52 protein-coding genes (2 of these 52 cut by a window edge) are annotated in these 57,671 nt (G+C 65.5%); 31 read left to right on the top strand and 21 right to left on the bottom strand.

The features are described from left to right. On the top strand, positions 1-2,326 hold the 3' portion of the coding sequence (locus ACZ46K_RS02640; protein ID WP_464746530.1) for a LuxR C-terminal-related transcriptional regulator. Its footprint begins 353 nt before the window's first position; only the last 2,326 of its 2,679 coding nucleotides appear in the window; its start codon lies off the left edge, out of view; its stop codon occupies positions 2,324-2,326. Positions 2,327-2,333: 7 nt separating this feature from the next. Here ACZ46K_RS02640 and ACZ46K_RS02635 read toward each other — a convergent pair whose 3' ends face one another. Continuing rightward, the gene (locus ACZ46K_RS02635; protein ID WP_464746528.1) at positions 2,334-3,008 is read right to left on the bottom strand and encodes a PadR family transcriptional regulator; all 675 of its coding nucleotides are present in this window, start codon (positions 3,006-3,008) and stop codon (positions 2,334-2,336) included. A gap of 109 nt (positions 3,009-3,117) precedes the next feature. On the opposite strand from ACZ46K_RS02635, the gene ACZ46K_RS02630 reads away from it, so the two are divergent. Continuing rightward, a complete protein-coding gene (locus ACZ46K_RS02630; protein WP_464746526.1) occupies positions 3,118-5,304 on the top strand; it encodes a DNA polymerase III subunit gamma and tau in 2,187 nt (728 codons plus the stop codon). A gap of 7 nt (positions 5,305-5,311) precedes the next feature. Here ACZ46K_RS02630 and ACZ46K_RS02625 read toward each other — a convergent pair whose 3' ends face one another. Next, a complete protein-coding gene (locus tag ACZ46K_RS02625) occupies positions 5,312-5,776 on the bottom strand; it encodes a winged helix-turn-helix transcriptional regulator (protein ID WP_054806926.1) in 465 nt (154 codons plus the stop codon). 88 nt (positions 5,777-5,864) lie between these two features. On the opposite strand from ACZ46K_RS02625, the gene ACZ46K_RS02620 reads away from it, so the two are divergent. Further along, positions 5,865-6,296, top strand: a complete 432-nt coding sequence (locus ACZ46K_RS02620) for a PaaI family thioesterase (RefSeq protein ID WP_054806927.1) — start codon at positions 5,865-5,867, stop codon at positions 6,294-6,296. A 17-nt stretch (positions 6,297-6,313) separates the two neighbouring features. On the opposite strand, the gene ACZ46K_RS02615 is transcribed toward ACZ46K_RS02620, so the two are convergent. Continuing rightward, positions 6,314-7,144 (bottom strand): mycofactocin-coupled SDR family oxidoreductase, encoded by an 831-nt coding sequence (locus ACZ46K_RS02615; protein ID WP_054809582.1) that lies wholly within the window; start codon positions 7,142-7,144, stop codon positions 6,314-6,316. 203 nt (positions 7,145-7,347) lie between these two features. Between ACZ46K_RS02615 and ACZ46K_RS02610 the strand changes: the two genes are divergently transcribed. After that, positions 7,348-8,358 (top strand): intradiol ring-cleavage dioxygenase, encoded by a 1,011-nt coding sequence (locus ACZ46K_RS02610; RefSeq protein WP_054809583.1) that lies wholly within the window; start codon positions 7,348-7,350, stop codon positions 8,356-8,358. Positions 8,359-8,368: 10 nt separating this feature from the next. Here ACZ46K_RS02610 and ACZ46K_RS02605 read toward each other — a convergent pair whose 3' ends face one another. Genes ACZ46K_RS02605 through ACZ46K_RS02590 form a run of 4 tightly spaced genes read right to left on the bottom strand, consistent with a single transcriptional unit; the run spans position 8,369 to position 12,825 of the window. Then, on the bottom strand, positions 8,369-9,658 hold the full coding sequence (locus ACZ46K_RS02605) for a DUF7373 family lipoprotein (protein WP_054806928.1): 1,290 nt from the start codon (positions 9,656-9,658) through the stop codon (positions 8,369-8,371). Positions 9,659-9,707: 49 nt separating this feature from the next. Further along, positions 9,708-11,495, bottom strand: a complete 1,788-nt coding sequence (locus ACZ46K_RS02600) for an Hsp70 family protein (protein ID WP_464746524.1) — start codon at positions 11,493-11,495, stop codon at positions 9,708-9,710. A 19-nt stretch (positions 11,496-11,514) separates the two neighbouring features. Beyond that, complete coding sequence (locus ACZ46K_RS02595) at positions 11,515-11,823, bottom strand: nucleotide exchange factor GrpE (RefSeq protein ID WP_464746522.1); 309 nt, start codon at positions 11,821-11,823, stop codon at positions 11,515-11,517. 6 nt (positions 11,824-11,829) lie between these two features. Then, positions 11,830-12,825 (bottom strand): hypothetical protein, encoded by a 996-nt coding sequence (locus tag ACZ46K_RS02590; protein WP_464746520.1) that lies wholly within the window; start codon positions 12,823-12,825, stop codon positions 11,830-11,832. Between the two features lie 329 nt (positions 12,826-13,154). Here ACZ46K_RS02590 and ACZ46K_RS02585 point away from each other — a divergent pair, with 329 nt between their 5' ends. Next, on the top strand, positions 13,155-14,369 hold the full coding sequence (locus tag ACZ46K_RS02585) for an acetyl-CoA C-acetyltransferase (protein ID WP_054809593.1): 1,215 nt from the start codon (positions 13,155-13,157) through the stop codon (positions 14,367-14,369). 34 nt (positions 14,370-14,403) lie between these two features. After that, the gene (locus tag ACZ46K_RS02580) at positions 14,404-16,539 is read left to right on the top strand and encodes a 3-hydroxyacyl-CoA dehydrogenase NAD-binding domain-containing protein (protein WP_464749517.1); all 2,136 of its coding nucleotides are present in this window, start codon (positions 14,404-14,406) and stop codon (positions 16,537-16,539) included. An 81-nt stretch (positions 16,540-16,620) separates the two neighbouring features. On the opposite strand, the gene ACZ46K_RS02575 is transcribed toward ACZ46K_RS02580, so the two are convergent. Then, the gene (locus ACZ46K_RS02575; protein WP_054805971.1) at positions 16,621-17,928 is read right to left on the bottom strand and encodes a class I SAM-dependent methyltransferase; all 1,308 of its coding nucleotides are present in this window, start codon (positions 17,926-17,928) and stop codon (positions 16,621-16,623) included. Beyond that, positions 17,925-19,355 carry an FAD-binding oxidoreductase gene (locus ACZ46K_RS02570; RefSeq protein ID WP_054805978.1) on the bottom strand — a complete coding sequence of 477 codons (1,431 nt, stop codon included), beginning with the start codon at positions 19,353-19,355 and terminating at the stop codon, positions 17,925-17,927. Before ACZ46K_RS02570 ends, ACZ46K_RS02575 begins: the two co-directional genes overlap by 4 nt. A 154-nt stretch (positions 19,356-19,509) precedes the next feature. Between ACZ46K_RS02570 and ACZ46K_RS02565 the strand changes: the two genes are divergently transcribed. The 5 genes from ACZ46K_RS02565 (at position 19,510) to ACZ46K_RS02545 (ending at position 23,167) form a co-directional block, all read left to right on the top strand. Next, positions 19,510-19,944, top strand: a complete 435-nt coding sequence (locus tag ACZ46K_RS02565; RefSeq protein WP_054805972.1) for an SRPBCC family protein — start codon at positions 19,510-19,512, stop codon at positions 19,942-19,944. A gap of 116 nt (positions 19,945-20,060) precedes the next feature. Continuing rightward, positions 20,061-20,399, top strand: a complete 339-nt coding sequence (locus ACZ46K_RS02560) for a YbaB/EbfC family nucleoid-associated protein (protein WP_464749516.1) — start codon at positions 20,061-20,063, stop codon at positions 20,397-20,399. An 8-nt stretch (positions 20,400-20,407) separates the two neighbouring features. Then, positions 20,408-21,016, top strand: a complete 609-nt coding sequence (recR, locus tag ACZ46K_RS02555; RefSeq protein WP_054805973.1) for a recombination mediator RecR — start codon at positions 20,408-20,410, stop codon at positions 21,014-21,016. Further along, on the top strand, positions 21,013-21,609 hold the full coding sequence (locus ACZ46K_RS02550; protein ID WP_054809587.1) for a TetR/AcrR family transcriptional regulator: 597 nt from the start codon (positions 21,013-21,015) through the stop codon (positions 21,607-21,609). The genes recR and ACZ46K_RS02550 overlap by 4 nt, the downstream gene beginning before the upstream one ends. Before the next feature lie 133 nt (positions 21,610-21,742). Then, positions 21,743-23,167: an MFS transporter gene (locus ACZ46K_RS02545; protein ID WP_054809594.1), complete on the top strand. Its 1,425-nt coding sequence runs from the start codon at positions 21,743-21,745 to the stop codon at positions 23,165-23,167. 48 nt (positions 23,168-23,215) lie between these two features. On the opposite strand, the gene ACZ46K_RS02540 is transcribed toward ACZ46K_RS02545, so the two are convergent. Both ACZ46K_RS02540 and ACZ46K_RS02535 read right to left on the bottom strand, forming a co-directional pair. Beyond that, positions 23,216-24,178 carry an oxygenase MpaB family protein gene (locus ACZ46K_RS02540; RefSeq protein WP_054809588.1) on the bottom strand — a complete coding sequence of 321 codons (963 nt, stop codon included), beginning with the start codon at positions 24,176-24,178 and terminating at the stop codon, positions 23,216-23,218. 3 nt (positions 24,179-24,181) lie between these two features. Then, positions 24,182-25,714, bottom strand: a complete 1,533-nt coding sequence (locus tag ACZ46K_RS02535) for an aldehyde dehydrogenase family protein (RefSeq protein ID WP_464746518.1) — start codon at positions 25,712-25,714, stop codon at positions 24,182-24,184. A 130-nt stretch (positions 25,715-25,844) separates the two neighbouring features. Here ACZ46K_RS02535 and ACZ46K_RS02530 point away from each other — a divergent pair, with 130 nt between their 5' ends. Both ACZ46K_RS02530 and ACZ46K_RS02525 read left to right on the top strand, forming a co-directional pair. Continuing rightward, positions 25,845-26,609 carry a GntR family transcriptional regulator gene (locus tag ACZ46K_RS02530; protein ID WP_464746516.1) on the top strand — a complete coding sequence of 255 codons (765 nt, stop codon included), beginning with the start codon at positions 25,845-25,847 and terminating at the stop codon, positions 26,607-26,609. Positions 26,610-26,698: 89 nt separating this feature from the next. Further along, positions 26,699-27,583, top strand: coding sequence for an oxygenase MpaB family protein (locus ACZ46K_RS02525; RefSeq protein WP_464746514.1), 885 nt, complete (start codon positions 26,699-26,701; stop codon positions 27,581-27,583). Positions 27,584-27,668: 85 nt separating this feature from the next. Here the strand turns inward: ACZ46K_RS02525 and ACZ46K_RS02520 are convergent, their stop codons facing one another. Genes ACZ46K_RS02520 through ACZ46K_RS02510 form a run of 3 tightly spaced genes read right to left on the bottom strand, consistent with a single transcriptional unit; the run spans position 27,669 to position 30,532 of the window. Next, entirely contained in the window at positions 27,669-28,145 is a 477-nt protein-coding gene (locus ACZ46K_RS02520; RefSeq protein ID WP_054805977.1) for a DUF4334 domain-containing protein, read from the bottom strand. Positions 28,146-28,157: 12 nt separating this feature from the next. Then, the gene (locus ACZ46K_RS02515; RefSeq protein ID WP_054809589.1) at positions 28,158-29,267 is read right to left on the bottom strand and encodes an NAD(P)-dependent alcohol dehydrogenase; all 1,110 of its coding nucleotides are present in this window, start codon (positions 29,265-29,267) and stop codon (positions 28,158-28,160) included. Further along, positions 29,264-30,532, bottom strand: coding sequence for a TetR/AcrR family transcriptional regulator (locus ACZ46K_RS02510; protein ID WP_054809590.1), 1,269 nt, complete (start codon positions 30,530-30,532; stop codon positions 29,264-29,266). The genes ACZ46K_RS02515 and ACZ46K_RS02510 overlap by 4 nt, the downstream gene beginning before the upstream one ends. A 250-nt stretch (positions 30,533-30,782) precedes the next feature. Here ACZ46K_RS02510 and ACZ46K_RS02505 point away from each other — a divergent pair, with 250 nt between their 5' ends. The 11 genes from ACZ46K_RS02505 (at position 30,783) to ACZ46K_RS02455 (ending at position 42,927) form a co-directional block, all read left to right on the top strand. Continuing rightward, the gene (locus tag ACZ46K_RS02505; RefSeq protein ID WP_464746512.1) at positions 30,783-31,772 is read left to right on the top strand and encodes an NAD(P)H-dependent flavin oxidoreductase; all 990 of its coding nucleotides are present in this window, start codon (positions 30,783-30,785) and stop codon (positions 31,770-31,772) included. After that, on the top strand, positions 31,769-32,560 hold the full coding sequence (locus tag ACZ46K_RS02500; protein WP_464746510.1) for an enoyl-CoA hydratase: 792 nt from the start codon (positions 31,769-31,771) through the stop codon (positions 32,558-32,560). The genes ACZ46K_RS02505 and ACZ46K_RS02500 overlap by 4 nt, the downstream gene beginning before the upstream one ends. Positions 32,561-32,839: 279 nt before the next feature. Further along, a complete protein-coding gene (gene fadD5 / locus ACZ46K_RS02495; RefSeq protein WP_054809591.1) occupies positions 32,840-34,420 on the top strand; it encodes a fatty-acid--CoA ligase FadD5 in 1,581 nt (526 codons plus the stop codon). A 111-nt stretch (positions 34,421-34,531) separates the two neighbouring features. After that, on the top strand, positions 34,532-35,341 hold the full coding sequence (locus tag ACZ46K_RS02490) for an ABC transporter permease (RefSeq protein ID WP_054806720.1): 810 nt from the start codon (positions 34,532-34,534) through the stop codon (positions 35,339-35,341). After that, entirely contained in the window at positions 35,341-36,204 is an 864-nt protein-coding gene (locus ACZ46K_RS02485) for an MlaE family ABC transporter permease (RefSeq protein WP_054806718.1), read from the top strand. Before ACZ46K_RS02490 ends, ACZ46K_RS02485 begins: the two co-directional genes overlap by 1 nt. After that, positions 36,201-37,493 (top strand): MCE family protein, encoded by a 1,293-nt coding sequence (locus tag ACZ46K_RS02480; RefSeq protein WP_464746507.1) that lies wholly within the window; start codon positions 36,201-36,203, stop codon positions 37,491-37,493. Before ACZ46K_RS02485 ends, ACZ46K_RS02480 begins: the two co-directional genes overlap by 4 nt. Continuing rightward, entirely contained in the window at positions 37,490-38,512 is a 1,023-nt protein-coding gene (locus tag ACZ46K_RS02475; RefSeq protein ID WP_464746505.1) for an MCE family protein, read from the top strand. The genes ACZ46K_RS02480 and ACZ46K_RS02475 overlap by 4 nt, the downstream gene beginning before the upstream one ends. Next, complete coding sequence (locus ACZ46K_RS02470) at positions 38,509-39,546, top strand: MCE family protein (protein ID WP_464746503.1); 1,038 nt, start codon at positions 38,509-38,511, stop codon at positions 39,544-39,546. The genes ACZ46K_RS02475 and ACZ46K_RS02470 overlap by 4 nt, the downstream gene beginning before the upstream one ends. Then, the gene (locus ACZ46K_RS02465; RefSeq protein WP_054809592.1) at positions 39,543-40,658 is read left to right on the top strand and encodes an MCE family protein; all 1,116 of its coding nucleotides are present in this window, start codon (positions 39,543-39,545) and stop codon (positions 40,656-40,658) included. Before ACZ46K_RS02470 ends, ACZ46K_RS02465 begins: the two co-directional genes overlap by 4 nt. Further along, the gene (locus ACZ46K_RS02460; protein ID WP_054806717.1) at positions 40,655-41,716 is read left to right on the top strand and encodes an MlaD family protein; all 1,062 of its coding nucleotides are present in this window, start codon (positions 40,655-40,657) and stop codon (positions 41,714-41,716) included. Before ACZ46K_RS02465 ends, ACZ46K_RS02460 begins: the two co-directional genes overlap by 4 nt. After that, positions 41,713-42,927: an MlaD family protein gene (locus ACZ46K_RS02455; RefSeq protein ID WP_054806716.1), complete on the top strand. Its 1,215-nt coding sequence runs from the start codon at positions 41,713-41,715 to the stop codon at positions 42,925-42,927. Before ACZ46K_RS02460 ends, ACZ46K_RS02455 begins: the two co-directional genes overlap by 4 nt. A 34-nt stretch (positions 42,928-42,961) precedes the next feature. Here the strand turns inward: ACZ46K_RS02455 and ACZ46K_RS02450 are convergent, their stop codons facing one another. Next, positions 42,962-44,125, bottom strand: a complete 1,164-nt coding sequence (locus ACZ46K_RS02450; RefSeq protein WP_464746500.1) for an RNA-guided endonuclease InsQ/TnpB family protein — start codon at positions 44,123-44,125, stop codon at positions 42,962-42,964. Positions 44,126-44,351: 226 nt separating this feature from the next. Here ACZ46K_RS02450 and ACZ46K_RS02445 point away from each other — a divergent pair, with 226 nt between their 5' ends. The 3 genes from ACZ46K_RS02445 (at position 44,352) to ACZ46K_RS02435 (ending at position 46,731) form a co-directional block, all read left to right on the top strand. Further along, positions 44,352-44,804, top strand: coding sequence for a hypothetical protein (locus ACZ46K_RS02445; RefSeq protein ID WP_464746498.1), 453 nt, complete (start codon positions 44,352-44,354; stop codon positions 44,802-44,804). Between the two features lie 131 nt (positions 44,805-44,935). Beyond that, positions 44,936-45,841, top strand: a complete 906-nt coding sequence (locus tag ACZ46K_RS02440) for an LLM class F420-dependent oxidoreductase (protein WP_464746496.1) — start codon at positions 44,936-44,938, stop codon at positions 45,839-45,841. Between the two features lie 5 nt (positions 45,842-45,846). After that, positions 45,847-46,731 (top strand): SDR family oxidoreductase, encoded by an 885-nt coding sequence (locus ACZ46K_RS02435; RefSeq protein WP_054807713.1) that lies wholly within the window; start codon positions 45,847-45,849, stop codon positions 46,729-46,731. Between the two features lie 13 nt (positions 46,732-46,744). Here ACZ46K_RS02435 and ACZ46K_RS02430 read toward each other — a convergent pair whose 3' ends face one another. Continuing rightward, a complete protein-coding gene (locus tag ACZ46K_RS02430) occupies positions 46,745-48,124 on the bottom strand; it encodes a rhodanese-like domain-containing protein (RefSeq protein ID WP_464746494.1) in 1,380 nt (459 codons plus the stop codon). A gap of 285 nt (positions 48,125-48,409) precedes the next feature. Here ACZ46K_RS02430 and ACZ46K_RS02425 point away from each other — a divergent pair, with 285 nt between their 5' ends. Beyond that, the gene (locus ACZ46K_RS02425; RefSeq protein WP_464746492.1) at positions 48,410-49,249 is read left to right on the top strand and encodes an alpha/beta fold hydrolase; all 840 of its coding nucleotides are present in this window, start codon (positions 48,410-48,412) and stop codon (positions 49,247-49,249) included. 25 nt (positions 49,250-49,274) lie between these two features. On the opposite strand, the gene ACZ46K_RS02420 is transcribed toward ACZ46K_RS02425, so the two are convergent. Beyond that, positions 49,275-49,985, bottom strand: coding sequence for a type 1 glutamine amidotransferase (locus tag ACZ46K_RS02420; protein ID WP_054807817.1), 711 nt, complete (start codon positions 49,983-49,985; stop codon positions 49,275-49,277). Further along, positions 49,978-51,231: a Mur ligase family protein gene (locus ACZ46K_RS02415; protein WP_054807818.1), complete on the bottom strand. Its 1,254-nt coding sequence runs from the start codon at positions 51,229-51,231 to the stop codon at positions 49,978-49,980. The genes ACZ46K_RS02420 and ACZ46K_RS02415 overlap by 8 nt, the downstream gene beginning before the upstream one ends. Before the next feature lie 187 nt (positions 51,232-51,418). On the opposite strand from ACZ46K_RS02415, the gene ACZ46K_RS02410 reads away from it, so the two are divergent. Continuing rightward, complete coding sequence (locus tag ACZ46K_RS02410; RefSeq protein WP_464746489.1) at positions 51,419-52,831, top strand: potassium channel family protein; 1,413 nt, start codon at positions 51,419-51,421, stop codon at positions 52,829-52,831. Here ACZ46K_RS02410 and ACZ46K_RS02405 read toward each other — a convergent pair. Then, on the bottom strand, positions 52,739-53,725 hold the full coding sequence (locus ACZ46K_RS02405) for an EamA family transporter (RefSeq protein WP_464746487.1): 987 nt from the start codon (positions 53,723-53,725) through the stop codon (positions 52,739-52,741). The genes ACZ46K_RS02410 and ACZ46K_RS02405 overlap by 93 nt on opposite strands. A gap of 71 nt (positions 53,726-53,796) precedes the next feature. Here ACZ46K_RS02405 and ACZ46K_RS02400 point away from each other — a divergent pair, with 71 nt between their 5' ends. Beyond that, entirely contained in the window at positions 53,797-54,735 is a 939-nt protein-coding gene (locus ACZ46K_RS02400) for a LysR family transcriptional regulator (protein ID WP_464746485.1), read from the top strand. Here ACZ46K_RS02400 and ACZ46K_RS02395 read toward each other — a convergent pair. Continuing rightward, positions 54,713-55,087 carry an SHOCT domain-containing protein gene (locus ACZ46K_RS02395; RefSeq protein WP_464746483.1) on the bottom strand — a complete coding sequence of 125 codons (375 nt, stop codon included), beginning with the start codon at positions 55,085-55,087 and terminating at the stop codon, positions 54,713-54,715. The two genes, ACZ46K_RS02400 and ACZ46K_RS02395, sit on opposite strands and share 23 nt — an antisense overlap. 235 nt (positions 55,088-55,322) lie before the next feature. Next, positions 55,323-57,134: a 2-isopropylmalate synthase gene (gene leuA, locus ACZ46K_RS02390; RefSeq protein WP_464746480.1), complete on the bottom strand. Its 1,812-nt coding sequence runs from the start codon at positions 57,132-57,134 to the stop codon at positions 55,323-55,325. 343 nt (positions 57,135-57,477) lie between these two features. Here leuA and ACZ46K_RS02385 point away from each other — a divergent pair, with 343 nt between their 5' ends. Beyond that, positions 57,478-57,671, top strand: partial view of a DUF4185 domain-containing protein gene (locus ACZ46K_RS02385; protein ID WP_054809935.1) — the 5' end (the start) only. 1,033 nt of this gene lie beyond the right edge of the window; only the first 194 of its 1,227 coding nucleotides appear in the window; the start codon lies at positions 57,478-57,480; its stop codon lies off the right edge, out of view.

Here is a 57,671-nt window from a genome sequence, read left to right as displayed (position 1 = left end):
CGGAGAGTCCTTGGCTCTGCTGCACAGGATCAGTGCGGTCACGGCTCGATTCCCGCTCACGGTGATCCTCGCCTACCGCCGGGTGCCGGAACGGACGGCGCTGACGATGTTCGCCGCGCAACCTCATGCACGGACGATCGAACTCACTCCGCTGGACTCCGAAGAGGTGGCCGCCGTCGTTCGCCTGCATCTCGGTGGCGATCCCGCTCCCGACCTGATCCGGTATCTCGGCCAGGCCGGGGGAAATCCGCTCCACGTCGGGCAGTTGGTCGACCTGCTCGCGCGCCGCGAGCACACCGTCGTCGACAAATCCGGCCTCATCACCCTTCGCGGAACCGAAGTGGAACTGTCCGACCAGCTCGGACGGAGTATCCGATCCCACCTCTCACGCCTGTCGCCACGGGTACGTGACCTCGTGCAGGTGTTGGCTGTTGCGGACGGTTCGATGGGCATCGAGGAACTCGCGGACATCGGTGGGGAGGCACCTGCCCGGTGCGCGGGTGCGGTCGCCGCCGCCGTCGACGCGGGGGTGTTGTGTTGGTCGGACGACGGCGATCTCGACTTCGTCGCACCCGCCTATCGGCAGATCGTGTACGACACCGTTGCGCCCGGCATACGCAGACTGCTGCATCACGCCGTCGCGGAATCATTGGCCCGAGGTGGTGGGCCCGCCGCCCGATTGTCGGCTCATCGCGAACGGGCCGACGCACCCGGCACATTCGTGCCGAGTCGCCAGCCCAGTTCGGTACAGGCGTTCGGGGTCTTCGATTCAGATGAATTGGCGGCCACTGTTCGCGGCAACCCGACCCTTGCGCGTGCCGCCGTGCTCGCGGAATCCGGCCGATTCCGTGCGGCTGCGGAGCTCGCCGACGGTGTGCTCGAGACCGCACGTGACGAACGCACATTCGCCCTGATGGTGTCGTTGACATCCCACACTGTGCTCGGTGACGTACCTCGTGCCCGAGCCTCGATCGATGAGCTGCTCCGATTGTCGTTGCCGCCGGAGGCACGCGGGTGGTTCGAGCAGTACCGCGAGTGGCTGGCTCTGCTCGGGGGCGTCGAGCCACTCTTGGACGACGCGTCGGCTCCACCCGCCGCCGACCAGGAGTTGGCAGACTTCGGTCTCGACACGATCGGGCCGGGTGTCCACGCAGTGCTTTCCGGGGACGCCACACTCGGACTCGAATGGTTCGAACGCGGGGAACAGGCGGCGAGCGGACACGGCGTGCTCGATCGCGAGACGTCTGTGGCCGGAGCGTGGGCGATGTGGGCAGCGCTCTACGCACACGGACCGATCGCGGCGTTGGCGCGACGGACCGTTGTGCCGCGCCGCGCTCACACGATGGCCGAGATGTGGCTGCTGCCGCTACACCATTCGGTCATGGCGTCGACACTGTTCACGCTGGGGCGATGGGACGAGGCGATTGCCGCGTGCGACGATGCGCTCGCCGTTGCCGCACAGACGGATTCCGGTTGGACATCGTGTGCCGTCGGGACCGCTGCGCTGGTCGACGTGCACCGCGGTGATCTCGAATCCGCCGAGCGACGATTGCGGACGTGGGAGGCGGGGAACACGCCACGGATGTTCGGGCTTCCCGACATCGAGTACGTTCGTGCGGAATTGTGGAGTGCGCTCGGCGAACATGAGCGAGCCGAAGAGTGCGCCGCACAGGCGTGGCGTCTTGCGGTGGATGGCGGCCGGCTGGTGTGGGCGCTCCGATTCGGCCCGCACATCGCCCGGATTGCCGTGCAGACCCGCGACCGGGTCCTGTTCGCGCAGGTCTACGAAGTTGTCCAGGAGATGCGGGCAGACCGGTCGCCGGCGATTGCGCCGGCCGTCGAGTTCGTCGAAGCATTGAGCAAAGGGGACCATGTGGGTCTGGCCGAGGTGGCCGACACATTCGCTGCGGGTGGCGACGCCGTTGCGGAGCTCGCGGCGCTCGAAGAGGCGGCGTGTGCTGCGGCAGCCTCGGCGAAGCGCGAGCAGGCGCATGTCCACGCTCGTCGCGCTCATGATCTTGCGGTACACCTCGGAGCGCGCACCGTCGCGGATCGGATCGCGAGCAGAGTGCGGGAGTGCGGTGTGCCGCTCGGCGCAGTCGGGTCGCGCAGAACTGCGCAGACCGGCTGGGAGTCGTTGACGGCGGCGGAGAGGCGGGTCGCGATCCTGGTCGGGGAAGGGTTGACCGGCCCGCAGATCGCGGCGCGTCTCCGGGTGTCACCGAGGACGGTGCAGACGCACGTGTCGCATGCTCTGGCGAAGCTCGGCCTTCGTTCGAGAGTGGGGCTCGCGCGCGAGGCGCTCGCCCACCCCCGTGAACGGTGATCGACCGTCAGATCGGATCGGTCGTGTCGGTCGCCGGGGCGGAGTCCTCGGCGAGCAGCAGGTAGAGCGACTTCCGTGCGTCGACCAGTGCCTTGTGTGCTGCCGCAATCTGGGTGTCGGTGCCACTGACCGCGACGACTCGTGCGGCTGCCTGCAGGTCCCGGAGCGCTCCCCGAAGGTCGGGGCCGTTTTCGTCGGCGGAGTGGCCGGCGAACGGATCGGTCTGCTCGTTGGCCGGATCGGCGATCCAGGCACGCCCCTCGTCGGTCAGCGACACGAGCTTGCGACCCGCATCCTTTTCGACGCGGACCAGCCCTTCGTCCTCGAGTTGCGAGATGGTCGGGTAGATCGCTCCCGGGCTCGGTTTCCAGACACCTCCCGTGCGGTCCGCGATCGCCTGCATCAGCTGGTAGCCGTGCATGGGCTCGTCGGCCAGTAGCTGGAGTACTGCCGCGCGGACGTCACCTCGTTGGGCCCGTCCTCGGCGTCCGCCGCGGTGCATGGGACCACCACGGTGGCCTCTGGCGTGCGGTCCGTCGCCGAAGGGGCCCCCGCGTCGCGGGTCTTCGCCCTGGAACGGCCCCCCACGTCGTGGGTCTTCGCCCAGGAACGGGCCTTCGGTGAAGAACTGATTCATGGCGTGGGCGCGGCGTCCGCCGCGCATCTGTCGTGTGTTTCGCATGGTGCGAACTCCTTATCGTTGTTGATGCAGTCACGATATTTCACGATATATCGTTTGTCAAGGATGGCGCCGTTCGGATCTTGTCGGCGCGCGCCGGTACTCTCGGCGCGTGGCCCTGTACCGGAAGTATCGACCCGCGACCTTCGCCGAGGTGGTGGGGCAGGAGCATGTCACCGCCCCCCTCAGCACGGCTCTCGACACCGGCCGTATCAACCACGCATACCTGTTCTCGGGTCCGCGCGGCTGTGGCAAGACGTCGTCGGCGCGCATTCTCGCCCGGTCGCTGAACTGTGAACAGGGCCCTACCTCGACACCGTGCGGGGAGTGTCGGTCGTGCGAGTCGCTCGGGCCCGGCGGGGGAGGCAACCTCGACGTCACCGAACTCGACGCGGCCAGCCACGGCGGCGTCGACGACACCCGAGAGCTACGCGACCGGGCATTCTACGCACCGGCCGAGTCGCGGTACCGGATCTTCATCATCGACGAGGCCCACATGGTCACGACGCAGGGATTCAATGCCCTGCTCAAGATCGTGGAGGAGCCACCGGAGCATTTGATCTTCGTGTTCGCGACAACCGAACCGGAGAAGGTGCTCCCCACCATCCGGTCGCGAACGCACCACTACCCGTTCCGGCTGCTCGCTCCCACCACGATGCGGGGCCTCCTCGAGAAGATCTGCGTCCAGGAGAACGTGCCGGTCGAAGACACGGTGTACCCGCTGGTCATCCGGGCCGGCGGTGGTTCGCCCCGAGACTCGCTGTCCGTCATGGACCAACTCCTCGCAGGAGCGGGCCCCGAGGGCGTCACCTACCCGCGCGCACTGTCGCTGCTCGGAGTCACCGATGTCGCGCTGATCGACGAAGCCGTCGACGCATTGGCAGCCGGCGACGGTGCAGCACTGTTCGGCACCGTCGAGAAGGTCATGGACGCCGGGCACGATCCGCGGCGCTTCGCGATCGACCTCCTCGAACGTCTCCGCGACCTCATCCTCATGCGTAACGTCCCGGACGCCGCGGAACGCGGACTCGTCGATGCACCCGGTGATGTGCTCGAGCGCATGCGTGATGAAGCGTCGAGGCTCGGGCCGGCCACGCTCACGCGCTACGCCGAGATCATCCATGCCGGGCTCGGCGAGATGCGCGGCGCGACGGCACCCCGCCTGTTGCTCGAGGTGATGTGCGCTCGTATGTTGCTTCCCTCGGCATCCGACGCGGAGTCCGCGGTACTGCAACGGCTGGAGCGGCTCGAGCAAGGGTTCGTCCGGGGCCCCGCCGTGAACGGTGCAGCGGTGGCATCGGTGAGTTCCGTTGCGGCTCCGCCTCCGCCGGTGTCGGAGCCTGCCGCCGCCCCGATCGAGTCCGACGAGCCGGCAGCGCGATTCCAACGTCCCTCTCAGCGGCGTGCTGCAGATCCGGCGCCGAGCGAGACAGCGGCCCCGCCGCCCCCGGCTCCAGCCCCGGAACCCGAACCGCCGGCGCCGGAGCCTGTTCGGGCTCCCGAGCCGCGCGCTGAGGTGCCGCCATCGCAGCCTGTGGTGCCGACCCCGGCACCCGAGTCTGCGCTGGAGCCGGCGCCGGAACCTGTTGCGCCGGAGCCTGAGCCGAGACCCGAACCGGCTCCCGAATCCATGCCGGAGCCTGCTGCCGTATCGGGTCCCGATGCCGCCGGGATCCGTGGGGTGTGGTCCGAGGTTCGTGCCAAGGTGCGTGCCCGCAGCAAGACTGTGGAGGTCATGCTGTCCGGTGCCACAGTTCGCGACGTCGACGGCACCAGGGTTGTCTTGGTTCATGATTCGGCGCCGTTGGTCAAGAGACTCGCCGAGCCGCGCAACGCGACCGTGATCGCCGATGCGCTCCGCGAATTGTTCGGCGTCGATTTCGAGGTCACGTGTGTCCACGGGTCGGCCGCGCCTGCACCTGCGAAAACGGCTGCGGCACCGAAGCAGTCGCGCCCCACGGGGCAGCCGCGGTTCTCGCGGCCCAGTCAGGCCAAGCGGGCACCCGCGCCGGACGCATCGCTTCCTCCCGGTGACGGGCCGGGTGCAGCGGCGTCGCAGCGTCCCGAGTACGACGACATCCCGCCGCCCGACGGCCCCGATCTTCCGGACGATCCCGGTCCGGATTCGAATTACGATGCGCCGCCACCGGATCCGTCGTCGATCTCGCAGGAGGATGTCGACGAGATGTTCGCCGAGGCCGCGACGCCGGGAGACCCGTCCACCCGCCGCGACCCCGAGGAAGTGGCGATGGAATTGCTGAAGGACGTACTGGGAGCGCGGCCGATCGACGAGAAGTAGTGGTCGGTCAGCCCGCCCGCTGCGCGCCGGGGCCGGGGAATACGTCCGCGTCGCGCGGCTCTACGCGATGGCCGGCCTCGCATTGCACGACCGCCGCGACGGGTTCGCCGCAGTCGTGGTGATGCACGGTGAGGGCTGGTCCTTCCTGGTCGGCGCAGTGCCGGTCGCCCCACTGCAGTAGAGCGATGAGAACCGGATACAGCTCTCGGCCCTTGTCGGTGAGCCGGTATTCGTGACGGGTCCGGCGTCCCGACTCCTGGTAGGGCACAGTGTCGAGCACACCCGCGTCGACGAGGGTGCGCAGTCGCGCAGACAGGATCGGCTCCGAGATCCCCGTGTGCCCGCGCATCTGTTCGAATCTCCGCACGCCGTTGAAGACCTCGCGCAGGACGATCATCGTCCATTTCTCGCCGATGATGTTCATCGTTCGCTGAACCGAGCAGTTGTCGGTGCTGTAGTCGAGCCAATGCATGCAACGAGCCTAGCTGAGTGTGGCCTTGACAGGCAGCCTTCGGCCTGGCTAACTGTGATTTCAGAAGTCAGAGGAGTGAGGAGCAACCATGTCGGAAACGAACGGAACTGCGGCGGTACCGGACGCATCGCTCTCGGCTGCGAGCCGGTTCGTCGCCGCGAGCGGATTCGTCGTCGAGGAAGCGACACCGACGCGAGTGTCCGGATACGTCGAACTCGGCGAAGACCACCTCACTCCGTGGGGCGTCGTGCACGGCGGTGTCTACGCCACGATCGTGGAGAGCGCGGGCAGCATCGGAGCCAGTACTGCAGTCGTCGACCGCGGTCAATTCGCCGTCGGCGTGCACAACGCCACCGACTTCCTGCGTTCCAGCAGCGGATGCCGTGCAGCTGTGGTCGCCGAGCCGATCCAGCAGGGCCGCACGCAGCAACTGTGGCAGGTGATCATCAGCGACACCGCGACCGACAAGGTTCTCGCTCGCGGTCAGCTACGACTGCAGAACATTCCGCTACCTGCGTGAGCTCGTGCTTGCTCGATTCAGCGGATGAGGTTGCCGAGATCGATCGGCACCTGAGCACCGGTGATGTACTTGGCTTCGTCCGAGCACACCCACGCAACCACCGAGGCGACGTCGTCGGCCTGAAGAATCTGGTACGGAAGCGAATTCATGTAGATGGGGCCGAGTGTCGAGCCGTACTCCGCGATCAGCGGGTGCAGGTCCGTGACCGTCATGCCCGTCTCGACCCCGGCGGGATGAACGGTGTTGACGCGGATGCGCTGCTCGCCCAGCTCGTTGGCCATGGTCTTCGCGAGACCGACGATGCCGTGCTTCGTCGCGGCATAGTGACCGGTGAACGGGGTGCCCTTGATTCCCGACACCGAGCTGGTGAACACGATGGATCCGCCGTCGCCCGTCGCGAGCAGGTGAGGCACCGCAGCCTTTGCGGTATGGAACACGCCGGTCAGGTTCACATCGACGGTCTCTTTCCACTGTTCGAGGGTGATCTCCCACGACAGGCCGCCCGAGCAGATGCCGGCGTTGGCGATGACGACGTCGAGCCGACCGAATGCCTCGACCCCCGCTGCGAGAGCCTGCGACAGTGCATCGAAGTCGCGCACGTCGGCGACTTCGGCGGCGATGCGTCGCCCGGTCGCCTCCACCAGGCGCACGGTCTCGTCGAGATCGTCGCGCGTTGCCCCGGCATACGCGGTCGACGAGAACTCGCTGCACGCGTCGACGGCGATGATGTCGGCGCCTTCCTGCGCAAACCGGACCGCTTCGGCGCGACCCTGTCCGCGCGCCGCCCCGGTGATGAACACGACCTTGTTCTCGAATCGGCGGGATTCGGTGTGGCCTGTCGAGGTCATGTGTGGCTCCTTCGAAGTCTGATGCGCCTGTCCGGCGATTCTGTGTGGAGTCGCCGTGCTCCGGGCCCGGTGCTCCCGCTGAGCGAGAAACCGTGCGCGATTCACAGCAAACTCCCAGGGATACCGCAGCCGAACCACTGCGCGCCGCCCCAGACTGAGGTGGTGATTGCAGCGAACCCGGGTCGGATGCACGGGAAGGAAACATGGTGAGGAAACAGCCCTCGAACACCCACCAGGACACATATGAAGGGCGCAGTCTGCCCAGGCCACACGACGAGATCGTCGACCAAGGCTTGGCATTCGACGTCGGCACCTTGCTGAGCCGACGCAAGATGCTCACGTTCTTCGGATTGGGTGCCGCGACGGTGGGCCTGGCTGCCTGCGGCGGCGGGAACAGCGGCACTACCGCAGCCTCGACGTCGACGACGGCTGCGGCCTCCGGCCTCACGGAGATCCCCGACGAGACCGCCGGGCCTTACCCGGGTGACGGATCCAACGGCCCGGACGTGCTCGAACAGAGCGGGATCGTGCGCAGCGACATACGTTCGAGCTTCGGTGACGCATCCGCGACGGCCGAAGGGATCCCGATGACGCTCGAGCTGTCCCTCGCCGACCTGGCCGCGGGAGGAGTTCCCTTCGCCGGGACGGCGGTGTACGTGTGGCACTGCAACCGCGAAGGCGGCTACTCGTTGTACTCGGAGGGCATCACCGAAGAGAACTACCTGCGCGGTGTGCAGATCGCGGACGCCGACGGAAAGGTGCGGTTCACCAGTATCTTCCCGGCGGCCTATCCCGGCCGATGGCCCCACATCCACTTCGAGGTGTACCCGGACGAAGCATCCATCACGGACTCCACCAATGCCATCGCCACCTCTCAGGTGGCTCTTCCTCAGGATGTGAGCGAAGCGGTCTACGCCACACCGGGTTACGAGGCGTCGGTTGCCAATCTGGCGGCGCTCACCCTCGAGACCGACAACGTCTTCGGCGACGACGGCGGCGCAAGCCAGCTCGGCACGGTCACCGGCAACGTCACCGATGGATACCACGTCGTTCTCGCTGTCGGAGTCGATACGACCACGGAGTCGACGGCCGGGAACATGCCGGGTGGGATGCCTCCAGGTGGGGGTGGGATGCCTCCCGGTGGGATGCCCCCTGGGGGAATGCCTCCGGGTGGAACCCCGCCGAGCGGTATGCCCGGCCCTCCCCCCAACTGATGGGTTCCGCTCAGTTCTCGCCGAGCCCCAACTCTTCTGCGCGGACGAACTTCACGTACTGGGTGGCGACCCGCTGCGGCATCGTCCGCAAGGTGTCCGAATCCGGGTCGGTGTTCCCGACCGGTCGATGTCCGTAGATCTGGGCAACATAGGGACCGTATGTCATCAGACAGTCCAGCACCCTGCCATCGGCGGTGTCACCGGCCAGGCATGTTGTGTCGGGAACGCCCTGCGGTGCAGGCTCGTCCACCAGGTCGGGGTAGGTGTCGAGGGTCTGCTCGCGGAACGAGTCGCGCAGTTCTTCAGCGGCTTCGGGGCTTCTGGTGCGGAAAACACCCGAGTTCGCGAGGGCGACACGGTCGGTCCCGGTGGCTTCGAAGAGTGGAGCGGTCTTGTCAGGATGCGAATCGAAGTGCAGCCACCCGAGCGGTCCGTAGACGGCAGTGTCGGAGTTCCTGGCGTACTCGTTGTCGAGGAAGCCGACCGCGCGTGCGAGCACTTTGTCGAGATCGACCGGAAGAGCCTCGATCTCGTCGGTGGGCGTGAACGGGAACTGCTCGATCCGTGGCAACTGCGCTTCGAGGGTGTGTGTCGTGACGTCGGTGTTCCACTCGACGTCGTTCCCCTCGGCGGAGGTGTACGTGTAGATGACGTGCGGTCCCCGCGCGGTGAAGGTCGACATGCTTGCGGTGTCGATGCCGTCCCAGTAGTAGGTCGTCGCGAGTGTATCGGGCAGCTGCGGAATCGATGTCGGTGTTTGCGGGCCCGATGCGAATCCGACGTCCTCCGGGGCGAGAGAATTGTCGTGCAGGGCGGCAGCAGCGTGGGCAGCACTGTCCGCGTCGGGGAACCGCCACACTGCGACACCGAGTTGACGCGAGTCGTCGGCGTTGTGGGCGAAACTTCCGAAACCGGTGATGATTCCGAAGGATTCGGCCACTTCATCGGCACCGCCACCGCTGAGGACCTTGCCGATTCCGCCGACGCCGACACCCGTCGCCATGCCGCCACCGTTCGTGAGAGTGGGGTCGATGGTGTAGGGGTGGACCACGAACTCGGCCATGCGCTGGCCTTCGACTGCGGGGCCGAAATCCCCGGCCGACTGGCCTTCGGCGATGAAGTCGCGTGGTTCGACGTTGTATTCCCCGGTGTCGAGTGTTGTGAGATCGAATGATCCGGTGGGGCTGCCGGTTCCGGTTGAGTCGCCTTCGGCGACGGCGGTGCCGTCGGCAGTGCCGCTGCAGCCGGCAAGGGCGAGAGCGACCGCCGTGGTGGCGAGGAGAATGCGTGGCGTACGCATGGTGGGTGATGCTCCTTGTCCTGCGTTGATGCAGGGTAGTGAGTGTGGATCAGGCTGGTGCGAAACCGATTTCGGTGAGAAGAGTCATTCCCTGTTCGGCGGAGTCGGCGGAGAACTGGATGAGTAGTCCCGTCGATCGGTCGATGGCGGTGAAGTAGGTGCCGTCCTGCCCCTGATCGATGATTCGGTTGGTGTCCGGCGAGACGATCTTGGTGTTCCCGTCGTTGCTGTCGCGGAGTCGAATGAAGTTCGAGCGCGCGTATTGGTCGTCACGCCACGCGGAGACAGCTTCGTAGTCGTGCTGCCCCATGCCGATCGCTTCTCCCAGCGAGGAATCAGGATTGACGAGGCAACGAACCTGCAGGGCTCCTTGGGTGCTGAAGCCTGATTTGTTGCATTCGGTGCTCGCATCGATGAGCTTTCGTGGAAGCAGTGCCGTGACGTCGTCGTAGGTCTCGCTGACGTAGCTCGAGTTGGAGGTGGCGGGAGGTTTCCCTCCGTTGCCCGGCGCGGCCTCGGTGGTGGTCGCAGCCACTTCTGCGGCCTGGGCGTCGTCCTGCGTGCCGTAATAGAAGCCTGCCGCCGCGATGACCATGGCTGCCACAGCTCCCCCCGCGAGCGCAAGTACCTTCCGGTTTCTGCCCGGACGCGTCGACGAGTCGGGATTCGGCTTGATGAACGCCGTCGGCGGGGGAGTCGACGCAGGGTTCCGGGTCGATCTCCGCTCGAGTACTTCGGTGTCGACCATCGCGGGCGGGGCGGTGGCGCGACCACCGCCGACGAACCCGGCGGCGCCCTTCGCGACGACCGTTTTCGGGTCGTCGAGTGTGGCGATCGGTCCGAGCTCGGCCAGTCTGCGGTGCACATAGGGGATTCGGGACGAGCCTCCGGTCAGATACAGCGCCTGCAGGCCGCCGCCAGTGATGCCGGCGTCGCGCAAGACTCCGCGGGCCAGCTGGACGGCGCGGGTGATCTGAGGTTCGATCAACTGCTCGAACTCGTCCCGCGTGAGGGTCAGGGTCAGGTCCGACCCATTGCCCCTGATCCGAATCGTTGCCGACGGCGCTTCCGAAAGGAGTTCCTTGGCCTTGCGGATCTGGTCGTCGAGGGTGCGCCGGACCTCGAGGCCTTCCGGCGTGCGCAGCCATCCTGCGAGCTGCGGATTCTCCTCGGCCAGATGCCGCTCGACCCACCGAGCGACCGCACCGTCGAGGCTCTTCCCTCCTAGCGCATTGTCGCCACCGGCACGCAGAACCTCGAAGGTCCACTCGTTCGTTGCGGTGAGTACGGCAACATCGAGCGTTCCGCCACCGAAGTCGAACACGGCGATCGTCGAGCCCTTCACGATCTTCGCGTCGTGCTGACGTGAGTAGTAGAACGCCGCCGCGCGAGGCTCGGAGATCAGCGAGACGCTCCCGCCGAGCCCCGCGATCGACGCGGCCTCGCGCAGCACCGAGACTTCTCGTAACGACCATGCCTCCGGGTGGGTGAGCACGACTTCGGCAGGTGGTTCGTTGTTGTGGCGTTGGAGTGCTTGCCCATACACGGTGCGCAGTACTGCCGCGATGATCGACGAGACGGGAACCTCCCGGTCTCGGACGACGATCGAACCGGCGACGACGAGGGCTTTCGGGGCGACCACGAATCCGGCAGGATCGAGCGAGGCCTGGTTGAGCGCCACATCCCCGGTCGACATCGCATCCGGACCGATGAACACGGACGACGACAGGGCATTGCCCGTGTGCGTCAGCGGGAGCGTCTCGACCCGGTCTGGTCCGATTCGATGCGCTGCGGCGGTATTGGACGTGCCGAAGTCGACCGCTAGGACCCAGCTCATCGGTAATTCTCCCTCATGATCATCGGTGCACACGCACCTCGACTTCGACGTAGCGGATCATATGGCCGCGGTGTCGCCAGCCTGCTCGGACGGTCCCCTCGATCGTGTTCACGTCGGTCCCGCACGTTGCGGGCACGGTCGCGACCGCGCGGTGGAGGGTGGGGTCGAACGGCATTCCCGCCGGAGCGGTCACGCGTGCGACTCCCAGCCGGGCGAGCCGCTCGATGATGTCGGTGCGCTCGGCTCCCTCGGCTGCCACGTCGGCCGCGGTGATCAGGTCGTCGATCCGATCACCGATCGGAGGCGTACCTGCATCATCGGTCGTCACGGCGGATCAGGCGAGGTCGGTGTTGTACTCCGAGCTGCTGCCGGAGTCGAACGCGCTGACATCGACGTAGTCGTCGGCGGTACCGTCACCGTCGTAGTCCACCGCACCGGTGTGCAGGTCGATCACGGCGTCGACCTCGCCGTCGCCGTCGACATCGACCGCGGCGACATCGAGGCTGCCGTCGGCATCGGAGTCGATTGCGGACATGTCGATCAGTCCGTCGCCGTCGGTATCCATCGAGATCTGGTCGAGCACGCCGTCGCCGTCGCTGTCGGTGATGTTGGCGTCGATGCGGCCGTCGCCCTCGAGGTCGACGGTGGTCAGATCCACCACGCCGTCGCCGTTGGTGTCGTAGTCGACGTACTGCGAGCCGTCCGAACCCGAATACTCGTCGAGGACCACGGGCTCGGAATTACCCGACGTCACCGCACCCGTCTCGCTCGAGTTGGAGGACGCAGCGCGATCGCTCGAGTCCGAGGCCGACGAGTTCGAACCGGCGACACCGGCGTCGAACGATGCGGAGCGGTCGGCGGAATCCGTGGCCGAGGAGGAGACGCCGGCGTTGGCGGAGTCCGACGACGAAGCACGATTGCTCGAGTCGGACGCTGAGGAGGCCGCACCGACCGAGGCGGACGAACCGCTGTCGCTCGCCGATCCGTACGACGAGTCGGAGTTGCTCGACCCCGACGAGTCGTAGCGCTCGTAGCGCTCGTACGACTCGTAACTCACGGAGCCCTGGTCGCTGGCCGACGAGGACCCGAACGAGGAATCGCTGTCGTGCGACGAATTGGAGCCGTAGGACGAATCGGCGCGGTCGCTCGCGGCGGACGCAGAGTCTGCGGAGGATGCGGTCGAGCCGAACGATGCGTCCGAGCGGGTGCTGTCGGTGGACTCTGCGGACTCCGCGGATGCTGCGGCGCCGAAGCCGGTATCGGAGCGGGTGCTGTCGGTGGACTCGGTGGCGGAGGTGGCCGAATTGTTCGAGAAGAATCCGCTGGTCATGGTGTGCTCGCTTTCATCGGTACGTTCGGTTGCCGGTGACGGGGCGTTCGTGTGTGTCGGTGATATGAGGCGTGGGCGGTGCGAAAAGTTCCCGTCGAGTTCGAGATTTTCGCAAATGCACCCATTGCCGCAGGTCAACCCAGGGTGAAGAGCAGAGAAATGTGTGGTGGAGCGCGTCGACGAGGCTCGGTTCGGTCACGGAGCCCGATCGGTTCGGTCCTTATCGAGGCCGGGATGCGCTCTTACGGTGGAGGCGGAAGGTTGGGCGCGGACGTCCTCACGTGATGTCGCGTCTCCACACCGTCAGCACGGGAAGGAACATGCGCACTGTGACCACCGAGGCATTCATCTATGAAGCCATCCGAACCCCCCGCGGCCGCGGCAAGAAGAACGGCTCGCTGCACTCTGTCAAGCCGATCTCGCTCGTTACCGGCCTGATCGACGAGTTGCGCGTCCGCTTCCCCGATCTCGACGAGGACCGCATCTCCGACCTGATCCTCGGCATCGTCGGCCCGGTGGGCGACCAGGGCGCGGACATGGCCCGCGCCGCCGCCACTGCGGCCGGACTCCCCGACACCGTCGGTGGCGTCCAGATCAACCGCTTCTGCGCGTCCGGCCTCGAGGCCGTGAACACGGCAGCACAGAAGGTCCGTTCCGGCTGGGATGAGCTCGTCATCGCCGGTGGCGTCGAGTCCATGTCGCGAGTGCCGATGGGCTCCGACGGCGGCCCGTGGGGCCTCGACCCGGCGACCAACTACGACACCTATTTCGTGCCCCAGGGTGTCGGCGCCGACCTCATCGCGACCATCGAGGGCTTCTCCCGCGAGGACGTCGATGCGTATGCCCTGCGGTCGCAGCAGCTGGCCGCCGCGGCGTGGTCGGGTGGCTACTTCGCCAAGTCCGTCGTCCCGGTCAAGGACCAGAACGGCCTGACGATCCTCGACCGGGACGAGCACATGCGTCCCGACACGACCCTCGCGGGCCTGGCCGGTCTGAAGCCGTCGTTCGCGACGGTCGGTGAGGTCGGCGGATTCGACGCCGTGGCCCTGCAGAAGTTCCATTTCGTCGAGAAGATCAACCATGTCCACCACGGCGGCAACAGCTCCGGCATCGTCGACGGCGCCGCGCTGGTGCTCGTCGGCTCCGAGCAGGCGGGCAAGGACCTGAACCTGACCCCGCGCGCCCGCGTCGTCGCGACCGCCACGTCGGGCGCCGACTCGACCATCATGCTCACCGGCCCGACGCCGGCGACGAAGAAGGTTCTCGCCACCGCAGGCCTGACAGTCGACGACATCGACCTGTTCGAGATCAACGAGGCCTTCGCCTCCGTCGTCCTGAAGTTCCAGAAGGACTTGAACATCCCGGACGAGAAGCTCAACGTCAACGGTGGCGCCATCGCCATGGGGCACCCGCTCGGCGCGACCGGTGCCATGATCCTCGGCACGATGGTCGACGAGCTCGAGCGTCGCGGCCTGCGTCGTGCCCTGCTCACCCTGTGCGTCGGTGGCGGTATGGGTGTGGCCACCATCATCGAGCGCGTCTGATACCGGAAGGATCCGAAATACAGTGACCGACAACATGATTTCCTGGGATCAGGACGCCGACGGCATCGTCGTCCTCACGCTCGACGACCCCAACCAGGGCGCGAACACCATGAATGCGCTCTACAAGACGTCGATGAAGTCGACCGTCGACCGTCTCGTCGCCGAGAAGGATTCCATCACCGGCGTCGTCATCACGTCCGCGAAGAAGACCTTCTTCGCCGGCGGCGACCTGCGCAACATCATCGAGATCGGACCTGCCGACGCGCAGGCCGCATTCGACGAGGTCCAGGACATCAAGTCCGACCTGCGTCGCCTCGAAACCCTCGGTAAGCCCGTCGTCGCCGCCATCAACGGTGCAGCCCTCGGCGGCGGCCTCGAGATCGCGCTCGCCACTCATCACCGTATCGCCGCTGACGTCAAGGGTATTCAGATCGGCCTGCCCGAGGCAAGCCTCGGCTTGCTGCCCGGTGGGGGCGGTATCACCCGGGCCGTCCGCCTGCTCGGTCTCCAGACCGCGCTGCTCTCGCTTCTGCTGCAGGGCAACAAGTACAACGCGGTCAAGGCCAAGGAGCTCGGCCTCGTCCACGAGGTCGTCGGTAGTATCGACGAGCTGGTCCCCGCCGCCAAGGAGTGGATCAAGGCCAATCCCGAAGGTGGCGTGCAGCCTTGGGATACCAAGGGATTCAAGATCCCCGGTGGCACCCCGTCATCGCCGGCGTTCGCCGCGAACCTCCCGGCTTTCCCCGCGAACCTGCGCAAGCAGCTCAAGGGCGCCCCGATGCCGGCTCCGCGCGCGATCATGTCCGCCGCCGTCGAAGGCGCACAGGTCGATTTCGACAACGCGTCGACCATCGAGTCCCGGTACTTCACCGAGCTCGCTACCGGCCAGGTCGCGAAGAACATGATCCAGGCGTTCTTCTTCGACATGCAGTCCATCAGCTCGGGTGCATCGCGCCCGAAGGATGTGCCGAAGCGCGAGATCAAGAAGGTCGGCGTGCTCGGTGCGGGAATGATGGGCGCCGGCATCGCATACGTATCGGCGAAGGCCGGGTTCGAGGTCGTACTCAAGGACGTCACCGCCGAGGCCGCGGAGCGCGGCAAGAACTACTCGGTCAAGATCGAGGAGAAGGCGCTCTCGCGTGGCAAGACCACCGAGGAGAAGTCGAAGGCGCTTCTGGATCGCATCCACCCGACCGCCGACGCCGCGGATCTGTCGGGTGTCGACTTCGTCATCGAGGCCGTCTTCGAGAACACCGAGCTCAAGCACAAGGTGTTCCAGGAGATCGAGGACATCGTCGAGCCCGACGCGTTGCTCGGTTCCAACACGTCGACGCTGCCGATCACGGGACTCGCGGTGGGCGTCAAGCGTCCCGAGGACTTCATCGGTATCCACTTCTTCTCACCGGTCGACAAGATGCCGCTGGTCGAGATCATCAAGGGTGAGAAGACTTCCGACGAGGCGCTGGCCCGCGTGTTCGACTACACGCTTGCGATCCGCAAGACCCCGATCGTGGTGAACGACAGCCGCGGCTTCTTCACCTCGCGCGTGATCGGCACATTCGTGAACGAGGCCATCGCGATGCTCGGCGAAGGCATCGAGCCTGCGACGATCGAGCAGGCAGGCTCTCAGGCGGGCTACCCGGCTCCGCCGCTGCAGCTGACCGACGAGCTGAACATGAAGCTCATGCAGAAGATCGCGAAGGAGACCGCGGAGGCAGCGGCACAGGGCGACACCAAACTCGGCACCACTCGTCACCCCGCGATCGACGTCGTCGACTTCATGGTCGAGGCCGGCCGCCCGGGTCGCCTCGAGAAGGCGGGCTTCTACGAGTACGACGAGAACGGCAAGCGTCTCGGCATCTGGCAGGGCGTGCGCGATCACTACAAGACCGTGGCGACGCTGGATGTGCCGCTGCAGGATCTGATCGACCGCATGCTGTTCGCTGAGGCCATCGAGACCCAGAAGTGCTTCGACGAGGGGGTGCTCACCACGACCGCCGACGCCAACATCGGCTCGATCCTCGGTATCGGATTCCCGGCCTGGACCGGTGGTGTCGCGCAGTACATCGTCGGATACCCGGGCGGTAAGGAAGGTTTCGTGAAGCGGGCCGAGGAACTCGCGGCCAAGTACGGCGAGCGTTTCACTCCGCCGGCGTCGCTGCGTAGCTGACCCAGTTACAACCGGAACGGGCAGATACACCCTTGCGAAAGGATGTATCTGCCCGTTCTCGGTGTATCTGCGCCTACACGCTCATGCGACCCACCAGGGACGCAGCGGGACCTGGGGGGCCTGGTCCTTACCCAACTTCACGCCGAGAATCTGGTGGAGTTGGACACCGTTGGTCTCGAAGCCCACGCGCGACCCGGCCATGTACAGACCCCACAGGCGAGCGGTTGCCTCGTCGACCTCGGAAAGTGCCGAATCCCAGTGCTTCTCGAGATTCTCGCACCAAGCCTTCAAGGTCAGTGCGTAGTGCTGGCGCAGGTTCTCCTCGTGCATCACCTCGAAGCCGACGTTCTGAGCCTCCGAGATGAGTCGGCCCGACCCGGTGAGCTCCCCATCGGGGAACACGTAGCGGTCGATGAAACCGCCGGCCTTGAGCCGTCCACGGTTGTGCGGGCGGGTGATGCTGTGATTGAGTAGCAGGCCGCCCACTCGGAGCCTGTCGTGCAGGAACCGGAAGTACGACGGGTAGTTCGCGGCACCGATGTGCTCGGTCAGGCCGATCGACGAGATCGCGTCGAACCCGGATTCCGGCACGTCACGATAGTCGGAGTGTCGTACCTCGGCGAATTCGCCGAGACCTTCGTCGACGATGGCTTTCTGCGCCCATTCCGCCTGTTCCTTCGACAGGGTCGCGCCGATGGCCTTCACGCCCCGGCGTGCGGCATAGCGCACCATTCCGCCCCAACCGCAGCCGATGTCGAGCAGACGATCACCGGGCTTCAACCGAAGCTTCTCGAAGACGAGGCGGTACTTGTTCTCCTGGGCGTCCTCGAGGCTCTCGTTCTCGGACTCGAACACCGCGCACGTGTATGTCATGGACGGGCCGAGAACATACTCGTAGAACGTGTTCGAGACGTCGTAGTGGTGATGGATCACCTCGGCGTCGCGCGCCTTCGAATGGCGAAGACCTTCTGCGACACGGCGCCACCGGGGAAGATGCTCCTGCGGAGGGGGAGCGATCGGCTTGATCAGGTCGGGCCCAAGTGACCGCACGATCTGCGCGAGAGTCCGCGCCGGCGGACGCTCGAAATGCACGCCGCCGAGTGCCTTGAGCAGGGGATACGGATCGGCGGGATGCACGCCCTCGGCCTCGAGCGTGCCCGAGATGTACGCGCGCGCCATGCCGAGGTCGCCGGGGGCGGTGACGATGTAGGTAGCGCCTTCGGGCGCGGTCAGATTGAGACCGAACGGGGAATCAGCAGGCCCGGTCGTGGAACCGTCGTATGCGCTGAACCTCAGCGGCATTTCACCGCCCGTTGCGATCTCGACGATCTGGGCGAGGTTGAGCTTGTCAGTTTGGTGCCCGGAGGGCTCCGTTCTGAATGTAGTCAATGTCGTTGCACCGCCTTTGCAAATAGGTCCGTCAAGCGGGACCCGGGATCGTAACTATCCTTGAGCGCGGGGTATTCCCCGTCGCCGTAGTAGAGCTTCTCGAATTCGTCACGGCTGTAGAAAGAATCGGAATACAGCGATTTGTGACCGTCGAGTTCTGCCACCTTACGCTCGATCAGACGGTTCGTGGCGCCCTCGATCTCGCCGCGGACCACTGGCACCGACGACCAGAAACCGATGTTCACGTATGTGCGTTTCGGTTCGAGCGGATACAGCGGCCATGGGCGACGGGGGTCGTACGACGCGGATTGGTCTCGTAGTCGCAAGGGGCACAGCCAGATCGGCTCGATGGGAATTTCATCGAGGAACCATTCCATGAACTCCTGGGTCCGTTCGATGGGGACCTCGATGTCCTGGACGACACGCTCGCGAGGCGGGTTTCCTTTACGTGCCTCGATGCGATCTGCGATCGAGTACTTGTGGTCGAGGGCAATGAGTTTCCAATAGATGCTGCTGCGCAGCAGCTTCTTCGGCCACAATTTCCGGATCCGGGGATTCTGGGCCCCGAAGGCGCGGGAGCACCAGAACCAGTCGGTGTCCCACCGCCACAGGTAGTCGCGGATGGTGAGCCGGTCGGTCTTGGGATGGTTGACGGATTCGTGCCGGATCGACTGGTAGAAGATGTCGATGCCGGTGTAGTCGGACACCGGCCCGGCTTCGGCGGTCTGCATGCCGAGAGTGAGGTAGCTTTCGTCGGCCGAGAACACCACACCGTCGACGTAATCCACTGCGATTCCGGCGTACACGCGGTCGGTGGTAATTCGGTCGAGTGTCGACTCGAGGTCGGCGAGCGAGGTGAAACGTAGGTGGCGCAATGCGACGAACGGCTTCACCGGTTCGAGTTCGATCCGCAGCCGCGTGGCATACCCGAGCGACCCGTACGAGTTCGGGAATCCGCGGAACAGGTCGGAGTGTTCGCCGTGCGGTGTGGCCGTGATGATCTCGCCGTTACCGGTGAGGATGTCCATCTCGAGGACCGACTCGTGTGGTAATCCGTTGCGGAACGAGGAGGATTCGATGCCGAGCCCGGTGACTGCTCCACCGAGTGTGATCGTCTTGAGTTGCGGTACCACCAGCGGCGCGAATCCGTAGGGGAGTGTCGCGTCCACGAGATCTTCGTACGTGCACATCCCGGCGACGTCGGCCGTGCGTGTCTGTGGGTCGACGGAGATGACGCCGCCGAGACCCGACACGTCGAGGCCCGGCGAATCGACCTTGGCGCGGGCTCGGAACAGGTTCGAGGTCTTCTTCGCGAGCCGCACCGGCGCGTCGGCGGGAATAGCGCGATACGAGCGCAGCAGACGTTGTACACCCTCGTGGTGGGTCGAGGCACTGTACGGCCCGACACCTCGTGACGTTCTCAGCATTCGACTCCCCTGCAGCAGCGCATCAGTGGTGCAACCCACAATAGACCCGTCGGAACACCTACGTCCCGGTACCGGCAGGCAGGATGTAGGGCGACGGCGAGCCACACCGGGCTCGGACCGGACGAACGAATCAACAGTTGCAGAGGAGCCCACCGTGGCACAGGTCAGTGCAAGCAGTTCGATCCAGTTGGCAGCGGCGCCGGACAAAGTGCTGGCGGCACTCGCGGACTACGAGACCGTGCGCCCGCGCATCCTCTCCGATCACTACCGGGACTACCGCGTGATCTCCGGTGGACAGGGAGACGGCACGATCGTGCACTGGCTGCTCCAGGCCACCGAGAAGCGGGTGCGCGACGTGCAGGCGAAGGTGACGACCTCCGGCAGCACGATCACCGAGACCGACGCCAACTCGTCGCTCGTCACCACATGGAGTGTCGTCCCCAATGGCACCGGTTCGACGGTCGTGACCCTCACCCAGTGGAACGGTGCGGGTGGCATCGGCGGGTTCTTCGAGAAGACGTTCGCGCCGATCGGCCTGCGCAAGATCCAGCAGCAGGTTCTCGAGAATCTGAAGAACACCGTCGACTGACTTTCGGGTGCGTGCCGGCCGGGCCGGCATGCGACTAACCTGGCAGGCGAAACGCCAGGTAGACAGAAATCTCTGCAGTCGAACTTCTGTAGTCGAAACACAGGAAGGACGTGTCCGTGCAACCCGGTGGTATGCCCGACATGCAGCAACTCCTCGCCCAAGCCCAGCAGATGCAGCAGCAGCTCATGGCCGCGCAGAACGAGATGGCGCAGGCAGAGGTCACCGGCCAGGCCGGTGGTGGCCTCGTGACCGCAACGGTGAAGGGCACCGGAGAGGTCGTCGCGGTGCAGATCGACCCGAAGGTCGTCGACCCGGAGGATGTCGAGACCCTGCAGGACCTCGTCGTCGCTGCGGTGGCCGACGCGTCTGCAAAGGCTCAGGAAATCGCTTCCGAGAAGCTCGGTCCGCTCGCGGGCGGGCTCGGCGGCGGTATTCCCGGCCTGCCCGGTTTCTAGAGGTACGCGTGTACGAAGGGCCGGTCCAGGACCTCATCGACGAACTCGGCAAGTTGCCGGGTGTCGGTCCGAAGAGCGCGCAGCGGATCGCATTTCATCTGCTGTCCGTCGAGCCTCCGGAGATCGACCGGCTGCAGGCCGCATTGCAGAAGGTCCGCGACGGGGTGCAGTTCTGCGAGGTGTGCGGCACGGTGTCGGATCGGGAACAGTGCCGCATCTGCGCCGATTCCCGTCGCGATCGCACGCAGATCTGTGTGGTCGAGGAACCCAAGGACGTGCAGGCGATCGAGCGGACCCGCGAATTCCGCGGTCGTTACCACGTGCTCGGTGGTGCGCTCGATCCGCTGAACGGTGTCGGGCCGGACCAACTCAACATTCGCGCGCTGCTCATGCGGATCGGCAACCAGGAGGACGGCGTCGACGTCTCCGAGGTGATCATCGCGACCGACCCGAACACGGAAGGGGAGGCAACGGCGACGTATCTGGTTCGGATGTTGCGTGACTTCCCGGGGCTGGCGGTCACGCGGTTGGCGTCGGGGCTGCCGATGGGTGGCGACCTCGAGTTCGCCGACGAGCTCACGCTGGGTCGCGCAATGTCCGGAAGGCGGGCGATGTGACCGGTAGCCGACCGGGAGCGGCCACGAGCGCGCCCGAGAAGAAGCGGCGCACATCGGAGGAGACCCGTCAGCTGATCCTGGACGCGGCGGGTCTCGCATTCGCGACTCGTCCGTATCGTGAGATCACGCTCAAGGACATCGCGGAGGACGCCGGGGTCAGCGCGCCGCTGATCATCAAGTACTTCGGGTCCAAGGAGCAGTTGTACGACGCCCTCGTCGATTTCAAGGCTGCCGCTCAGCTGCTGTACGACGGGCCGTTCGACGTTCTGGGCGAGCGGATGGTCGAGATCTTCGCGCGACAGTCCGCGAGGCACAAGCCGCTGTCGATGGCCCTGCTGTTCATGAGTGGATCCAGCGAGGAGAGCAACCGCAAGCTTCGTGAGAACTACTCGTCGCAGATGATCGACGCGTTGGTGGCGTTGATGAGAGGGCCCGACGCGCGGATGCGTGCGGAGCTCGTGTTCTCGATGCTCCTGGGGGTCGCATTCATGCGCCGCCGGATGATGCAGGAGAAGGCGGCAGGGTCGGTCGACGAGGTGGTTGCCCTGTATGCGCCGCTCGTGCAGTCCCTGCTCGACGGCGACGGGCACTGAGACAATCCCCACTCCGGTTGTAGGTAAATGGCTGTTCACCTAAGGTGGTGAACAGCCATTTACCATCGCTGGAGGGAGCCGCGTGACTGTGTCGTTCCCGCTGCGGCTGCACGCCCCCGGATCGCACCGACGCGTGACCGCTCGGGGCCGCATCGCGACCCGTGATCGTAGACCGAATCTGTCGAAGTACATCTTCCCGGTACTCGCGGTCGGTGCGATCTTCCAAGCGATCATGCAGACGGTCATCGTGCCGCTGCTACCCAGCCTTCCCGGTTTCACAGGGGCGGGCCCTACCGCCGTGTCGTGGCTGGTCACGAGCACGCTGCTCGTCGGCGCGGTGATGACCCCCATCTTCGGACGTCTCGCCGACATGATCGGCAAGAAGCAGATGCTGCTCATAGCGTTCGGGCTGATGACCGTCGGGTCGCTGATCTGCGCGCTCACGTCGAACATCGGGTTGCTCATCTTCGCCCGTGGGCTCCAGGGCGCAGGCGCCGCCGTCCTCCCGATCGGCATGGCGATCCTGCGCGAGGTGATGCCGCGCGACCGTGTCGATCGCTCGATCGCTATCCTCAGCTCCACCCTCGGCATCGGTACGGCCGTGGGAATCCCGTTCGCCGCGGCGATCGTCCAGTTCGCGGAATGGCACCTGTTGTTCTGGGTGACCACGGTGATCGGTGCAGGAGTCGCTGTCGCTGCCGCCTTCGTCATTCCCCGATCGAGTACCCGTACCGGCGGTCGCTTCGATGTCGTGGGAGCCGTAGGACTCTCGAGCGCGTTGATCTGTCTCCTCGTGCCGATCACGCAGGGAAGCACATGGGGATGGACCTCCGCCGCAGTCCTGACCATGTTCGCGTCCGCGATCCTGCTGTTCGCGGCGTGGGGATTCCAGCAGTTGCGTAATCGCAATCCGCTTGTCGACCTGCGGGTGTCCGCGCGACGTTCGGTTCTGACCCCGCACTTGTCGGCGCTGCTCGTCGGTTTCGCCTTCTACGGAAACACTCTCATCACGACGCAGCTGCTCCAGGCGTCGCCCGAGCACGGCGCAGGATACGGACTGACGATTCTGCAGGCCGCGGTGTGCCAGTTACCCGCCAGCATCGCGATGATGATCTTCGCGCTCGTGGCGGCACGGGTCTCGGAGCGGTTGGGGCCGAAGATCGCGGTCATGATCGGTGCGGCCTTCCTGATCCTCGGCTATTCCGTCCACGCCGTCCCGGACAAGCCGTTGTGGCTGGTGGTGGTAGCCATCTTCATCGCCGCAATCGGAACGACGTTCGTGTACTGCACCCTGCCGATCCTGTTGCTCGGCGCTGTGCCCCTGGACCAGAACGCGGCGGCAAACGGCGTCAACGTGCTGCTCCGGACCGTCGGAAGCACGATGTGCAGCGCGGTCGTCGCATCGGTGCTCGCCGCGCACATGCTCGCGGGCGGCATCGACTCGAGCGGCTTCATCATCGTGTACCTGGTGTGCGGTGTATGCGCTGTCGTCGTGTTCGCGTCGGCGTTCGCCTTACCGTCTCTCAAATCGAGGAAGCCCCGACCCGCAGGTGTATGAGTCTGCGAGCAGGGACTTCCTGTTCGGTGTGCGGCGCAGAGATCGGTGTCAGACGCCGAGATCCCGTGGACGGTAGCCCAGCGGGTAACCGGGATACGTGCGGTTGGTGGCATTGCCGCCGGACACCGAGACCCTCCGCTTGGGGAACCGGCGCACGAGAGCGGACCTCATCCGCAGTGCACCCTCCGACATGGCCCGCATGCGCGCTGACCCCTTGGGGAAACCGAACGCCCTGGCCATCCGGTCGTCGATCAGGGAATACACGACCTTCTCGACACCGGGACCGAGTGCCTTCGGGTACCACGACTTGAAGAGTTCGAGCGTGTAGGTGCCGATGGCGTGATTGTCGTCGCTGTAGTCGAACATCTTCCGCTCGTATTCGAGCTTGAACCGATGGAACTCCTGGAACGATTCCGGGATGTCCTTGATACCCATCCGGATTCCGACCTGCCGGTAGAAGTAGAACGACGCGAGTCGCTCCTTCGGGTGCAGGCGACGCCAGCCGTAGTTGTCTATCCAGTCCAGCGGGTCGTACACGAACGTCGACAGCACGTACAGCATGTCGTCGTTGTCGATCGAGTACTTGCCGTGCATGCGGTTGATGTTGCGCAGCGATTCACGTCCGCGTTCGGCGTCGTACCCGTGCTCGATGAGTTCGGCCATCAACAACGAGGTGTCGTCGTAGCGCTTCTGCGGCCGATGCTCGAACTCTCCGGTCCGTGCGAGCAACTCGGAGATGGTCGGCACACAGTAGGTGCGGAACAACGCGAACTCGAGCGACCGCTGGTAGTCCCACGGGAACTCGTACCCCGCGGTGATCCGCAGGATGTCCTGATGATGAGTGACCGGGTCGAGGCCCTCGATCACCTTCGACCAGCCGTACCGTCCGGCCTTCGGATGCGGGTCGCGATTCGGCGCGGGAAACGTCCCGGCCTTCTCGATCCGCGCTTCGGGTGACGCGACGACAGCCGGTTTACGTGATCTCTTCGCGCGCGGTCCTGTAGTCGTCATGGCCTACCTTCCGTGCATGAACTTCAGCATCTTCGCGGACAGGTTCAGGTCGCGCTCGGGCCGTTCGAGGCTCATCAGCTTCAGTGGTGAGCTGAACCTCTCGACCGTCACCGACTTGGGCCGGCTGAACTCCCGGAGGCCGTCGGCGCCGTGGATGCGACCGAAGCCGGACTCGCCGATACCGCCGAACGGCAGCGACGGGATTCCTGCGAAGCCGAGCACCGAGTTGACCGAGACCATGCCGTTACGGAGACGTTCGGCCAGTTCGCGGCCCTTGGCCTTGTTGCCGATGAAGATCGATGCGCCGAGGCCGTAGGACGTGCCGTTGGCCCGGTCGACCGCCTCGTCGAGGTCGCGCACCTTGTTGACGACGACGGTGGGACCGAAGGTCTCCTCGCACACTGCGCGCGAGGTCTCGGGCACGTCGGTGAGGATCACTGGTTCGATGATGCGTTCGCCCACCGACTCGGCGCCGCCGACCACCGCGGTGCCGCCGCTCGCGAGTGCATCCTCGATATGGCTGCGCACGATGTCGATCTGGCGGGGCAGCGTCATCGGTCCGTAGGTCGACTCGTCGCTTCCACCTGGCTTGGCACGCTTCACGATGGCCGTCAGCTTATCGAGAAATTCCTGGTAGACGGACTCGACGACGTAGATGCGCTCGACGCCCGCGCAGGTCTGTCCGGCATTGCCGAATGCGCCGAATGCGGCGAAGTCCACCGCCTTGTCGATGTCGGCATCGGCCGCAACGATCATTGCGTCCTTGCCGCCGCACTCGGCGACGAGCGGGGTGAGGGACTCGGCGCACACGGCCATCACCTTTCGGGCCGTCGGGCCGGAACCGGTGAACGCGATCTTGTCGACACCCGCGCGGGTGAGTGCAGACCCGGTCTCTCCGAGGCCGGTCACGACCTGGAACACGGGCTGGGTCGGTGCGATGGAGTTCCACTTCTCCTCGAGCCACTTGCCGACGCCGGGAGTCAACTCGCTCGGCTTGAAGACGATGGCGTTGCCGGCGGCGAGGGCGTATGAAATCGAGCCCATCGGGGTGTAGACCGGGTAGTTCCACGGGCCGATGACGCCGACGACGCCGAGTGCCTTGTACTCGAGGGTTGCGGCCTGGTTGAAGCTCGCGATTCCCGACGGCACCTTCCGGGCTTGGAGCACCTTCTTCGCGTTCTTCGCTGCCCAGTCGAGGTGTTCGATCGCGAGCATGACCTCGAGGAACGCGTCGCCGTACGGCTTGCCGGTCTCGCGTGAGATCAGCGTCGCGAGGGAGGAGGCGTCCTGGGCGACGGCCTTCTTGAATTCGAGGAGCCACTCGCGACGCCCGCGGAAGCCTTGCGCGTCCCACCACCGTGCCGCGATACGGGCACGGTCGACGGCCTCGGCCACCGCTGCGGCGTCGGCGATCGGATATTCGGCGATCACGTCTCCCGAACGGGGGTCGAGGCTGGCGAACGTGTCGGTGGACGGCTCGGTGCCGGTCTTCGAGGTAGTGGTCTTCGAGTCCGTCGTACTGCTCTTCTGTGTCATTTCTTGACGCTTTCTGACGGATCACATCACATATATTTGATGTGATTAGCTGTAGTGGAGCTCACACTATGCGTCTCGTACCGAACGGACAAGCCCGATCCGCTCGCCCGTGGACTGTCAGGAGAAACCCATGGCCTCACCGACGCGCGCAACCGATTCCGTTGCTGCCGATCGTGGTGAATCGCAAACCGATCCGTCGCGTATGCATCGTCGCCCACAGCTGTCCGACGAGGTGGCCTCTCACCTGCGAAGTGCGATCATGTCGGGGTCCTTCCGGTCGGGTGAATTCATTCGATTGGACGAGACGGCAGCAGAACTCGGCGTCAGTGTCACGCCGGTGAGAGAGGCGTTGCTCACACTTCGGGGTGAGGGCATGGTCGAGTCGGCGCCGAATCGCGGGTATCGGGTGTCATCGATGAGCGGCTCCGACATCGATGACATCTTCTGGCTGCAGGGGCAACTCGCGGTCGAGATCGCGTTGAGGGCCGTCGACCGGGCCCACGCCGGCGACCTCGAGCGCCTGACGGAGCTCAATGAACGCCTGCGCGCCTGTGTGGCAGCGTCGAAAGGTTCGACGGGTTCGGATGGGGTGCCGGACATCGAGCGTATTGCCGACGCCGAGTGGTGTTTTCACCGCGAGGTGAACCGCATTGCGAGCAGCCCGAAGCTCGCATGGTTCCTCGATGCCGCTGCCCGCACGCTGCCGTATCGCCTGTTCGCGCGGGATCGGCAGTGGGGAGTCGTTGCCGTGCGGTCTCACGAGCAGCTCATCGCAGCGATGCGTGTGGGTGATCACAACGAGGTGATCACACAGACCCTCCTGCAATTCGAGGACGCCGCCGCCAGGCTGCTTGCGCACCGGAAGCGGTTCGCCGATGCCGATGGTGGCACATAGGGAACAAGGTCCTCTTGCCTATCTGAGTACGGGCGTGCACAATTTGGATGGCAGTGCAGCATCCGTACTTTCGTCGAGGAGGCGACCCCATGGCATCACCAGTGGAAGTCAACGAGCCCAGTGTGGTCGAGGGCGGGACCCCTGAACGAGACGTCACCGAAGTGGGCGTTGGAGATCCTGCTCCGGTCGAGCCGGGCACGATCGACCTCGCAGACTTCGTCGGCGAATCGATGCTTCTCCTGGGCGCCGGATCGACTGTATTACTGCAACTCGCGGAGCGGGGAGTCGGCCACGGCGTGGCAGACCACAGCACCACCCTCCAGCGTCCGCTCGACCGGCTGCGTACCACCATGACCTACGTCTACGCCGTTACCCTCGGCACGCCGGAGGAGCGTAAGCAGATCGTCCGCATGGTCAACAAGGTTCACGTTCCCGTTCGCTCCGACACCTACAATGCGTTCGATCCCGAGCTCCAGTTGTGGGTTGCGGCCACGCTCTACCGCAACGGTGTCGAGATGTACCAGCGCATGTTCCACGAGCTTTCCGACGCCGACATCGAGCGGATCTACCGTCAGTCCGCGGTGTACGGCACTGCACTGCAGGTCAAGGAAGACATGTGGCCGGCCACTCGCGCAGAGTTCGACGCATATTGGGACGAGATGATCGCGACGATGGAGGTCGACGAGAAGGTACGCGCCTTCACCCGCGGTCTGCTCAGCGGCGGCGACTCGCCGCTTCCCGTGCGGATGCTCATGCCACTGCAGCGCTTCATGACAATCGGCCTTCTACCTCAGCGCATGCGCGAGGAGTTCTCTCTGCCGTGGAGCCCTCGTGACCAGCGCAGGTTCGATCTGTTCTGGAAGGTCGTTCCCCCGGTGTACCGGAAGGTGCCGCGGCCGATCCGGCAGCTGTCCTCCACGTTCTACCTGCGCGACATGCGGCGCCGCATGGCGGGGAGCAAGCATCTCATCTGACGCCCCGCCATAGCCGAATGTCACCTTCGGTCAATCCAGGTGGTTTCAACCGACCGAAGGTGACATTCGGCTGTCTGGGGGAGTATCAGAGTGCTAAATCGCGCTCGAGGCCGAACCAATAGTGTTCGCCACCATCGAAGACGAGTCCGCCCTTGCCGTTCATCACGCCGATCACGGTGTCGTCGTCGACCTTCTTGAAATGGTCGAACACCGGCATTCCGTCGTAGACCATCGTCGCGACCACTTCGCCGCGGAACACGACGTCCCACAGGCTCGCCTCGCCGCGACCGGTCTTCTTGTCGGAGAACAGCTCGCCATCCTCATCTCGGCACACGAGCGGTTGGACCTCGGACACCGAGACGAACGACTTCCCGTACCAGCGTGCGCCGCCCAGTATCTGATGAGTGCGATGGCCGGTGTCGAAACTGAAACCCTTCCAACGGTATCCGACGAGATCGTCGATTCGTGCGGGTGTGAGTCGTGTCCAGAGGGCATCGAGCTCGCGGGGATCGATCCGGTCGGTGCGCGCACGCAGTGCGGCGAGTTCCTGGACGACGTCCATGTCGGGTTCCTGTCAGTCGAAGGTGAGTACGGCCTTGACGACCTCACCTGCCGTCACGGCGGCGAAGGCGTCGTCGAGTTTGTCGAAAGGAAATGTGCTGGTGATCTTCTCCACGGGGAATCGGCCGTCGCGCCAGAGTGCGGCGAGTTCGGGGAGGAAGACGTGCGGGTCGGCGTCGCCTTCGATGACACCGGTGAGGGTGCGACCGCTCAACAGGTGCGTCTGATCGATCGTGATGGGGTTCCGTCCACCACGCAGACCCAGGGTCGCGCACACTCCGGGGCTCGCGAGAGACGACATCGCCTGCCGGATCACAGCTTCGGACCCCACCGACTCCACCGCATAGTCGACGCCGCCGCCTGTGGCCCGACGCACATGGCGGCCGATATCGTCGACGTCGTCGGGAGACAGCGCCGTCGTCGCGCCCAATTCGAGCGCCGGGGCGTGACGGCGAGGGTTCGGGTCGATGCCGATGATGGTGCCGCAGCCAGCGACCTTCGCTGCCATGACAGCAGCCATCCCCACTGCTCCGAGGCCGAATACGGCTATCGTCGAGTCGGATTCGGGCCGGAGAACCCGCAGCACGGTGCCGGCTCCGGTGGCGAGCCCGCACCCGAGAGGGCCTGCAAGTTCGATGGGCACTTCTCGGGGGAGTCGGACGACGTTCCGATCGGTGGCGACCACGAGCGACGAGAACGACGACTGACCGAACCAATTGCCGTGAATCGGTTTGCCGGCCCCGTCGTGAAACACCGAGGTGCCGTCGGGGCGCACACCGGAATAGTTCAGTGGCGCGAATCGACTGCAGTAGGCGGGACGGCCGCGACGGCAATTACGGCAGGTTCGGCACGAATCGAACCCGATGACCACGGGGTCGCCGACGCGCAGGCCGACAATGCTTGATCCGACCTCGGCGACCACGCCGGACCCTTCATGGCCCAGCACCGCGGGAAGAGGAATCGGAACTCCACCTGCCGCCGCGGTGAGGTCGGTGTGGCAGATCCCCACGCCGCGGATCCGCACGAGGATCTCGTCGGGTCGAAGCTCGGGGACGACAACGGATTCGATTCGCAGGGGAGCGCCCTGTTCGCGCAATACGGCGGCGCGTGCGGTGCGGGTCATGCCGGTACCGCCCCGCCCGCAACGCGGCTGTTTCCCACGAGCACTGCCAACATCAGCTGCTGCACGCGCCGCTGGTTGGATTCCGTTCCCCGGAAGTGCATCACCTGCCCGACGTCGAGCGAGAGGATGAGAGCAGCGTGGACGAGGAAACGACATTCGACGGCGGAGAGATCGGGGCGCAATTCGGTGACGATGCGTGCCCACTCCTCGATGTTCAGACGCTGGATGTTGCGGAGATCGCTGCGATGGGCCTTCGGTAGGTTGCCGATCTCGGCGAAGTAGACCGACATCAGCTCGCTGTGGTCGAACGCCAACCGAACGAACACGTCCACGAGATGCTCGAGTGCCTGGTCGGGTGTGGACGATTCGGTCAGCGCGGATTCCACGGACATCGCCACGCGGTCGCCCGCGCGGTGGAAAGCGGCGGCGAGCAGGTCGGCTTTGCTCGGGAAGTGCCGGTACACACCGGATGCGTTGATACCCGCGGCACTGCCGATCTCCTCGATGCTCACATCGTGATAGCCGCGCGCGTCGAACAGCAGAATCGCTTCGTGCAGTATCACTTCGCGCTTGTTGGATGTCGCGAGACCGGTCTTGGCCGGCGTCTCCCCGGTGTCGGGCTCGGCGGGGACGAGCGGTGTCTCGACGATCGAGTGGCACGCACCGAGCAGGAGCTGCTGGAGTCGTCGGTTCGCCAGTGGAGCGCGGTGCGTGGTGATCGAGCCGATCGCGCTCAACAGTGCGGTGCTGACGACGACGTCGTCGGCTTCCGTGAGGTCGGGGCGGAGCTGCGCGGTGATGTGGGCGAGGCGCCGGTTGATCGCCACCATTTTGCCGCGCACCTGCAGGCCGTCGTCCTTCGACAGGTAACGGCGTTCCCAACGGTACAGACCACCGGTGCGGCGGTTGGCGATGGTGGTGCGGATCGTGGCCGACAGCAGGCGGTCGAGGGTATCGGCCGGATCGGTGTTGTCGCCGGCGTCGAACTCGTCGACTGCCGCGCCGAGCGAGTCGGCAAGTTCGTTGACCGAATGCAGGAACAGTGCGTACTTGTTCGGGAAATGGCGGTAGAGGGCAGGCCCGGAGATTCCGACGGTCTTCGCGATCTCGTCGATGCTCACGCCGTGGTAGCCGCGTTCGCTGAATGCCTCGGCTGCGACGGCCGCGATCTGTGCCTTGCGGTCCTTGGGGCGTCGGCGCACCGCCGTGGTCTTGCTGCCGGAGTTCGCTCGTGGGCGCGCTCCGACCTGCGCGTGTTCGGCCACCTGAACTCCTTGTCGATTGTGTCGGACCCGCGACCGATCGCGGAGAGCTACTCAACTCTAAAGGTAACAGTGGAAACCCCGGAATCGGAATGCAGTTCTAGTGTCGTGTTCGACTGAAAACCGCAGAACACAGTGTGTTGACAAACTCTGTGGCGACCTCCAAAGTTAACAGCAATTCTTCCGATTGTCTCCGGAAGAACGGGCACGTGGGGGCGTGGTGCAGCGTCCCGCGCCGATGCGAGGAGGACACTTGAGGACCAAATTCACCGAGGCGTTCGGGGTCGAGCACCCCATCGTCCAAGGCGGCATGATGTGGGTCGGTCGTGCCGAGTTGGTCGCGGCAGTGGCCGACGCCGGCGCGCTGGGTTTCCTCACCGCGTTGACACAACCTACGCCGGAAGACCTGGTCCGTGAGATCGCGCGGTGCCGGGAGATGACCGACAAGCCGTTCGGTGTCAACCTCACCATCCTGCCGTCGATCACACCGCCGCCGTACGCCGAGTACCGCGCCGCGATCATCGAGTCGGGCGTCAAGATCGTCGAGACAGCGGGGTCCAACCCGGTCGATCACCTGCCGTTCTTCAAGGATGCGGGAATCAAGGTCATCCACAAGTGCACGAGCGTCCGGCACGCCCTCAAAGCAGAGCGAGTGGGTGTCGATGCCGTGAGTATCGACGGCTTCGAATGTGCCGGGCATCCCGGCGAGGACGACGTCCCCGGTCTGGTCCTCATTCCCGCCGCGACCCGCAAGCTCCGGATTCCGGTGATCGCATCGGGTGGTATCGCCGACTCGCGCGGTCTCGTCGCCGCGCTTGCTCTCGGCGCCGACGGCGTGAACATGGGCACTCGCTTCATGTGCACCGTCGAGTCACCTGTGGGGCAGCGGGTCAAGGAACAGATCGTCGCGAACAGTGAGCTCGACACGAAGCTGATCTTCCGCACACTCCGCAACACGGCGCGTGTCGCGGCGAACGCGGTCAGCGCGGAGGTCGTCGAGATCGAGTCCCGCGGTGCGGAGTTCGCCGACATCGCGCACCTTGTCGCCGGTGCGCGTGGTCGCACCGTCTTCGAGGAGGGCGATGTCGATGCCGGCATCTGGACATCCGGGCAGAGCCAGGGCCTGATCGACGACATCCCGACGGTGGCCGAACTGGTCGACCGGATGGTCTCGGAGGCAGAGGAGATCATCATCGGGCGCCTGAACGGCATCGTTGCTGTCGAGGCAGGCGTGCGAGCATGACCGAGACGACGGGAGGAGCTGCCGTGGAGGGGCTGCGGTCGGAACTGGTCGACGGCATTCTCCGGCTTACGATCAACCGCCCGAAGCGGATGAACGCGCTCGATCTCGTCACGATGGGCGCGTTGGGCGAGGCGGTGATCGCGGCCGGCGCGGATGAGCGCGTGCGCACCATCGTGCTCACAGGGGAGGGCACCGCGTTCTGCACGGGCGCCGATCTTGCTGCTGCGGGGGCGAACCCGGCCGACCCGAATGTTGTGATGGATACCGCGAACTCGTTGATTCGTGCGATCGTCGACTCGCCCGTGCCGGTCATCGCGGCAGTCAACGGGCCGGCCGCAGGCGTCGGTGTGTCGATCGCGGTGGCGGCCGATCTCACGTACGCGGCCGAAAGCGCGTACTTCCTCCTGGCATTCGTCAACATCGGACTCATGCCCGACGGTGGATCGAGCATGTTGATCCCGGCTGCCATCGGCCGTGCCCGCGCAGCCGAGATGGCGCTGCTCGGCGAACGTCTCTCCGCGGCCGACGCAGACCGTTTCGGTCTCGTGGCCCGAACGCTCCCGGACGGCGGACTCGCGGCGCACGTCGATGCAGTGGCGGCCCGCACCGCGAGTGGTCCGCGGCGGGCTCTGGCGCTCACCAAGCAAGCGCTCAACAATACGACCCTGTCCGTTCTCGACGATGCGCTGGCGTTCGAGAAAGCAGGCCAGGTCGAGCTACTCGCATCCGCGGATTTCGCGGAAGGTGCGATGGCCATGCTGCAAAAGCGTCGCCCCGACTTCGCGTAGAGACCGTATGCACATGTGATGGACAGAGGAGGGCGTGGGAACGCTTCGAGCGCCTGCCTCTGTCTATTGTCGATGTGCTGTTCACAGGCCATTTATCTCACTTCTCACCCACGAGCATACTGCTCGCCTCCCTGAGGCCGCAGCGTCCGAAGATGACGAGAATCCCCGTTAACAAAACTCTGGTCACAATCGGAGTTTGCATGTAGGGTGCATCACACCGGAACCCGGCAATTGCCGCGCCCTTCGTCCCGAATCTGTCCCGTCTCGAGAGGACCGTCGATGGTTTCCCACTCTGTCTCGGATGCACACCGCTACCGCAGCAACAACTGGAACAACCAGGTCGCGCGTCACGCCCTGATGACTCCTGACAGCGCTGCGTTCCGCTTTCTCGGCGAGTCGATCACCTGGTCGCAGCTGGACGAGCGCGTCGAGAAGCTTGCGGATGCACTGTCGCGTCGCGACATCGGATTCGGCGATCGCATCATCGTCCTGATGCTCAACCGCCCCGAGTACATCGAGATCGTCCTCGCGGCCAACGCGCTCGGCGCGATCGCGGTCCCGGTCAACTTCCGTCTCACCGCGTCCGAGGTTGCTTTCCTCGTGGCGGATTCGGGCGCGAAGGCGATTGTTGCGGAGGGTCCACTCGTACCGCTCGCTGCCGCGGCCCGCGCTCAGTCCGCAGGCATCGACCTGGCGATCACCATCGGTGCAGAGCCCGAAGGCGACGCAGTCTCGTACGACGCACTCGTGGCCGAAGAGGGCGACCCGCACCCCCAGGTCGAGATCCCGAACGACACTCCGGCGCTGATCATGTACACCTCGGGCACCACGGGCCGTCCCAAGGGTGCGGTACTCACCCACTCGAACATGGAAGCCCAGGCGCTCACCTGCATCCGGGCCTTCCAGCAGTTCGACGAGTCCGGCATCGGCTTCTGCGCCTCGCCGATGTTCCACATCGCTGCGCTCGGCTCGATCGCCCCGAGCCTGATGCTCGGCAGCACCACCGTGATCCACCCCGTGGGAGCATTCGACCCCGGCGCGCTGCTCGATGTCCTCGAGGCCGAGCAGGTCACCAGCCTGTTCCTCGTGCCGGTGCAGTGGCAGGCCGTGTGTGCTGCGCAGCAGGCGAACCCCCGAAAGCTTGCACTGCGCAACATCTCGTGGGGGGCCGCACCGAGTTCCGACACCATCCTGCGCGCCATGGCCGATACCTTCCCGGATGCGTTCAACGTCGCAGTGTTCGGCCAGACGGAGATGTCGCCGATCACGTGCGTGCTCGACGGTGCGGACGCAATCCGCAAGCTCGGATCCGTCGGGCGCGTCATCCCGACAATCCAGGCGCGAGTGGTCGACGACGAGATGAACGACGTCGCTCCCGGTGAGGTCGGTGAGATCGTCTACCGCGGTCCCACCATGATGCGCGACTACTGGAACAACCCGACGGCTACGTCGGAGGCGTTCTACGGCGGATGGTTCCACTCAGGCGACCTCGTACGCGTCGACGACGAGGGCTTCGTCTACGTCGTGGACCGCAAGAAGGACATGATCATCTCGGGCGGCGAGAACATCTACTGCGCCGAGGTCGAGAACGTCCTCTTCGGACACCCTGCAATCCTCGAGGCGGCGGTCATCGGTCGCCCCGACACGAAGTGGGGCGAGGTCCCCGTCGCGGTCGTCGCACCGAAGCCGGGCAACGACGATCTCACCCTCGAGGCGCTGCAGCCCTACTTCGACGAACACCTCGCGCGTTACAAGCACCCGAAGGAAATCGTGGTCGTGGATGCACTGCCGCGCAACGCCAGCGGCAAGGTCGTCAAGGGTGACCTGCGGGGCGGCCTGTCCGCCGTCGTGCAGGGCTGACCTCCGAAATCCCTTCCGCTGTATTGCGGGACGGGGTGTCAGGGTCGGCAAGTAGGGCGCCGGCCGCCGAGGCCCGGCATGTGAACAGTGGACACCGAGGGGGTGGGGAACGTGGCATTCGAGCTACCGAAGGCGAAAGGGCCGGCGCACGATCTGGCTATCCAGATCGGCGCGTTGGTCGGCTTCTCGCTCGAGACGCTCGTCGCGGCGTTCCGTGTTGTCGTCCAGCGGAAATTGTCTCTGGGGGAGACGATCGCGCAGGCTCTGTTCATCGCGAGGGTATGCAGCGGGCCTTCACTGCTGCTCATGTTGCCGATCGGCGTGCTCATCGCCGTGTCGGTGGGGTCCCTCGCCGGGCAGCTCGGCGCCGGCGCCTATTCCGGCGCGATCGTGTCGTTCGTCGTGGTAGGGCAGGCCGCAGCACTGGTGGTCGCGCTGATGCTCGCCGGGGTCGGTGGTTCGGCGATATGCGCCGACCTCGGTTCGCGCACCATCCGTGAAGAGATCGACGCGATGGAGGTCTTGGGCCTCAACGTGATCGAGCGCCTCGTCGTGCCGCGCCTCATCGCGGCAGTGCTCGTGTCGATGATCCTCTGTGCGCTCGTCACAGTCGTCGGTATCGGCGCCTGCTATCTGTACGAGATCTATCTCAACGACGGGTCCGGTGGAGCATTCCTCCGCACTCTCTCGGAGTACGGACGGCTGTCCGACTTCGCTATGGCGATGGTCAAATCGGCCTGCTTCGGGGTCACGTCGGCGCTTATCGCGTCGTTCAAGGGGCTTCATGCCAAGGGTGGTCCGAGCGGTGTCGCCGATGCGGTCAACGAAGGCGTGGTTCTCGCCTTCATCATGGTGTTCGTCGTGAATACTGTTCTGTCCCAGATGTACACGGTGATGGTTCCGGCGGTGGGTACGTACTGATGATCTCGCACTCCACCGCTACCCGGGCGCGCTCGGCAGCAGGACGACCGGTCACCACCGTCGTCGACGGATGCGTCGAAGTCGGCCGCCATGTCGTCTTCGCTTTCCGCGCGATAGCCGGTATCCCCACGGCACTGCACCGGTATTTCTCGCACGTCCTACGCCACATCGGGGAAGTCAGCTTCGGCTACGCGTCGCTGCTGGCCGGAGGCGGAACGATCGGCATCGTGCTCGCGATGTCCGCTGTCGCCGCCATGATGGTGGGTGTCGAAACCCAACGAGGTCTCGAACTCATCGGCATGACGTCGCTGTCGGGGATGCTCTCCGCGATCGCCAACACCCGCGAACTCGCTCCGGTCGTCGCATCGATCGCGTTGGCCGCCAAGGTCGGCACCGGTTTCACCGCGCAGCTCGGCGCGATGCGGATCTCCGACGAGATCGACGCACTCGACGCAATGGCCGTGAGATCGGTTCCGTTCCTTGCGAGTACCCGCCTCATCGCCGCCGCGGTGTGTGTCATCCCGATCTACATGGTGGGTCTGCTGGGTTCCTATGTCGCGACCCGGCTCGTCGTCGTGAACTTCCAAGGAAATTCCGCGGGTACCTACGACTACTACTTCCATCTCGCGTTGTCGCCGTCCGACCTGTGGTACTCACTCACCAAGGCCGTGGTGTTCGCGATCATTGTCGCGATCGTCCACTGCTCGTACGGGTTCTATGCGTCCGGCGGTCCCGAGGGTGTCGGCCGCGCCGCCGGGCGTGCATTGCGCACGAGCATCCTCGCGATCGGGATCACCGATGTGGTCCTCACGTTCGCGTTGTGGGGTCTGGTTCCGACGATCCCGGGGGTCGGGCTGTCGTGACGACCACTGCCACCGTCGAACGAGCGAGAACCGAGAGCAGGGCCGGGATGCGACGCAAGAACCGGACCGAGGGGCCGAGCAGGGGCGTCCTCGCCGCCATCGGTGCGGTCGCATCCGTCGTCCTGCTCGTGATCGGAGGACTGCTCGTGGCTTCGGGCGCGGGTTCGCTCTCGCGTGATCCGCAGGTCACGGCGACGGTGCCGGCCGAAGCGGGCTTGATCCAGGGTGCCGCGGGTGTGCAGTACCAAGGCGTACACGTCGGTTCCGTCGTCGGTATCGATGCGGGGGTCACCAGCTCTCGCCTGACGATGCAGCTGGGCAAGGACAAGATCGCCGAGATCCCCGCGTCCGTCATGGTGCGGATCGTGCCGCGCACTCTGTTCGGCGACGTGTTCATCGAACTCGTCCCGCCGGAGAATCCGGCGATCGGCCCGCGGCTCTCGGGTGGCGACGAGGTCACCGTCGATACGTCGGACGAGGCCGTGCAGCTCGCCAACCTCTACTATCGTGCCGCCGACCTGCTCGAACAGCTGCGTCCCGAACAGCTGGCCACCGCACTCGACGCCGTGAGCCAGGCGCTGGAAGGTCGCGGAGAATCCCTGGGCGCGACGATCGACAGGATGGCCGCGCTCACCGCGGACCTGGGTCCGCTCGTCGACGCCGGTATCGCAGCGGCGCCGCAGATGGCTGCCGTGGCCGAATCGATGTCCGCCGCCACCGATGATGTCATCACGGTCATGCAGAACGCCTCGGAACTGTCGCGGATCGCCCTCGCGAACGAAGACGGGATCGCCCGGCTGCTCTCCGGCGGCGCCGCACTAGGAGCACAGGGAGCCGACGTGCTCTCCGCGAACACCGGCAACATGATCGCGGTCGTGCGCAACGGAGCACCGGTCGTCGGGGCCTTCGCCGGAAACACGGAGGGGCTCGACGAGACATTGAAGTACCTGGGAATCTTCGGTGAAGCGGGCGCGCGAGTGTTCTCGACCGGACGGTTCAACATCACTGCTATCGCGGATTTCGCCGACCCGATGCCCTATACCAGCGCGGATTGTCCGCGATACCCCGGCATGGAGGGATCGAACTGCGGTGATCCGGTCCAGACCTCGGCGACAGGTCGCGGGCAGGTCGTGTCGGCCGCCGCGGAGAGCGAACCACTCGGATTTCTCGAGCAGATCTCGGCCGGCGTCGACCCCGCTGATCCTGCAGCGCTACTGCGTGATCCGTCCACCGCCGCCTCGGTCCTTCTCGGACCGCTCGTCCGAGGGACGGCGGTGAGCATTCCGTGAAATCGAATATCGGACCGGGGATCCAGCTCGCCGGGTTCTGCATGGTGGGAGTGCTTGCGGCGGTCATCGTCGGCAACACCCTGGAACGTCCCATCATCGGATCCACCAGCGACTACGCGGCGGAGTTCACCAACGTCGAAGGCCTCACCCCCGGCAGCGACGTCACACTCGCCGGCGTGCGTGTCGGCCAGGTATCGGAAGTGAGATTCGAACAGCAGGAGGACGGAACATCCCGTGCTGCAGTCGAATTCGAGATCGAATCCGGTCATGAACTCACCACCGACGTCCTCGCCGACATCAACTACGGCGACATGATCGGTGTCCGGTACGTCGCCCTGAGCCTGCCCGGTGACACATCCGGACAGATCCTCGCGCCCGGCTCGACGATCCCGATCGAACAGACCACCCCTCCCGTCGACCTCACCGCCCTGCTCAACGGGTTCAAGCCGCTCTTCGAAGCGATCGATCCGGCACAGATGAACTCACTCGCGGCTTCGGTCGTCGACGCGTTCCAAGGGCAGGGCGCGACCCTCGAGTCCCTGCTCTTGCACGTGGCATCCGTCAGCACCGACATTGTCGAGCAAGAGCAGGTGTTCAACGATGTCATCGTGAACCTCGAACAACTGGTGACGGTGATCGACCGTCGCAGTGATGAAGTCTCGCAACTCATCTCCGGTATGAACGTGGTGGGTCAGGCGCTCGCGGGCGATACCGATCAGCTCGCCGCCCTCATCGATCGCGGTTCTTCGGCGGTGCGGTCCACCGCGGTGCTGATGTCCGGTGCGATGGCACCGCTCGACACCACCGTCACCGACCTGCGGGCAATGACCGATGCCTGGATTCCGCAGACCGACGAGTTCAACCGATCGATGGCGCTACTCCCGGAACTCGGCCACAAGATCAACCGGATCGGCGACTACGGCGGCTGGCTCAACCTCTACATGTGCAACTTCACGATCGAATCGAACGACTTCGAAACGAACATCTTCGGATCCGAGTACTCGGAGGTGTGCCGATGAGTATCGGACGCACACTTCGCGACACGTTCGCCGCGATCTTCTCGGGCAGGCACGACCGCAATGCGAATCCGATAGTGCTGGGAGTCGCCGGTATGACCCTGGTGGCGATCCTCATGCTGGTCGCGTTGGCGGCGCCGACGGTGACGTACTGGCTCCGCACGGATTCGTACACCGCAGAACTGGCCAATGCGGCCGGACTGAAGCCGAACGACCCCGTCTACGTGGCCGGAGTCCCCGCCGGGCGGGTCGAATCGATGGAACTGTCCGGCGATCGCGTGATCGTCGACTTCCGAGTCGACCGGTCGCAGAACCTCGGCGACCGCACCACAGCCGAGGTGAAGCTCAAGACCGTGCTCGGCAAGTTGTACCTCTCGGTGAGTCCCGCTGGAGCCGGTGAACTCGATGACGGGTTGATTCCGTTGGCACGCACCGGTGTTCCGTACAGCCTCGACGAACTCGCCACCGATGCCGAGCACGTGGCCGACGGACTCGATGTCGAAGGGCTCGAGGCGATGATGCAGACCCTCGCCGACACGATGCCCGCAGATTCGGGGCAGATCTCCTCCGCACTCGCCGGGGTGGAGGCGACCTCGCAGATGCTGGTTCGCAACGACGCACGGATCACGTCCCTGCTGCAGGCCTCGAAATCACTCACGTCGATCGTCACAGAGCAGAGCGAAGACGTTGCGGCGCTCGTGGAGAACTCGACCGCGGTGGTGAGCATCCTTTCCGCCAGGAAAGAAGCGCTCTTCCAGCTGGTCGAGGATCTTCGCGCACTCACGGAGTCGGCCGCGACGTTCCTGACCGACAACTCCGACGACCTGAACACGCTCCTCGTGAACATGCGTTCGGTGACCGACACGCTTGCGGCGAACGCCGACAACATCGACCGAATCCTTCTCGAATTCCCGTCGGCTCTGCGCGCAGCCACCAACGCCGCAGGTAACGGGACGTGGGTCGATGTCCATGCACCTGCCGGGCCTATTCCCGACAATTTCCTGTGCTCCATCGGAGTGATGGAGGGCTGCAAGTGAATCCGGTTGTGAAGACGTGGTTGATCCGAGGTGCTGCCATCGTTGCGGTGCTGGCGTTGTGTGCCGCGGGCGTGTGGTATGTCGTGGGCCCCGACCGGACCCGAACCGTCACCGCGCAGTTCGCCACTGTGAGCGGGATCTATCCCGGTAGTCATGTCGCGGTACTGGGCCTTCCCGTCGGCACCGTCGAAGAGGTCCGTCCCGCCGGGACGTACGTCGAGGTGAAGATGACCGTACCGTCCGATATCGCTCTGCCCGAGGATGTCTCGGCGTTCGTGATGAATCCGTCCGTGATCAGCGACAGGTTCGTCGAACTCGCGCCCGCCTACCGCGACGGAGCCCAATTCGCCGCCGGAGATGTGATTCCCGTCGACCGCAGCCATTCTCCGATCAACTGGGACGAGATGCTCGAGAGCATCGATACTCTCGCCGCCGCGATGGGTCCCGAGGGCGGCGACCTCGGTCGCACACTGGAAGTGTCCGCCGATGCGACGGAGGGGCTCGGTGAGCAGATGAACCAGGCGATCGTCGCGCTCAGCCAGGCGACGTCGGTGGTCGGCGCCAAGTCCGAGGACATCGGCGAACTCATCGACGACCTCGGGGCTGCGGTGCGCGCCGTGAACTCTCGTGAGGGATCGCTTTCCGCACTCGTCGACGGCGTGGCGGAACTCGGTGAGGAGCTGCAGCGGCAGAACATCGACGTCTCGGCACCGATCACGCAGTTGACCACTATCCTGGATCAGCTCGACACGCTCCTAGCCGAGCGCGGTGGCGACGCCCGAGAGATCATGGCGAACGCCCGTACCCTCACCGATACCTTCGCCGCGAACGAGGTCGGATTCGCGGAACTGTTCGACGTCCTGCCGCTCGCCATGCAGAACATCGACCAGGCGATCGGAGAGAACGGGCGCGGCCGGATCCGGTTGAACATCTCTACGCAGATCAGCCAGTTCCCGCGCGCGCAGGAGTTGTGTGCCCGCGAACCGCTGCCGCTGTGCACCGGTGCAGGTTTCACGAACCCGATCACCGTGCCGTTCGACCTGTCCGATCCCTACGAGGACCTCGTGCCCGAGTCCCTGGATCGCGCGCTGGGCGAGGGAGGTCCGCGATGATGCGGAGTAGGGCCTCGGCCGTAGCCCTCGTTGCGACGGTCGGGCTGCTGACGTCCGGTTGCGGCCTGAGCTTCCAGAGTCTGCCCATGGGCAGGACCGGTCCCGGTTCCACCTACACCGTGACCGCGATCTTCGGCAGCGCAGACCGCGTCGACCTCGGTGCCGAGGTCCGCGCCGGACAGGCCATCGTGGGCCGCGTGTACTCGATGTCGACCGACGGTCGACAGGCCTTCGTCCAACTCAGCATGACCGAATCCGTGGATCTACCGGCGAACGTCGGCGCGTCCGTGCGACTACCGTCGGCCCTGGGCAGCCCGTACATCCAGATGGACATGCCGGACGAGGCGTCGAAGGAACTTCTCGCCGATGGAGACACCATCACCCGGACCGAGCTCGGCCCCGACATCGAGAGCACCTTCGCGATGCTCGGCAACGTCGTGAACGGCAGTGGACTGGACCAGCTCCGCACTATCACCACCGAACTCGATGCTGCCTTCGGCGACCGAGGGGAGTCGATCCGCACGATGCTCACCGAGCTCGACTCCACGATGGCTCTGGCCGACGAGAACACCGAGTACTTCGACCGGACACTCGCGGCCGTCGATTCGGTGACCGCGCGACTCGCACAGCAACAGGAACTGATCGACAACGGGATCGCCGACAGTGCTGCCCTGATCGGACTCCTCGCTGCGCAACAACAGGATCTTCGCACGTTGGTGTCGAGTACGGCGACCGCCGTGTCGTCGATGGACACCGTGATGGCCGACCAAGCCACGATCGGTGTCGCGGTCGACGACCTCGCAGAGATCACTGCCGGAATCCGCGACTTCAACACCACAGTGGGGTCGGTGCTCGTCAACGTCAACGACTTCATCACCGGCTTCAACTCGGCGGTGCGCGGCGACTACCTGCTGTTCGACGGCGCCTTCGACATTCCTGCCGCGATCGACCTGCTCGTCACCGGCGGTATGCCGCCCGGCGCCGAGACCGACGCATCGTCGCCGCCGACCGACATCGCGTCGACCTTGACCGACCTGCTGCAGGGGGGAGCCCGATGAGCCGCCCCGTTCTCATCCAGCTGGTGGCGTTCGTGCTGGTCGGAATCTTCGCGACCGTGTTCGGTGTCCGGTACGTGCTCGGCCCGCAGAGCTTCGGCGGTGCCGTCGAACTGACGGCGGATCTGGCCGACGCACGCAGCATCGGACCGGGGACCTCGGTCACCTATCGCGGTGTCGCGGTGGGGACGGTCGAGTCGGTCACGATCAACCCGGGCGGCGTCGGGTCCACAGCGGAACTCTCGCTCGACCCCGGAACGCAGATCCCGGTCGGTAGCGTCGGCAGGGTCGCCACTGCAACAGCCATCGGCATCCTCGCTCTCGACATAGAGCCCGAGACCGCGGACGGGCCGTACCTCCAGAGCGGCGACACCCTCGAGGTGCCGGAGGAGATGCAGGGTATGCGCCTCGATGAGTTGCTCGTGCACATGACCGAGCTCATCGAGAGCGTCGACGCCGATTCGATCGTGTCGTTGGGCGACACCTGGGGTACCGCGCTCCGCGACACCGGACCCGAACTGCAGGCACTGCTCGAGAACGCCGACGCCCTGTCGACGATGGTCGCCGAACGTGCACCGACCATCGCGACGCTGCTCGACGAAGGGCTGGGCCTGATCGATTCTCTCGCACGGAATTCGGAAGGATTCCCGGGCTCGATGCGTGCGTTCCGCGATGTGTCGGACCAGCTCGTCGGGAGCAGGGATTCGCTGGTGTACCTGCTCGACCGATCGCCGGATGCTCTTGCGCGCACCGAAGAGCTGTTCGCCGGTACGAAGGACAACTTCGGCGTGCTCATGACGAACCTCGTCACAGTGGGAGAGGTGGCCGCTCCGCGCACACCGGCAGTGACGGCGCTCCTCGATGCGATGCCCGCGACGCTCGCCGACCTCTCCGGCATCGTCAAAGGCGACCGGGCCGACTTCTCCCTGGTAGGGACGCAGGGACCGGTCTGTGTCTACGACACCCAGCGGATGATGATCGGTGACGAAAGCCTGCGCGAGCCCAATCGGTCCCTGTACTGCCCACCCGGCGAAGACCTGTCCCAGCGCGGCGCCCGTGTTGCGCCGAGGCCCGATGATCTGGGCCTGCAGGGGCAGACCACTCCGGGGGCCGTGGTGGGTCCCGACATGGCCGACGATCCGCTCCTGATCCCGACCGGGGTCGAGGTACTGAACTACTGGCAGAAACTCCTGGAAGGACTCGGGAATTGGTAACGCCTCTCCTGCCCGAGGGCAGGAGATTCCCAGCTCAGACCGCACCCGAACCACCCCCCGAAGGAGACGGACCCCAGTGACCTACGTCGTCGACACCGGTGTGGCCACGCTCCGCCACAGCCAGAATCACTCTGGCAGCGTTCCGATCCCGACACCCCGAAAACCCACAGGTATCGCACCGGAAAACTCGTTCTCCGAGTCCGAGGGGTTGCTTGGCTCTCGCGAAACACCCCGAACACGTCATCGTCGTATACGCGGGCCGCACCAACACCACCTTCCGGCCGGCCCGCCTACCGCGTTCGACAAGTTCCCGCTTCATGGTCGCGACCGCCGCATCCGCAGCCTTGCGCGCCATGTTCGATTTCGCCAGGAACTTGGGTTTGAAATCCTCCACCGCCAACAACTGATGCTCGTCGACAACCCGCTTGGCCCAGGCTCGTCCGTCGTGCCGGTTCTGCCGGGCCGCTTTCTTGTGCACCTTCGCCGCCTGTTTTCGGGCCCGCTGGTAGCCCTTCGACGGCGCCTGCCCCTTCCCACGCCGGCGTCGCGCCATCCGTTTCTGGGATTTCGCCAACTCCGCAGAGCACCGTTTCCGATATTCGGCATGCGGCAGATCGAACTGCTCATCGGTGGCCGTCGCGGTCTGCGTGACACCCCAGTCGATCCCCACACGACTGTCCTCCTCAACGGCAGGGATCAGCTGTCTCTCGCGGGTCACCACAAACGACGCCCACCAATGGCCGAGCGAATCACGCGTGATGCGCACACTCGACGGCTCCGACGGCAACTCCCGCGACCACACCACCGGCATACTCACACCCTTGGGCAACACCAGCTGCCCGTCGCGGATCCGGAAACCCCGTTGGGTGTATTCCAGCGACGGCAAGGTTTTCTTCCGCGCCTTGTATCGGGGGCGACCGCGGCCTTTGACGGTGAACGAGGCATCGAGTGCCTGCGTGAACGTGCGGAGCATCTGCTGCTGCGCGACCTGGGAGCCGTCCCGCAGCCACGCCGAGTGTGTCCGGGCTTCGGTCAACAGCTTTCCGAGTTTCGCGAAGTTCGGCTTCCGGCCGGTCTTCTGTTGGTGGACGGCTTCGTTCCACAGGAATCGGCAGCGGTGCCATTCTTGCATCAGGGCGCGTTCCGCGATAGCGCCCGGCCGCAGCCGGTAGTTGTAGCGCACCACCTCGGTCCCCATACCCGGCACCGTATCCGGACCCACCGACAAGGTTTCTCGACCCGACACGGTTGCATTGAGCAACCCTTCTACAGGAAGGAGGACGGCGCTTCCTCTCCCTCGTGAACGAGGGAGTATCTGCGCCGAACACCAGATGACCGACGAGAACCCGGCCGTCGCATCGGCGACTACCGAGACCGGCGAATCGGATCACGGGCCCACAAACCGCTCTGGAAAGGGACGGGTCGTGTCCGTCGCGGTGATCGTGCTGCTGGCCGTCGTCGCGGGCTTCTTCGGATTCCGGTGGTGGCAGGCAGCGCAGACCGAGTCGTTGCGTACCGAGGCGGTCGATGCCGCTCGTGAGTACGCGACGACCCTGGGCACCTACGACTACCAGTCGTTCGACGATTCACTCGAGGCGGTAGCTGCGGCTTCCACCGAGGAGTTCGCGGCGAAGTACTCGGGGGTCGCCGGCGACCTGCGTGGACTCGTCGAGAACGGGCAGGGTTCGTCGGTCGCGACGGTCTCGCATGCCGGACTCGAGACGCTCGACGGCGACACCGCCACGGTGCTGGTGTTCCTCGACCAGGACGTTACGAACGTCGTCGTCCCCGAGGGACGAACCGACGCAACGAGGTTCCTCATCACCTTGAAGCGCATCGACGATACGTGGATGCTCGACGGCGCCGACGCGAAGTAGCGACCCCGAACCGGAAAGAGGAGCACCCAAGACCCTGTTGCATCGTATGAGAATCCGACTATCTTGAATCGGCAGGATGATTTTCCCGATTCAGAATCCGGGTCGGATTCTCAGGTGCGACGAGGTAGGCGATGCGCTTCATCTTCCATTACCCCGAGATCAGCGGCTCCGACGGCGATGTTCTCGATCCGGGTCCACTGCGCGATGTTGCCGTCGCGGCCGAGCGGGCCGGGTTCGATGCCCTCTCTTTCAGTGAACATCCGGCGCCGGGTGCGAAGTGGCTCGACCGCGGCGGGCACCAGACGCTCGATTCGTTCGTAGCCCTCGGATACGTGGCCGCCGCGACCGAACGACTCAGGCTGCTCACCTATCTCGCAGTGGTGCCCTACCGCAATCCGTTCCTGCTCGCGAAGGGTGCTGCCACACTCGACAAGCTGTCCGGCGGACGGTTCACCCTCGGCATCGGAACCGGCTACCAGAAGCGTGAATTCCACGCACTCGGCGTCGACTTCGACGAGCGCAATGCTCTCTTCGACGAGGCTCTCGACGTGCTCCCTCTGCACTGGAGCGGCGAACCCTTCTCATATCAGGGGCGGCATTTCAGTGCGCAGGACATCATCGCCCGCCCTCGCCCCGTCCAGGATCCGATCCCGATCTGGATCGGAGGCAACTCCGCACTGACCAGACGACGCGTTGCCCAACGCGCTCAGGGCTGGATGCCGATGTCCGGCGGCGCGACCCTGAGCACCACGGCGCGCACGGCAGCACTCGGCCCGGTCGAGCAGCTCGGCGGCGATATCGCCGCGCTTCGCGCGCAGGCGGTCACGGCAGGCCGCACCGACCACATAGACGTCGTCTACTCGTACAGCCAGGAAATCATGTTGTCGTCCGTCGAGGCCGACCGTCATCACGACGTGCTCGACCAGCTCGAGAAGGCGGGCGTCGACTGGGTGCTGGTGTCGTGTCCCATAGAAGGGCTCTCGGCCACCACAGATTTCCTCGAGTCCTTCGGCGCCACCTACATCGGAAGCAGATGAGCGACATGAGCTGGTTCGAACAGCGCGCGGGGCTCGACGGGACGGTCGCAGTGGTCACCGGCGGTGCCGGAGGTCTCGGTGCCGCCATCGTGGCGGACCTTGCCGCCAACGGGGTGCGTCCCGCTGTCATCGACCTCGACGACGCCGCGGTGAAAGAACTACGCGATGTCCTCGACAAGCAGGGCGTCGACTACATCGTCACGCAGGGCGACGCCCGCGATCCCGACGCGCTGACCGCGCTGTTCGAGCAGGTCGACGAGCGTTGGGGTCGCGTCGACACCCTCGTCAACATCGTCGGTGGCACGTTCCGGGCGCAGTTCGTCGACACCGGCGCGAAGGGGTGGGATGCGATTCTGCGGACCAACCTCTCGCACGTGCTCCATGCGTGTTCACTCGCGGTGCCGCGGATGCAGGCCGGTGGTCGCGGCGGGAGCATCATCAATCTCACGACGATCGAAGCACACCGTGCCGCACCGGGTTTTGCTGTCTACTCGGCCGCGAAGGCAGCTGTCGAGCAGTTCGCACGAACTCTCTCGATCGAGGTAGCCCCCGACGGAATCCGGGTGAACAATGTTGCACCCGACTATGTTCCGACACCCAACCTGGCCAAACTCGCCTCGCTCGGTGGCGGCGACTCGTCCATGTCCACTCCGGAAGGGGTTCGCATCGCGATCCCGATGGGTCGGGCCGGCCACGTCACCGATGTGTCGAACAGCGTGGTGTTTCTGGCGTCGAAGCTGTCGTCGTTCATCACCGGCACGACGCTGCACCCGGACGGCGGGACCTTCGCCTCGTCGGGATGGTTCAACTGGCCCGATTCTGGGTGGGCGAACCATGTTCCTTCCCGAATCCTGGCAAACGCAACCTCGGCCGACTCGCCCGAGGCGTAGCCGAAACGCAGGATCAGGCGGTGGCCTTCATGGCGACCCACGCGCCGTAGCCGCCGATCAGATCGATCACGTCCTGGAATCCTTTCGCGCGCAACAGTGATGCAGCGACGCTCGACCGCCATCCGCCGGCGCAGTGCACGACGATCGGCTTCCCTGTCGGTACCTGATCGAGCCTTGTCCGGAGTTGCGCGAGCGGAACCGTGACGGATCCGGCGATGGCTCCGGCGGCACGTTCGCCGGGGTTGCGAATGTCGAGCAGCGTGATGCTGTCGGCCGCGAGAAGTTCCAGCAGTTCGTCGACGTCGATGCGACGAGCGGTACGGACCAGGTCGGTGAGTTCGGTCGGGAACCGTCCGTCGTGGTCGACGCCGAGATAACCGATCACATTGTCCTGACCTATCCGTGCGAGCCGGAGTGCGGCCATCTGCTCTTCGCCGGGGTAGGTGATCAGCACGATCGGCTCGCCCACTTCGGCCACCATCCCGCTCGTCTCGGCGAAGCGCCCGTCGAACCCCACGTTCACGGAGCCGCGTAGATGGCCGGCGGCGAAGTCGTCGACGCCGCGAGCATCGAGAATCAGTGTGCCGGAGTCCGATTCCTTCCGAACCGCCGCGGGGGAGAGTTCCGGGACGGTGCGCGTGGAACTCAGCAGTGGATGGACGTGCTTGTTCATGTCGGCATCGGTCGAGAAGTAGCCGGGTGCGGCGGGCTGACCTTCGGTGATCAGGGCGACGAATTCGTCTTCGGCCATCGGCTGCACCGATGGGTTCGTGAGGCGTTGGCGGCCTATCGTCGAGGTGAGTTCCGATGAGAGGTTCTTCCCGCACGACGATCCGGCTCCGTGCGCGGGCATCACCGTGGTCTCGTCGGGGAGCTTCAACAGGGTGTCGTGGATCGTGCGGTACATGGCATGGGCGAGATCCGCTGTCGAACCGTCTCCGAGGTTTGCCAGGTCGGGGCGGCCGACGTCGCCGATGAACATCGAATCGCCGGTGAGGACCGCGGTGGGTTCGGTATCCGGGTGCTCACGCACCAGGATGCTGATCGATTCCCACGTGTGACCGGGTGTCGACAGAATCTCCAGGTCGACTGCTCCGAGGGATATGTGCTCGCCGTGTGCGAGGCGGCGGATCGGGTATTCGGTTTCGGCTGCTTCGCCGAATCCGATCCAGGCCCCGGTCGCCTCGACGAGTTCGAGGTGTCCGGATACGAAGTCGGCGTGGAAATGGGTGTTGACGACGCCCTCGATGCTCAGGCCGAGGCGGTCGGCGTCGGTGAGGTATTCGCCGATGTCGCGGCGAGGATCCACCACGATTGCGCGGCCGGTGGTGTCGTCTCCGATCAGGTACGACGCATGCGAGAGGCATTGGAGGTAGTACTGCTCGAGGATCATCGGGGTTCCTCCCCGTCGAGGGGTCGTGTCGACGACCGGTCGTACCGAGAATGTGCGGTGGAAGTCCGCGTCCGTTGTGCATCACGCGCTGCGTGATGCGCCAGAGGTTCGACACCAGAATACTGCCCTTGACGCACGAGGTGTGATGTAGCTAACATCAGAGGTGCGAATCGAGCAGACGTCCGAGGACGACAGAGGCTCGTGAAGCAGAGATCCGGCCCGGAGATCGCGTAAAGCGAATCGACGGGCCGAACCCCTGTTCAGGGGCAGTTGCGGAGGAATTTCGTGGGGCAACGCATAGGTACAGTCGCGCGCGGCGACCTCATATTCGACGTGCGCGATCAAGGCCCGATCGACGGTGAACCGGTCGTCTTTCTGCACGGATTCCCGCAGGATGCAGGATCGTGGGACGGTGTCGCGGCGAATCTGCATGAGGCCGGGTACCGCACGATCGCACCCGACCAACGCGGTTACTCTCCGCGGGCACGTCCGCAGCGTCGCCGCGACTACCGACTCTCCCACCTCGCCGCCGACGTCGATGCCCTCATTGCGAAGATCGGGACGGGTCCCGTACACCTCGTCGGGCACGACTGGGGTGCGGCCGCCGCCTGGGCGGTAGCCGCGCAGCATCCGCACGCGGTGCGCACCCTGACCGCGGTGTCCGTGCCGCACCCCGCCGCCTTTCTACGGTCGATGATCACCAGCACGCAACTGTTCCGGTCCTGGTACATGCTGGCGTTCCAGTTGCCGTGGATCCCGGAGAAGCTGTTGACCGTTCCGGCGGTGAGCAATGCGGTCTTGCGGAGGACCGGGCAACTGCCGGCCGCCGCCGCGCGCGATGCGGAGCGCATGGGCGATCGTCTCGCGGTCCGCGGCGCGCTGAACTGGTATCGCGCGCTGCCGCTGACGGATCCCCGCTCGAGTCTCGGTCGTGTCGAGGTGTCCACTCTCATGGTGTGGAGCGACGCCGACGTCGCGATCGGTCGTGCCGCAGTCGACGCCAACCCTCGGTACGTCGCGGCGCCCTACCGACTCGCAACACTCGCCGGGGTCGGTCACTGGATCCCCGACGAGGCCCCCGACGAACTGGCCGACCTGATTCTCTCCCACGTCGCGCAGGGCTGAACTCTACGTTCGCGGGTTGAACCCTTTACGCGCGCAGTCGTTCCCGTCGGAGCTGTTCGACCTCCGGAAGGTCGAGCGGCGGCAGCGATTCGACTCCCAGGGCGAGAGCGAGCAGGTGGTCGGCGAACTCCGGGTTGCGTGCCAGCACGGGGCCGTGCAGATATGTTCCGTAGACCGAACCCTGCACGGCGCCTTCGCGTCCGTCGCCGACGCCGTTGCCCACGCCGCGGGTCACCTTCCCGAGGGGGTGTGCATCGGCGCCGAGTGTCGTACCTCCCCGGTGGTTTTCGAAACCGGAGACCGGTTGGGTGAGACCCGCGATGCTCGGGGCGATGAGGATCTCGCCGATCGCCCGGGTCTTCTGCGGCGATGTCGTCGCGTCGAGGATGCCTACACCGTCGACCCGTTCGCCGGACGAGGTCTCGTACCAGTGCCCGAGGACCTGAATGGCCGCGCAGATTGCCAGGACGGGTGCACCGCGTTCCGCCGCCTGTTGCAGTCCCTGATAGCGCTGAAGATGGCGTGTCGCGAGGCGCTGCGCCGCGTCTTCGGCGCCGCCGAGCGTGTAGAGGTCGAGCGAGTCCGGAACCGGATCGTTCAGTCCGAGCTCGATGATCTCCGCGTCGTGGCCGCGCATCCGGAGGCGCTGGCGCAACACCAGTGCGTTGCCGCCGTCGCCGTAGGTGCCCATGACGTCGGGCAGGACGAGTCCGATCCGCACAGTCGACTCAGACATTCGTAGCCCCCTTCGCGATTGCGGTGTTCAGGTCCCGGAACGCCGTGTAGTTGGCGAGAACCTCGACACGCCCGGGAGGGCATGAGGCGATGGCGCGCAGCGGATCCGCGACGAGCGTGTGCTCGACCCCGGCGTATGTCAGCCGCACGGCCAGGTCGGTGCCGCGCTCACCTGCGGCGACCACCTGGACACCTTCGAAGTGCTCGAAGCGCACGTCCCACAGCCACGACAGGTCCTCGCCGTCCGGTACCTGACCGTTGACTGCGATGACCAGGCCGTCGACGGTCGGATCGATCATCGACAGCGCTTCCTGCCAGCCGGCCGGGTTCTTCGCCAGCAGCATGTGCACCGAATGCGGCCCGACCTGCACGGTCTTGTAGCGTCCCGCGACCTCTTCGACCACGGACGTTGCTGCTGCAGCCTTGGCCGGATCGGCACCGAGTGCGACGGCGGCTGCCACGGCCTGTGCCGCATTGCCGCGGTTCGCGCGACCCGGCAAGGTCAATTTCAGAGGTAGGACGAGTCCGTCGGGCCCGTAGAGATTGTCGTCGTCGACCCACCAGTCGGGTGTGGGGCGGGCGAAGTCCGATCCCGTGCTGTACCAGTGGTCGCCGTCGCGCACGATGGGTTCTCCGGTGCGGGGGCAGCTGACGGAGTCGCCGGACCACCCGGCACCGGCCGCGACCCACACGACGTTCGGGCTGTCGAAAGCCGCAGAGGTCACGAGCACGTCGTCGCAGTTGGCGATGATCGTCGCGCCGATGTGGCCCTGAAGCCCCGCGCGAAGTTTGCGCTCGATCATGTTGATCTCGCCGACTCGGTCGAGCTGGTCTCGGGTGAGGTTGAGCAGCACGATCGCTTCGGGTTCGAGCGCGTCGGCGACATGTGGGGTGTGCAGTTCGTCGACCTCGATCGCGGCGAGTCGCGCGGTGCGGTTCGCGGCGAGAGTCGAGACGATGCCGGCGTCCATGTTCGCACCGTCGGGCTGGGTCACGACAGCGTCGAGGGTCTCGAGCGCCGCCGCGGTCATCCGCGTAGTGGTGGATTTGCCGTTGGTGCCCGTGACGAGCACGGTGCGGCGGCCGCGGCCGAGCTGTGTCATCAGGCCGGGATCGATTCTGAGGGCGATGAGCCCGCCGATCATCGAGCCGTTACCGCGTCCGGCCTTGCGTGATGCCCACGCAGCGGCTTTCGCCGCGCGCAGCGCGAGCCTGCCGCGGGTGGTGATTCCAGTGCTAGTTCCCACCCGGGCGAGTTTTCCATAGCCGCGTTCGGGTCGCGGAGCCGCAGTGGTGTCCGCACGGTCACACAGCGAACAGGTGGTCGGAATCGCTCACAGAGCGGTCGCGGGCGGGTGCAGGGCGGCGACCGGCGTGCTCCCCTGGAGGCACACAGGGTATCGACGGGGAACGCGACCGGTGGAGGTGAGTTCCGTGCTCGAGAGCGAAACGACGGGAATCAGCGCGGGTGCCTACGTGATCGTCGGCGACACCACGGTGGCGCGCCGCGTGTGTGCGTCGCTGCGTGCCCAGGACATCGTGGTCCGGCACGAGCCCGAACCCGACGACGAACAGCTTCACGACGTGCTCACCGGTGAGCCGATCGCGGGCATCGCGATCCTGTTGCAGGACGATGTCGTGGCGCTGCGGTACGCGCTGGCTGCGGGACACCTGCATCCGGAGGTGCCGATGGTCGCGACGATCTTCGACCGCACGATCGGCGATCAGCTCGCGCGCTTCCTGCCGCAGTGCGATGTGACCTCGCCGGCGGATCTGGCCGCGGCGTCGCTGGCCGGTCCGTGCGTGGCGCCGGATCTGCTGGCGGTGACCTCGACCGGGCGTGGTCCACGCGGGGTCCGCAAGGTCGGGGACGTGCTCGACGAGGTTCCGATCACGGTGCTGCAGGTTTCGTGGTGGAAGCGCAGCCTGGGTCAGTTGACGGCCGCGGTGAGGGGACACGAGACCGGGACGCGGATTCTGATCGTCGGGCTGTTCGGTCTGGCCGTCGTGATGCTGGGGGACTGGGCGTGGTTGACGTTCGGCGAGGGCCACGGTGCCGTCGACGCCTTCCACGAGGCGGTGCGGGTGGTCACGACGGTCGGTCCGGCGGCAGATCCGCACGGGAACGAGATGTACGGACTGATCGCGTCGTCGGCGATGCTCGCGACGATCGTGTTCACCGCGATGTTCACCGCCGGTGTCGTCGACCGGCTCCTCGGACCCCGGTTGACGGCCCTGTGGGGGCGGCGGTCGCTGCCGCGGTCGGGGCACGTGATCGTCGTCGGGCTCGGACAGGTCGGTCTGCGGTTGTGCCGGGAACTGTGTGAGCTGGGCATCCCGGTGGTCGGCGTGGAACGCGATACCGGCGCACAGCACCTGGGGGAGGCGCGGGAAATGGGTATCCCGGTGGTGCTGGGCAACGGCGGCGACCGCGGCCTTCTCGAGAGGATCGGGGTGCAGCGTGCTCTTGCGCTGGCAGCGGTCGGATCCGACGACCGCGACAACATCGCGGTATCGCTGGCGGTGCAGGGCACCGCGCCGGGTCTACGGCTGGTGCTGCGCGCGGGTGAGCGGGAGCTTCTCGCCGAGACCGGGTCGCTGCTTCCGCTCGGAGTCATCCGCGACGTGACGAGCCTGAGCGCGACCTATGTGCTGGCGCGGCTGCTCGGCCGCGACCCGTCGGGTGTCGTCGCGGGGGAAGCGCACGTGCACGTGCGACGACCGGGCGGGTGGTACGAGGAGTTGCCGATCGCGTCACCCGGGCGGTGCCGGCACGTGGAGCGCCGCCTCGCGCCGGCACGTGTTTTCGGCCCCGGGAGTAGCCCGAACGACGCGCCGACGCCCTAGTGGCCGGGCGGTACCTGCTGCCCGACGCCCGGCCGACTGCGCCACCAGCGCTCCGGCGATGACCACGCCGCCACCGATGATGGTCAGCAGTGTCGGTACTTCGCCGAGTACGAGCCACGCGACCGTGAATCCGACGATCGGCACCATCAGCGACAGCGGAGCCACAGTGCTCGCCGGGTAGCGGCCGAGGAGTCCGACGTAGATACCGGTGCCGACGATGGTGCCCGCGATGGCGGTGTAGGCGAGACCTGCGAGTGCGATGCGTCCCTGGTCGGTGGAGAAAGCTGACCCGAGTGCCGCCCAGCCGGTGGTGGGACCCTCGACGATCCACGACACCGCGAACAGTGGGGCGGTGGCGATCACGCACATCCACGACATCAGTTTCATCGGTTCGGTGGACTTCGCCTTTCGTGTCGCGATGTTTGCGATCGCCCACGAGAGGCCGGCGAGCAGCCCGAGCAGAAGGGGTACGAGTCCGACGCTGCTGCCACCCTGCGCCACTGCGACGAGCAGCATTCCGGCGATGGCGACGAGGAGTCCGATGATCTGGGTGCGCCCGAGTCGTTCCCCGAGCAGCACCGCGCCGAGTACGACGGTCATCGGTGCGGAGGATTGCAGGACCAACGACGCAAGACCGGTCGCGAGCCCCGCGTGCATCGCCCAGAACAGGAAACCGAACTGCGCGAATCCGAAGGCGAGGCCGTAGAGCAGAAGCCAGCGTAGTTCCACCTTGGGTCGCGGGACGAACAACACGACGGGGGTGGCGATGACGAGAAACCGCAGACCCGCGAAGAAGATCGGCGGGAAGTGATCGATACCGACCCGGATGGCAAGGAAATTGCATCCCCACAGAAGGACGACGGTCAGGGCGAGGAGTCGGGCGCGGGTGGTCACCACAATATTGTTCGCTATGGCAACAATTGCGACAATCTAAACTTTCTTAAGTCAATGTGTAGATTTTCTTCATGGATGCGACACGGTTGCGGATTCTGCGCGAACTCGCCGATCGCGGCACTGTCTCTGCGACTGCCGCAGCGCTGTCGATGACCCCGTCGGCGGTGTCCCAGCAGCTCAAAATCCTTGCCCACGAAGTAGGTGTCGTGCTCCTGGAACCGTCCGGTCGCCGGCTGCGCTTCACTGATGCCGGCCGGGCGCTCGTCGTGCGCGCCGACGACGTGATCGCCGCGCTGGGCCGTGCGGAGGCGGAGATGGCCGCGTACCGGACGTCCCCGCGCGGCCGCGTGCGCGTCGCGTTGTTCCCGTCGGGCGCTGCTCTTCTGCTGCCCGGCGTGCTGGGACTCATGGCGGACAGCGGCGTGGACGTCGACGCGCAGGACGAGGATGTGCCGGCCTCTGCGGTACCGCCTCTGCTGGCCGATTACGACGTGGTCCTCACTCACAGGGACGAACGTGCCCCGACGCTGACCGGGCCGCGGGTCGTGACGACCGGGTTGCTGCGTGAGCCGATCGACCTCGTCCTCCCCGAGGATCATCATTTCGCGGGCCGAGATGAAGCGCGGCTCGGTGAACTCGCCGACGAGAACTGGATCAGTGTGCGAGGGGGGTTCCCGGTGGACGACGTGCTGTTGTCCGTGGCCGCAGTGACCGGCGTGGAGCCCCGAGTGGTGCACCGCATCAATGATTTCCACGTGATCGAAGAACTCGTCGCTGCCGGCCGCGGCGTCGCGTTGATGCCGAGGTTCTCGGTGCACCATCCGCGTGTGGTGCGGGTGCGGGTGGCCGGTGTCCGCGCAGCGAGGATCTATGACCTCGTCACGCGCCCCGGAGCGACGGAACGACCCGCGATCGCCGCGGTGCTGGAAGCATTCCGCACCGCGGCGACGCGGGTCGATCGCGTAGATCAGGGCAGATCCGGACGGATCAGGCGAGGGCCTTCGACTTGAGTGACTCGAACTCGTCCTCGGTGATCGTGCCGGCATCGAGCAATGCTTTCGCCTCCGCAATGTGCTCGGCGGGGGACTTGCCTGCGACCTCCCGAATGTAGTTGTCCTGCGCCGATTTGAATTCGGCTGCTTCGCGGGCTGAACGTTTCGCCATTCCGTCGCCGTGCACGATCAGGTACACCAAGGCGGTGAGCCACGGGATGATGAACAGAAAGACGATCCAAACGGCCTTGATCCAGCCGGACTGGTCGCGGTTCCGGAACAGGTCGCTGATGATCATCCACAGCATGATCAGGTAGGCGATGAACGCGAAACACACGATGATGTACCAGATGATGTCCCAGAATTCCATGCAAGTCTCCGTCTACGAATGACCATCTTGTGCACGAACTGAACTCGGATATCGACGGAGTATCGCAGTTCCCAGGAAAAATCGGAACGCGACCGAGTCGAGATGCCACCCGCAGAGTACAACCGGGATTGTCCTGTTGCAGGGGAATGCGAACTCTGGGTCCTGTGAGGCACAGACGACGAACGCGGCGGGCCCCGGTCGGGGCCCGCCGCGTTCGTGCAGTCGGTTTGTCGCGTCAGCGGTGGGCGCGATTGACTGCGGAGACGACTGCGCGCAGCGACGCGACGGTGATCGACGGTGCGATGCCCGCACCCCAGACCAGTGCGGTGGTGCCGTCGGGTCGTGTCACGTCGGCTTCGACGAACGCGGCGGCGTTCGCGTCGTCACCGGCGGACATCGCGTGCTCGGCGTAGCCGCGCACCGCCACCTGGTATCCGAGGGATTCCAGGCCGTCGACGAATGCTGCCAGCGGTCCGTTGCCGGAGCCGGTGATCTCCTTCTCGACGCCGTCGACCTTCAGCACGGCGACCACGGTGTCCTCGCCGTCGTCGGTCTCGGCCGCGGTGACCTTCTGCTTGATGCGCTCGAGCGGCGTGATGGGGGCCAGGTATTCCTCGTTGAAGATGTCCCACATCTCCTTCGGGCTGACCTCGCCGCCTTCGCCGTCGGTGACCTTCTGTACGGACTGGGAGAATTCGACCTGCAGTCGGCGCGGCAGGTTCAGGCCGTGGTCGTGCTTCATGATGTACGCGACGCCGCCCTTGCCGGACTGCGAGTTCACGCGGATCACGGCTTCGTAGCTGCGGCCGACGTCCTTCGGGTCGATGGGCAGGTACGGAACGGCCCAGGTGAGATCGTCGACGTCGGAGCCCGCGGCGTCCGCATCGGCTTTCATGACGTCCATGCCCTTGTTGATCGCGTCCTGATGGCTGCCGGAGAAGGCGGTGTAGACCAGGTCGCCGCCGTAGGGGTGGCGCTCCGGGACGGGCAGCTGGTTGCAGTACTCGACGGTCCGTCGGATCTCGTCGATGTCGGAGAAGTCGATCTGCGGGTCGACGCCGCGGCTGAACATGTTCAGGCCCAGCGTCACCAGGCATACGTTGCCGGTGCGCTCACCGTTCCCGAAGAGGCATCCCTCGATGCGGTCGGCGCCGGCCTGGTAACCCAGCTCGGCCGCGGCGACTCCGGTGCCCCGGTCGTTGTGCGGGTGCAGCGACAGGATGATCGAGTCGCGCTGGGCCAGGTTCCGGTGCATCCACTCGATCGAGTCGGCGTAGACGTTCGGTGTCGCCATTTCGACGGTGGCGGGCAGGTTGATGATGACGGGATTCTCGGGGGTACCGCCGAGGGTCTCGACGACGGCGTCGCAGACCTCCTTGGCGTACGACAGTTCGGTGCCGGTGTACGACTCGGGGGAGTATTCCCAACGCCAGTTCGTATCCGGGTAGTTCTTCGCCGTCTCGATCACCAGTTCGGCGGCGTCGGTTGCGATCTTCTTGACGGTGGCCTGGTCGGCCTTGAACACGACGCGGCGCTGCAGGATCGACGTCGAGTTGTAGAAATGCACGATCACGTTCTGCGCGCCGGTGCAGGCCTCGAAGGTGCGGGTGATCAGCTCGGGACGTGACTGCGTCAGCACCTGGATGGTGACGTCATCGGGAATTGCGTTGTCCTCGATGATTTCCCGGACGAAATCGAAATCGGTCTGGCTCGCCGACGGGAAGCCGACCTCGATCTCCTTGTAGCCCATGCGGACCAGCAGATCGAACATGCGGCGCTTACGTGCTGGGCTCATCGGGTCGATGAGTGCCTGGTTGCCGTCGCGCAGATCGACGGCGCACCAGCCCGGCGCGCGTTCGATGATCTTGTCGGGCCAGGTCCGGTCGGGCAGCGAGACGGGCTCCACCTCTTCGGCGAAAGGCCGGTACCGGTAGGTGGGCATGGACGAGTTCTTCTGCTTGTTCCAGGGCGCCTGGTCGGCGGGAGCAGGCTTGGTCGGCGGCGTGATGTTGCGCGAACCGGAAGTGAAAGCGTCGGCGGGTGACATGACGTACTCCAAGAAAAAGAGGGACTTGTAAGTCCAGATCAGGATATCGACCGGCGCGACGAAACCCCGCGACGGGAGGCCGGTCTGGTCAAATCCCGCCGCGGCGGCCGAGGAGAAGCGCACGCTGCATGCCAAGCAGTGTAACGCGCATTACCGGAGTTCGCCCACGGGGCTACCGGTCGTGGATCGGCCGCGCAGTCGGGATGTGCTCGCGGTGTGTTCGTGACCCGATCGAAATCAGCGCTTCCCGCATGTCCGCACCTCGACGCCTTATTGTGCTCAGAGATGAACTCGAGTATCACCAGTCACACTGGTACCAGGCGAGTGGCAAGGGGTGTGTTTCATGCAGTCTTTGAGGACGGCAGCCGTCGGGGGCTGCGCCCTTGTCCTCGCGCTGGCTGGGACGGTGCCGCTTGCAGTGCACGCCGGTGCCGAGCCATGCGGCCACGAAAGTCCCAGTAGTAGCGGGCTCGGCAGCGGCGGCAGTTTCGATTTCCTGCCCGATGCGCCGAAGGACCTGCTCCCGGACCCGGGGCC

Source organism: Rhodococcus sp. JCM 9793, assembly GCF_055380405.1.
This window is presented reverse-complemented; position numbering and strand designations above follow the sequence as displayed.

Coding starts and splice junctions, on each gene's coding strand:
- ACZ46K_RS02440 (WP_464746496.1), top strand. CDS start 44,936: ATGCGCTTCATCTTCCATTACCCCGAGATCAGCGGCTCCGACGGCGAT.
- ACZ46K_RS02395 (WP_464746483.1), bottom strand. CDS start 55,087: ATGGAATTCTGGGACATCATCTGGTACATCATCGTGTGTTTCGCGTTC.
- ACZ46K_RS02525 (WP_464746514.1), top strand. CDS start 26,699: ATGGCATCACCAGTGGAAGTCAACGAGCCCAGTGTGGTCGAGGGCGGG.
- ACZ46K_RS02620 (WP_054806927.1), top strand. CDS start 5,865: ATGTCGGAAACGAACGGAACTGCGGCGGTACCGGACGCATCGCTCTCG.
- ACZ46K_RS02515 (WP_054809589.1), bottom strand. CDS start 29,267: ATGACCCGCACCGCACGCGCCGCCGTATTGCGCGAACAGGGCGCTCCC.
- ACZ46K_RS02625 (WP_054806926.1), bottom strand. CDS start 5,776: ATGCATTGGCTCGACTACAGCACCGACAACTGCTCGGTTCAGCGAACG.
- fadD5 (WP_054809591.1), top strand. CDS start 32,840: ATGGTTTCCCACTCTGTCTCGGATGCACACCGCTACCGCAGCAACAAC.
- ACZ46K_RS02430 (WP_464746494.1), bottom strand. CDS start 48,124: ATGATCCTCGAGCAGTACTACCTCCAATGCCTCTCGCATGCGTCGTAC.
- ACZ46K_RS02570 (WP_054805978.1), bottom strand. CDS start 19,355: ATGCTGAGAACGTCACGAGGTGTCGGGCCGTACAGTGCCTCGACCCAC.
- ACZ46K_RS02615 (WP_054809582.1), bottom strand. CDS start 7,144: ATGACCTCGACAGGCCACACCGAATCCCGCCGATTCGAGAACAAGGTC.
- ACZ46K_RS02610 (WP_054809583.1), top strand. CDS start 7,348: ATGGTGAGGAAACAGCCCTCGAACACCCACCAGGACACATATGAAGGG.
- ACZ46K_RS02435 (WP_054807713.1), top strand. CDS start 45,847: ATGAGCTGGTTCGAACAGCGCGCGGGGCTCGACGGGACGGTCGCAGTG.
- leuA (WP_464746480.1), bottom strand. CDS start 57,134: ATGTCACCCGCCGACGCTTTCACTTCCGGTTCGCGCAACATCACGCCG.
- ACZ46K_RS02420 (WP_054807817.1), bottom strand. CDS start 49,985: ATGTCTGAGTCGACTGTGCGGATCGGACTCGTCCTGCCCGACGTCATG.
- ACZ46K_RS02460 (WP_054806717.1), top strand. CDS start 40,655: ATGATGCGGAGTAGGGCCTCGGCCGTAGCCCTCGTTGCGACGGTCGGG.
- ACZ46K_RS02500 (WP_464746510.1), top strand. CDS start 31,769: ATGACCGAGACGACGGGAGGAGCTGCCGTGGAGGGGCTGCGGTCGGAA.
- ACZ46K_RS02520 (WP_054805977.1), bottom strand. CDS start 28,145: ATGGACGTCGTCCAGGAACTCGCCGCACTGCGTGCGCGCACCGACCGG.
- ACZ46K_RS02580 (WP_464749517.1), top strand. CDS start 14,404: ATGATTTCCTGGGATCAGGACGCCGACGGCATCGTCGTCCTCACGCTC.
- ACZ46K_RS02400 (WP_464746485.1), top strand. CDS start 53,797: ATGGATGCGACACGGTTGCGGATTCTGCGCGAACTCGCCGATCGCGGC.
- ACZ46K_RS02605 (WP_054806928.1), bottom strand. CDS start 9,658: ATGCGTACGCCACGCATTCTCCTCGCCACCACGGCGGTCGCTCTCGCC.
- ACZ46K_RS02535 (WP_464746518.1), bottom strand. CDS start 25,714: ATGACACAGAAGAGCAGTACGACGGACTCGAAGACCACTACCTCGAAG.
- ACZ46K_RS02450 (WP_464746500.1), bottom strand. CDS start 44,125: ATGGGGACCGAGGTGGTGCGCTACAACTACCGGCTGCGGCCGGGCGCT.
- ACZ46K_RS02540 (WP_054809588.1), bottom strand. CDS start 24,178: ATGACGACTACAGGACCGCGCGCGAAGAGATCACGTAAACCGGCTGTC.
- ACZ46K_RS02455 (WP_054806716.1), top strand. CDS start 41,713: ATGAGCCGCCCCGTTCTCATCCAGCTGGTGGCGTTCGTGCTGGTCGGA.
- ACZ46K_RS02600 (WP_464746524.1), bottom strand. CDS start 11,495: ATGAGCTGGGTCCTAGCGGTCGACTTCGGCACGTCCAATACCGCCGCA.
- ACZ46K_RS02485 (WP_054806718.1), top strand. CDS start 35,341: ATGATCTCGCACTCCACCGCTACCCGGGCGCGCTCGGCAGCAGGACGA.
- ACZ46K_RS02590 (WP_464746520.1), bottom strand. CDS start 12,825: ATGACCAGCGGATTCTTCTCGAACAATTCGGCCACCTCCGCCACCGAG.
- ACZ46K_RS02635 (WP_464746528.1), bottom strand. CDS start 3,008: ATGCGAAACACACGACAGATGCGCGGCGGACGCCGCGCCCACGCCATG.
- ACZ46K_RS02530 (WP_464746516.1), top strand. CDS start 25,845: ATGGCCTCACCGACGCGCGCAACCGATTCCGTTGCTGCCGATCGTGGT.
- ACZ46K_RS02470 (WP_464746503.1), top strand. CDS start 38,509: ATGAGTATCGGACGCACACTTCGCGACACGTTCGCCGCGATCTTCTCG.